This is a genomic window from Microbacterium sp. Root280D1 (assembly GCF_001428975.1).
Lineage (GTDB): Bacteria > Actinomycetota > Actinomycetes > Actinomycetales > Microbacteriaceae > Microbacterium.
Genome location: NZ_LMJK01000002.1, coordinates 285,107 through 341,073, shown reverse-complemented (window position 1 = coordinate 341,073; position 55,967 = coordinate 285,107). Strand labels below are relative to the sequence as shown.

Below are 55,967 nucleotides of genomic sequence, written 5' to 3'. Positions count from 1 at the left end.
TCGGGCGGCGGCGGACGCATCGACCTCGGGATCCTCGACCGCACCGATCGTGTCTGGGCCTCGGACTGCAACGATCCGGTCGAACGCGTCCAGATCGAGCGGTGGACGCGCAGCCTCGTGCCTCCCGAACTCATCGGCTCCCACCTCGGCTCCGCGCGATCGCACACCACCGCCCGCACCACCGATCTGTCGTTCCGTCTGGCGACGTCGCTGACCGCGCACGCCGGCATCGAGCAGGACCTCACCGTCGTCGACGACGGCGAACTGGCGGCGATCGCCCGCTGGACCGCGATGTACCGCGAATTCCGCGACCTGCTGCACAGCGGTCGCGTCGTCAACGCGGACCTCGCGGATCCCGCGACATCACTCTCGGGAATCGTGGCCCGAGACGCATCCGAAGCGCTGTTCACCTGGAGCCGGTTCACGACATCGGCATCGGGCCAGTCCGGTCGGGTGCGTTTTCCCGGACTGGATGCCGCTGCGCCGTACACCGTCCGGATCCGCGAAGATCTCGGCGCGTCGAGCAGACACGGTGGAGACCCCGAGTGGGTGACGGCCGCCGTCGCCGTCCCGGTCGAGATGCCGGGGTCCGTCCTCGTCACCGCCGGCGTCCCCCTGCCGACGCTCAATCCGCAGCAGGCGATGCTCATCGAGATCAGGCGCGCAGACGGCTGACGGTCACACCTCCTTCCCATCCCCCGACAGAGCAGTCGAACGAGAGGAAAGCAATGAACGCACACCGACAGAGAAGGAGAGCGGCCTCGTTGACCGCGGCACTCGCCGCGACAGCGATCGTCCTCGCTCTGGCACCTGGCGCGAGCTGGGCCACCGAGGCGACACCGGAACCGACTCCGGCGCCGGAGACGACGCCGACGACGGCTCCCGCGCCGACGGACGACCCGGCACCGACCGAAGAGCCGGCACCGACTGAAGAGCCGGCACCGGAACCTGCTCCCTCGAGCACCCCGGAGCAGGAGCCACCGGCGGATGCGACGCGCACGCCTGCGGACGAGACCGAAGACGGCATCTCGAACCGATCGACTGCCCCCTACATGGGCTGGAGCAGCTACAGCATGCAGGTGTACGAAGGAGGCCAGTGGATCACCGCCGATCAGATCATGGCTCAGTCGGATGCCATGCATGACAAGCTCCAGGATTTCGGCTACGACTACATCAACATCGACGCCGGCTGGAACGGAGGCCAGGACGAGTACGGACGCCCCATTCCCAGCACGACGCTGTTCCCCGACGGGCTCGACGCGGTGATCGACCACGTGCACGACAACGGCCAGAAGGTGGGTCTGTATCTGATTCCCGGGATGAGCCTCGAGACGGCGCAGAAGGCGCTCCCGATCTACGGCGCTCCCGGCTGCACGACCGAGAATCTGCTCAAGCAGCCTCTCCAGCAGGGCGACTACTGGGGCTTCGGGTACCGACTCGACTTCGACAACCCCTGCACCGAGAAGTACATCGACTCGATCGCCGATCTGCTCGGCGAATGGGGAGTCGACTTCATCAAGTTCGACAGCGTCACCCCCGGCTCCGGAATCAGCGACCTGTCGATGGACGCCCGCGAGGAGGTCGCCGCCTGGTCGCGGGCGCTCGACCGCAACGACATCTGGTTCGAGCTCTCCTGGGCCGTCGACATCGACTACGCGGACTACTGGAAGCAGTATGCAGACGGCTGGCGCATCGACTGGGACGTCGAATGCTACTGCGGCGATGAGGCCCTGACCACCTGGGAGAACGTCGCTCGCCTGTTCCCGAGGCTCTCGGACTGGTGGCGCCACGCCGGGCCCGCAGGCTGGAACGACCTCGACTCCCTCAACGTGGGCAACGGGAAGATGGACGGCCTCACGCGCGACGAACGCCGCACCGCGACGACGCTCTGGGCCACCTCCGCGGCGCCGATGTACCTGGGCAACGATCTGACGAACCTCGACGAGTACGGGCTCGAGCTGATCACCAACCGCGAGGTCATCGCCGTGAACCAGGCAGGCGTGCCCGCTCGCCCCGTCTCGACGGCGACGAAGCAGCAGGTCTGGTACGCACTGAACCCGGATGGCACCTACACCGTGGCGCTGTACAACCTGGGCCGTGCAGACGCCGACATCACGGTCGACTGGTCCGACATCGGACTCGACGGCTCCGCGAAGGTCCGCGATCTCTGGGCCGGCAAGAACCTGGGATCGGAAGCGGAGGGCTTCACCGCCGAGAGCGTGCCGATCCACGGCGTGCGCCTGCTGAAGGTGACGCCCGCGAAGCAGGCGGCACTCACCGTCAACGACGACTCGCTGCGGGTCGGCTACGACGGGGCGTGGGTGCGCAACGACGGCAACGAGGTGCCTGCGACATCGCAGCCCTTCACCGTCGCGGTGTCCGACACCCCGGGTGGAGGCACGCCCGAACCGCCCGCCACCGGGCTGACAGTGACCCTGAACGACGACGATTCACGCATCGGCTACAGCGGGTCCTGGGGCGACAGCAACAACCGCGGGCTGGGCGACCACGGCGACGACGTCCACTACGTCGAGACGAACGGAGCGGCCTTCGAGTACACGTTCCAGGGAACCGGGATCCAGTACGTCACCGAGAAGCACGAATCGCAGGGCGAGGTCGAGGTCTACCTCGACGGACAGCTGGTCGAGACCGTCGACACCTCGCTGCCCGCGGCCGACGGGCGCCTCTCCCAGCAGGTGGTCTACGCCGTCGCCGATCTCGCGAGCGGAAGTCACACCCTGCGGGTGGTCAAGAAGTCCGGATCCTTCATGCTGCTCGACAAGCTCGTCGTCACTCTCGACAGCCAGCTGAGCACGACCTCGGGTGCGTTCAACAAGGCCGCTCCCGCCGACGTGACGGTCGATGTGCTGCGCGACCCGAGCGAGCTCTCCTCGATCAGCCTCGGCGGTGAGCCGCTCGAGCGCGACGCCGACTACACGCTGTCCGGATCGACGGTCACACTGAAGTCGTCGTACCTCGCCGCGCTCCCGGTGGGAGACGCGACGCTGGACTTCGCGTTCACCGGAGACCATCTCGACGATGTCCACGCCACCACGGCCGACGGCGACTCCGTGTCGTTCACGTTCCGCGGGACGGGCGTCGCGTGGCTCGGCCCGAAGGCACCCGACCAGGGAGCCGTCGATGTGTACATCGACGGCAAGAAGGTGAAGAGCGTCGACACCCACGCCGAGTCGCGCGTCTCGAATCAGACCCTGTTCGAGGCGACCGGGCTGAAGGACGGCGAGCACACGATCAAGGTCGTGAAGACGTCAGGAGACGTGCTCCGCACGGACGTGTTCCGATACACGGTCAAGAAGGTCGGCTGACCCCCGTCGGGGCGGGCCCCGTGCCCGCCCCGACGCACCGCCGACGAACCCTCTCGCGGATGTCCGCCCCCGGATGCAGACTCTGCAGATGGAGATCACACTCGCACAGCCGGCGGGACTCGTCGTGAGCCCCGCCTTCAGTCATGTCGCCGTCGTCCCGCCCGGGGCCACGACGATCCACGTCGGCGGCCAGAACGGCGTCGATGAGACGGGCGCGCTCGTCTCGACGGATGCCGCCGAGCAGTCGCTCCGCGCGGTCGAGAACGCTCGGATCGCGCTCGAGTCGGCGGGCGCAGGCCTCGACGATGTCATCAGCTGGACGATCTACATCCACCAGGATGCCGATCTTCGTGCCGCCTACGGTGCCGTCGCAGCGACGCTCGCCCGTGATGGCGCCCCTCCGCTGGTGACCGCAGCCCTCGTGGCCGGGCTCGGCGTCCCGGGCGCAGTGATCGAGGTGAGCGCGATCGCCGCCGTCATCCGTGAATGACCGCGGCGCGCCGACTCAGATCCTTCCGCGCACCGGGGTCCGCTCGGCCGAGTCACCGCCCTCGGGCATCGCCATCTCCGCGCGAACGCCGAGCAGTCTGACCTCCCGGTCGTGATCGAGCGTGGCACCGAGCGCCAGTGCCGCCTCGATGACCGTCGCGCGCCGGGTGGTCGGCTCCGGCAGCTTGCGGCCGAAGGTCTTGGTCTCGAACGGCGGATAGCGCACCTTCAGATGCACGCGGACGACCGGGCGCCCCTCGGCTGCGCAGTCGTCGAAGGCCTGCCCCGCCAGTTCGGTCAGCGCCGCCTGAACCTCTGCAGTCGTCGTGAGGTTCTGCTGGTACGTCATCTCGCGACTGTGGCTACGGGCCACCCATGGGGTGCTGTCGACCACGGTCGGACCGAGACCCGAGCCCAGCCCGTGGTACCAGACGCCCATCCGCGGTCCGAACTCCGCGATGAGCTCTGCCTCGTCCGCGTCAGCGAGTTCCCGGACCGTCGTGATGCCGCGGGTGGCGAGCCGCTTCTGAACCTTCGGGCCGACTCCCCACAGGCCCCGAGTAGGCCGGTCTCCCATCACGTCGAACCAGTTCTCGGCGGTGAGCCGGAAGACACCCCGGGGCTTGCCGAACTCCGTGGCGATCTTGGCCCGCACCTTGTTGTCGCCGATGCCGACCGAGCAGTGCAGTGCCGTCGACTCGAGCACCGCGTTCTGCGCGCTGCGCGCCGTCTGCTCGGGGTCGTCCGTGGTCACGCCGAGAAAGCACTCGTCCCAGCCGATGACCTCGAGCACCACCCCGGGCAGCGCACGCAGTGTCGACATCACCTCGGTCGAGGCCGACTCATACGCGTCGTGGTCCACCGGCAGGAAGACCGCGTTCTCAGGCGCCTTACGTGCCGCGATCTTCAGCGGCATGCCGGATCCGATGCCGAACTTCCGCGCCTCGTACGACGCCGTCGACACGACGGCGCGCTCCGTCGGGTCGCCCCGGCCGCCGACGATCACGGGGAGCCCTGCGAGCTCCGGTCGGCGCAGCACCTCGACCGCAGCGATGAACTGATCCATGTCGACGTGCAGCACCCAGTCGGTCATGCACCGAGTGTGGCCCGTGCCGAGCGAGTTGTCACCCCTCGGAGACGATCAGCGCATCACCGAGATCAGCCGATCGAGACGGCGATCGCGGTCGCGATCAGGGCGAGGAGCGGCAGCGTGCCCTGCATCACCGCGGCACGCGCCTTCGTGCGATCGGAGAGGATCAGCACCAGTGCGGCGGCGAGCATCATCCCCGTTCCGGCGAACACGAGAGTCAGTCCCACCGTTGTGAAGCCGATGATCACGAAGCCAACGCCGAGCAGCGCGGTCAGCGCGAGGAACAGGTTGTAGAAGCCCTGGTTGAAGGCGAGCGCCTTCGTCGTGAGGGCGTCCGCCTCGCTCGCGACGCCGAAGATCTTCCTCGTCTCGGGCTCTGTCCATCTCAGCGACTCGAGCGCGAAGATGAAGACGTGGAAGGCGGCAGCGGCCGCGGCGAGGACGAGTCCGACGATGAGCATGACTCGATCGTATCGATGTCCGCTCGCGCTAGATCAGGAAGATCGGCAGAAGCCCGGGGTTGTGGGCGTGTACGAGCACCCCGAACACCACCGCATCGAACAGCAGGTGCACCGTGACGACATAGGCCAGCGAGTGCGTCCGCATGAAGATGAACCCCTGCAGCAGCGCGAACGGGATGGTCAGCAGCGGTCCCCACTCGCGATAGCCCAGCTCCCACAGGAATGAGACGAACACGATCATCTGCAGCACGTTGGCGAGGGCGTCGGGGAAATGCCTGCGCAGCAGGGCGAAGACGGTGCAGATGAAGAACAGCTCGTCCCAGATGCCGACCGCTCCGACGCCGACGAACAGCCGGGCGATGAGGTCGGGCGAGTCCACGACCGGCCAGTTCTGATAGACGCCGCTGGTGATGAAGTAGAACGGCAGGATCAGCCAGCCGAGCACCAGGACGGCGACGAGCCAGCCCCACTGCAGGCGCCCCCACCGGCGGTGCGCCCGCCAGGGGAAGCCGATCGCCCGGTCGCGGAACACGAAGCGGGAGACGACGTACGGAACCGCCACCGCGCCGCCGAGGGCGAGCGTGAACCGCAGCATCGCGAGGTTGTCGAGCTCTGCCGCGAGCGGGATCACGCTGACGATGAGCATGCCGAGGGCGATCAGGGACAGGTCCCTGGTGAGTGAGGGCTGACGGCTGGTCCCCACGACTCGGGCGCTCTCGCGACGCGTGCCCACGCGCACCGTCTGATCCGCCGTCACCGGCAGACGGCGCTCGACGAGCCACGCGCTCCCGACGCCGAGTGCGAGCAGCGCCCAGCCGAGCCACGGGATCTGCACCACGAAGAACGCCGGCGCCGCAGCGCACACGAAGAGCGCGGAGACGACCGCCGGCCACGTCGCCGAGATGCGCTGCGCGGTGATCACGCGCGCGACTTCCGCCGATACACGAGATCGCGGATGTCTCGCCCCTTGGCGATCCCCTTGCGTTCGAATGCGGTCATGACGCGTCCATCGAATCGCTCGGCCCAGTCGCCGTCGAAGGCGCGCTCGAACAGAGGCTCCGCGTCGAGCACCTCGCGCATCTGCAGCGCGTAGTCCTCCCAGTCGGTCGCGAGGCGGAGCAGACCGCCGTCACGGAGTGCGCGAGCGGCGGTGTCGGCGAACCCCTGGCGGACGAGACGGCGCTTGGTGTGCTTCTTCTTGTGCCACGGATCAGGGAAGAAGATCCAGACCTCTGCCGCTGCCGCTTCGGGGAGGTACGACGAGAGCACCTCCGGCGCATTCGCCTCGACCACGCGGACGTTGCGAGCGCCTTCGCGGTCGGCGTCGAGCATGGTCCTGGCGAGACCCGCGCGGAAGACCTCGACCGCGAGGAAGTCGTCGTCGGGGCGGGACGATGCGGCGGCGACGATGGCGTGCCCCTGACCGGAGCCGATCTCGACGTACAGGTCCGCATCCCGCCCGTACTCGGAGGCGGGATCGAGACGCGCCTCCGGGTGCACCGAGGTCCAGGCGACATCGCGGGGCACGTCGAGGAGGTAGTGCGGTCCGAGCTCTTCGAACGCGCGCTCCTGAGCATCGGACATCCGGCCGCTGCGGCGCACGAAGGAGACCGGTTCGTCGCGGAAGGTGCGGGGTTCGGGCATGCTTCCAGGGTAGTCGGCGGCGCTGAACGCCACCGACCGCGGGTCAGGAGGCCGGTGCCGTCACGAAGTCGATCAGCTCCTCCACCCGACCGAGGAGCGCGGGCTCGAGGTCGCGGTAGGTGTGCACCTTCGACAGGATGTGCTGCCAGGCGCGACCGGTGTCCGCCTGCGTCTCGTACGGCCACCCGAATGCGCGGCAGATCCCGGTCTTCCAGTCCGTGCCCCGGGGGATCTCCGGCCATCTCGCGATACCGAGAGCCCGAGGGGTGACGCACTGCCAGACATCCACGAACGGGTGGCCGACGATCTTCACATGCCTGCCGTGCGGACCCCGGGCGACGGCGTCGGCGATGCGCGATTCCTTCGACCCGGGCACGAGGTGATCCACGAGGACCCCGTAGCGGCGCGATGCGCTGGGAGGCTCTGCGGCGAGCAGCTCGTCGAGCAAGTCGACTCCCTGCAGGAACTCGACGACGACGCCCTCGACCCGCAGGTCCGCTCCCCATACCTTCTCGACCAGCTCGGCGTCGTGCTTGCCCTCGACCAGGATCCGGCTGGGAAGCGCGACCCTGGCTCGTTGATCGGCGGCGACGAACGAGCCGGATGCCGTGCGTCGGAGGCCCTGCTCCTTCGCGGCCGGGACCGTGAGCCGCACCGGTGATCCGTCGATCAGGAACCCGCCTCCGAGCGGGAAGAGGCGCTTGCGCCCCACCCGGTCCTCGAGTTCGACGTTGCCGCCCTGCACCCGTGTGACCGCTCCGCAGAATCCGTCCTGCGCCACCTCGACGACGAGATCGAGCTCGGCGGGAACCTGCGGCACCGGCTTGGCTGCTCGTTCCCTCCAGCCGGCAGCGAGCACATCGGATCCGTACCTGTCGTCCATGCCATCCAGCGTATGTGTCTCCGCTGAGGGCGAACGGCTATCCCCCCTCGGAAGGTGTCGCGTGTCGGCCTCTGTGCATAGACTCGTGCCATGGGGCTCGGCTGCCGGTCGGAGGGAACACGATGAAGACACGGTGGCTGGCGCTGGCCGCACTGACGGCGGCGGCTGCAGCAGCCGCGTTCTCCGCATCTGCTGCCTCCGCGACCGACCCCGTGACGCTCGACTCGGGATACGTGACGGACGACGCCGACGTCCTCAGCCCGAGCCAAGAGGACGCCGTCGAGGCTCGACTCCAGACGCTCAGCGACAATTCCTCGTCCGATCTCTTCGTCGTCCTCGTCGATGACTTCACCTCGCCGACCGACAACATCGCCTGGGCCGATACCGTCGCAGAGAACAACAACCTCGGCTCCGAGCAGTACCTGCTCGCGATCGCGGTAGAGGGACGCAGCTACTACATCTCGGCAGCACCCGACGGCCCGCTCAGCGACAGCAAGCTCGACGACGTGGAAGACAAGATCCAGGGTCTGGCCGCACAAGAGGACTGGGAGGGCATGATCGTCCTCGCCGCCGACGAGATCGAGGGCGACGGCGGTGCGGGCGCTCTACGGGCCACACTGATCGTGGTCGCCGTCATCGCGGTCGGCCTGATCATCTGGCTGATCATCGCCCTCATTCGCCGCGCGCGTCGCAATGCCGCGATCCGCAGGCGTGGCGCCATGCCCGAGACGCCCGATCCGAACGATCCGTTCTCCACGCTGACCGACGAGCAGGTGGAGACGCAGGCGGGGGCCGCACTCGTGCAGGCGGACGATGCGATCACCTCGAGCCGCGAGGAGCTCGGCTTCGCCGTCGCCCAGTTCGGCGACGCGGCGACCGCCGAGTTCAGCGGAGCAGTCGAGACCGCGAAGTCGAAGATGTCCGAGGCCTTCGATCTGAAGCAGAAGCTCGACGACGAGATCGAGGACACCGTCCACGATCGCCGCGCCTGGCACATCCGCATCATCCGGCTGTGCGACGAGATCGACGACGTCCTCGACGAGAACACCGACGCGTTCGACGCGCTCCGCAAGCTCGAGCAGAACGCACCACAGGAACTCGACAGAGTCCGCGGCGAGCGAGCCGCTCTCGTCCCGCTTCTGACTTCCGCGGCTCCCGCTCTGGCCGCGCTGTCCGCCACCTACGACGCATCGGCACTGAGCACGGTGTCCGACAACCCGGCACAGGCTCAGGAGCGGGCAGCCCTCGCCGACCGCTCGATCGAGGCCGCGCAGCAGGCGATAGCGGCCGGTCGCTCCGGCGAGGCGGCGTTCGCCATCCGCACGGCCGAGCAGTCGGTGGCGCAGGCGACACAGCTGGTCGAGGCCATCAACGCGCTGGGCACCGAACTCTCCCGTATCGAATCGCAGGCGCAGGCTCTCGTCGCCGAGCTGCAGGCCGACATCGCCGCGGCACAGCAGCTGCCTGACGCCGGAGGCACGCTCGCCGCGGTCGCGGCCGCAACCTCGCAGCAGCTGCAGCGTGCGCAGGCCGACCTCTCCGGAGCATCGCGCAGTCCGCAGCGCGTGCTCGAAGCGCTCAGCGCGGCGAACACGCAGATCGACGCCGCGATCGCGGAGGGCACCCAGGCCGTGGAACGGGCGCGACGCGTGCAGCAGCTTCTCGAGCAGACCCTGACGCAGGCGGGCTCCGAGATCCGAGCAGCGCGCGAGTACATCGAGACGCGGCGGGGAACGGTCGGCTCCACGGCTCGCACCCGCCTCTCCCAGGCCGACGCGACCCTTACTCAGGCCGTGAGTCTGCGGTCGTCGGATCCCGAGACCGCGCTCGCAGAAGCAGGACGCGCGCTCGAACTCGCCCGGCAGGCCACCTCATCCGCCCAGGCGGATGTCGCGGCTATGAGCCCGAGCCGCTATGAGAGCGGATGGGGCGGCGCCGGCGGCAGCATCTTCGGCGGCGGCGGATCAGGCTCCGGCGGTTCCGGCCTGGGTGGCGACATCCTGGGCGGCATCATCGGCGGTCTGCTCTCGGGCGGCGGCGGAGGTGGCGGCTCCTCGCGCAGCAGCAGCTGGCGTTCCAGCGGTGGCGGCGGGTTCCGCAGCTCCGGTTTCGGTGGAGGCGGCGGCAGCCGCTCCAGCGGCCGCAGCGGCCGTTCGGGAGGGCGACGCTTCTGAACCGCACACCTATCGACCCCAGACATCGAGTCCGACCCTCTGAAAGGAACCACGCATGACCAAGCAGTCCATCTTCGGACGTATCTCGACCCTCGTCCGCGCGAACATCAACTCGCTCCTGGACTCTGCGGAAGACCCGCAGAAGATGATCGACCAGCTCGTTCGCGACTACACGAACAGCATCGCCGACGCCGAGTCGGCCATCGCCGAGACCATCGGCAACCTGCGTCTGCTGGAGCGCGACCACGAGGAAGACGTCCAGGCCGCCACCGAGTGGGGCAACAAGGCTCTCGCCGCCAGCCGCAAGGCCGACGAGATGCGCTCCACCGGCGACGCCGCCGATGCCGACAAGTTCGACAACCTCGCGAAGATCGCTCTGCAGCGCCAGATCAGCGCCGAGCGCGAGGCGACCGGGGCCGAGCCGCAGATCGCCGCTCAGACCGAGATCGTCGACAAGCTGAAGTCCGGCCTCAACGGCATGAAGGACAAGCTCGGCGAGCTGAAGAACAAGCGCAGCGAGCTGCTCGCCCGCGCCAAGGTCGCCGAGGCTCAGACGAAGGTGCAGGATGCGGTCTCCTCGATCAACGTCCTCGACCCCACCAGCGAGCTGGGACGTTTCGAAGACAAGGTCCGCCGTCAGGAGGCCCTCGCCCAGGGCAAGATCGAGCTCGCGGCATCCAGCCTCGACGCTCAGTTCGAGAGCCTCGAAGACCTCGGTGAGCTCACCGAGGTCGAGGCTCGTCTCGCCGAGCTGAAGGCGGGCGGCTCCGCCCCTCGCCAGGCCATCGAAGGCTCCTGACACACCTGCGGGTGCCTCGGATCCTCGCGTCCGAGGCACCCGCTCCTCTTTCTCAGCTGGAGGCACCCATGGTGCGTTTCCTCGTCGTCCCGCAGTGGCAGGGCTCCCCCGCCGCTCGCGCGATGCTGCTCGTCGACGGCGCCTCGGCGATCGCCGGCGACCTTCCGCGTGCCGCGACCACGGTGCTCGATGTGCCGGTCGAAGCCGGTGAATCCCTCGGCACCGGCGTCCGCCGACTCAGCGCTCTCCTTCGCACCCGAGAGCTCGTCGAAACCGGCATGACCGCCGACACCGTGATCATCGGCGGCGACTGCAGCGTGACCGTCGCCGCCCTGGCGGCTCTTCCCGGCGGAACCGACGACCTGGCCGTCGTGTGGTGCGATGCCCACGCCGACCTGCACACGCCGGACACCTCACCCTCCGGAGCGTTCTCCGGCATGGCGCTCCGCGCGGTACTCGGCGACGGAGAGCCTCAACTCGCGCTCTCGCCCGGGATCCCCCGCGATCGGGTGGTCACGGTGGGCATGCGCAATCTCGACGACGACGAGGTCACCGCCCTCGACGGCCTCGCCCAGCTCTCCGTCGACGATCTGGAATCGCCCGACGCTCTCGCCGACGCGGTCGAAGCGACCGGCGCGCGCCGCGTATGGGTGCACATCGACGTCGATGTGCTCGACCCTGCGGAGATCGCCGGCGTCTCCTCCCCCGCACCGTTCGGACTCTCGCCCGCGAGTCTGAGCACCGCGATCCGCGCACTGCGGTCCCGTGTGCCGCTGGCGGGCGCCACCATCGCGGGGTTCGCCCCTCGCTCACCCGCTGACGCGGTCGACGACCTCGGCGCGCTGCTCCGTCTCGTCGGAGCCGTCGCATGACGTCCGACTGGCGGCCGGCCGCCGAGCGCGCTGTGGCTCGCGGTCGGAGACTCGACCGCCGGATCCCCGCGTTCCTCCTGCGTTCGCCGATCAGCCGGATCGGCTACTGGTGGGGCACGTCCGTGGGCTGGATCTGGGGGTCCCTGTGGAGCACGGGTCCCGTCGAACGCCGATCGGGCCTGTGGGTGTTCCAGGGGATGCCGAACTGGACGTTCAACCGCGGCGGAGTGTGCGTCGGCGGCTGCTTCCTGACGGGTGACGCCCGTCCGAGCGACGCCGTGCTGCGCCACGAGGCGGTGCACAAGGCGCAGTGGCTGCGCTACGGCATCCTGCTTCCGGTGCTCTACCTGTTCGCGGGCAGGGATCCGCTGCGCAACCGCTTCGAGATCGAGGCAGGCCTGGAAGACGGCAACTACGTCCGCCGCAGCAGGTCGCGGCCGTAGAGCGCGGAAGCGCTCAGCGGTCGACGGGCAGCAGCCCGAAACGCTCCGGAGCGTGGATCTGAGCAGGCTGGATCTCGAGGGCGCCCGTCAGGTGCTCGACGATGTCAGCCGTGCCGAGGAAGCCTCCGAGAAGGGTGACGTGGGTGTCGAGCTCGTCGTCGCAGAGCATCTCGTCTGCCCACGCGCAGGTCGCTCGGGCGAGAGCCTCGCCGGGTGCGCACGCTCGCCCGCTTCCCGGTGCGCCCGATCGCTGGGATCGAGCGAGCCACGTGACCGTCATGCGTCCAGGGGCTTCGATCACGCCGATGTCGGACGCGTCGGCGACCTCGATGAAGATCCGACCCGACGCGCACAGCGGCAGAGTGGCGAGGAAGACCTCGAGCTCGGCGAGCGAGTGCTCGTCGGCCGTCACCAGGTGGTGAGCACGGCGACGTGCGGCGCGGCGCTCGGCACGCGTGCTGCGGGTCTCGAGGAAGGTCTCCATGATGCATCCATCATACAGCATATGAAGGGTTGCCTAACCTTGCTCGGGGACTTCTTCCACAAGTGCGCGTCGCAGAGCCTCGAGTTCCTGGTCCGTCATCCCGTTCGCGCGCAGGTAGCCGGCGGCCGAACCCCAACGTTCGTCGACCTGCTCGAGCAGCGCCCGCATCACCGGTGCCGGCGACTGCGTCGCCAGAGCGACGGCGTGCACCGCCTGCGGATGCTGCGACCTCAGGTACGCGGCGATGCGCTGCGACCGCTCGGCGGGCAGCAGCGACTCCGTGAGCGCGTAGTCCGCGACGATCGCCTCACGGTCGGCGCCCGCTGCGGCGAGCGCGAGCGCGACGGTCACCCCGGTGCGGTCCTTGCCGACCGTGCAGTGGACGAGAGTCGGCTCCCCCTCGGCGATGATGCGGATCGCGGCGACGAGCCGATCTCCGCTCTCCTCGAGCAGGTGCAGGTAGAGATCCTCCAGGCTCGTGTCCGTCTCGAAGAACGACCGCACGGATCCGAGGAACAGCGGAAGGTGAGTGGTGTCGGGACCCTCGATCTCGGTCGGCTCTGCAGCGACCTCTTCGCCGTCGCGGAGATCGACGATGTGAGCGACGCGGCGACGGACCTCGTTCACCCCGGCAGTGGTCGCCGCCGAGAGCTGGCCGGATCGCAACAGCACGCCCGAACGGATCCGACCACCGTCTGCGAGCATCCCTCCGACGTCGCGGAAGTTGTTGACCCCGTCGACCTCGAGAACGCTCATGCCTGCGCCTGCGCCTGCGGCGAGCGCGGCGGAACCGGGTATCTTCCGGCGATCACGACTCGGTTGAAGGCGTTGATCGAGATGCAGGCCCAGCTCAGTGCCGCGTACTCCTTCTCGGTGAACACTCCACCGACCCGGTCGTACACGTCGTCGGAGATGCCCTCCTCGGAAATGAAGGTGAAAGCCTCGGCGAGCTCGAGCGCGGCTTCCTCGCGGTCACTGAAGACATTGCTCTCGCGCCACGTCGCGATCTGCATGAGCGTGTCGGTGTCGATGCCCGCCTTGAGCGCGCGATCCACATGCAGACGCGTGCAGTAGCTGCACCCGTTGAGCTGCGACGAGTGGATCATCACGATCTCCTTGAGCCGATCGTCGATCCCGTTGGCTGCGCAGATGTCTCCCACGGTGCGGGCGAAGGCGTCGAGCGCCTGGTAGGCCGCCGGCTCGGTCTTTGAGAGGTGCACTCGCGTCTCGCTCATGGCTCAATGATATTCCGTTGTGCACTCAAGCTGGCGAGCCGCTCACAGGAAGCGAGAATGCAGAGCGCGAAATGACAGCGCCGATTTAATACCTTTTCGCCAAGGGTGAGCCGGGTTACGGCAAACATAATGCTCCCGCATTTCCCCACCACCCTCGAAGCAGAGCAGAATATGCAGGTGGCGATCGACACCAGCGAGTTCAGCTATCTTCCCGCACAGGCGCAGACGATGGGGGTCTCCGAACCGTCCGTTCGACGCGTGACGCTGCCCCTGCCGGACGGCCGCCAGGTGAGCGCGCTGCGATTCGGCGACGAGGCACCTCGAGTGACACTGCTGCACGGCGCCGGTCTCAATGCGCACACGTGGGACACGACGGTGCTCGCGCTCCAGCAGCCGGTGCTGGCGATCGACCTCGCCGGTCACGGCGACTCGTCGTGGCGCGACGACCTCGATTACACCCCTCGCACTCTCGCCCTCGACGTCGCCGCGGCGCTCGACGCCTGGACGGACGCCCCGCAGCTGGTCGTGGGTCACTCGCTCGGCGGCCTCACCGGCGCAGCTCTTGCCGCTGCCCGTCCCGACCTCGTGTCGGGGCTGATCGTGGTCGACATCACCCCGGGCATCGACACGTCCGCCGGGCCCGCCGCCCTACGCGAGTTCTACGCCGGCCCCACGGATTTCGAGACGCGCGACGAGCTCGTCGACCGCGCGATCACGTTCGGGTTCGGGGGCGCCAGGTCTGAGACCGAGCGGGGCGTGTTCCTGAACACCCGCGTGCGCGCCGACGGCCGCGTCGAGTGGAAGCACCACTTCGCGCACCTCGCGGCCCAGACGCTCGCTGCGCACGACCGCGGCGACGTCTCGGCGCCGTCCGCACTTCACACCACCGGCTGGCAGGATCTCTCGCAGACGTCGGCACCCCTCACGCTCCTCCGCGCGATCGACGGCTTCGTGACCGCAGCGGATGCGCAGGAGTTCGCCGATCGTCTGCCTCAGGCCCGCGTGGTCGCTGTCCAGGCCACCCACAACGTCCAGGAGACCGCGCCCGGGCAGCTCGCCGCGGTGATCTCGTCCTCGCTCCCGCCGCACGGAATGTGACGTTCCGTTCCACATTCCGCCCTCACCCACCCGACACATCCCTAGGCTCGATCCATCGGCACACAGCAACTGCCGCACCGAGAGGAAACAACCCATGTTCCGACGTACGCGACGACTCGCGCTGATCTCCGCCATCGCGGCGAGCGCCATCGTCCTCACCGCCTGCGCGGGTGCCGTAGAGCCCGAGACCACTGAGCCCGTCGGAGAGCCCGATCCGGACGCGACGCTCCAGGTGGGGCTCGTCCTCGAACCCACCAATCTCGACATCCGTCACACCAGCGGCGCAGCCCTCGAGCAGATCCTCATCGACAACATCTACGAGGGTCTGATCAGCCGGACGCAGGAGAACGAGATCGTGCCCCGCCTCGCCTCGGACTACGAGGTCTCCGACGACGGACTCACTTACACGTTCACCCTCAACGAGGGCATCACGTTCCACAGCGGAACCGCACTCACCTCGGCCGACGTGGTCGCCTCGTACGAGGCCGTCCGCACGGACGCGACGCTGCAGGGCAACGCCGAGTTCGCCTCGGTGGCCTCTATCACCGCCCCGGACCCCGCGACGGTGCAGATCGTGCTCACGGAGCCGAACCAGAACTTCCTGTTCTCGCTCACCGGGCCTGCGGGTCTCGTCTTCCAGACGGGCGACACGACCGACCTCAAGACCGCCGAGAACGGAACCGGCCCCTTCACCCTGACTCGGTGGAACAAGGGCAGCGCCATCACCTTCGCCCGCAACGACGCCTATTGGGGCGAACCGGCGGGAGTCGCCGAGGTCGAGTTCCAGTACATCCCCGACTTCACCGCCGGAGTGAACACCGCTCTCGACGGCGGGGTTCAGGTTCTCACAGCCGTCGACCCGAATCTCGCCCCGCAGCTCGAGGATTCCGGCGACTTCACCCTCACGACCGGCCGCACCACAGACAAGGCCACGCTCGCGTTCAACAACGCCAAGGCGCCTCTCGACGACGTGCGGGTACGCGAGGCACTCCGCCTCGCGATCGATCACGAGGCTCTCGTCGAGGCCGTCGGTGCGGGATCCACCCTGTACGGACCGATCCCCGAGCTGGACCCCGGTTACGAGGACCTCTCCGATGTCGTCTCCTACGATCCGGAGAAGGCGAAGGAGTTGCTTGCAGAAGCCGGCCAGGAGGATCTCGAGCTCACCCTGACGATCCCCAGCTTCTACGGAACGACGGTCCCCAAGGTGCTCATCTCGGACTTCCAGAAGGTCGGCGTCACCCTCGATGTCGACTCCGTCGAGTTCCCGGCCTGGTTGGAGGACGTCTACACCAACCACGACTACGACCTCAGCTTCGTGCTGCACGTCGAGCCGCGTGACTTCGGCAACTTCGCGAACCCCGACTACTACTTCGGCTACGACAACGCCGAGGTGCAGGGCCTGTACACCGAGGCGCTGGCCGAGGTCGATCCCGACAAGTCCGCGGACCTGCTCGCCGAAGCCGCGCGCATCGTGTCCGAGGACCACGCGGCGGACTGGTTGTACAACGGTGCGACCATCACGGCCGTGAGCCCGCTCGTGACCGGCTTCCCCGAGGACTCGATCAACTCCCGCATCAACCTGGCCGGGGTGACCGTGGCCACCGAGAAGTGATGACGCGCACGTCGTGATCCGCTACGCGCTCGTTCGAGGAGCCCTGCTCATCGCAGGGCTCCTCGTCTCGAGTGCGGTGATCTTCCTGACACTCAGGGTCTTCCCCGGCGATGTCGCACAGCTGATCGCGGGCACACAGGCCTCCCCCGACGAGGTGGAGGCCCTTCGCGAATCCCTCGGTCTGAACCGTCCTCTCCCCGCGCAGTACGCGGAATGGATCGGCGGGATCTTCCGCGGCGATCTCGGCACGTCGCTCCTCTCGGGCGCCTCGGTCGGCGAGGAGCTGCTCGAGAAGGCGCAGGTCACGGTCCCGCTCGGCATCCTCTCCCTGCTCATCGCCGTCCTCATCGCCGTGCCGTTCGGCATCCTGGCCGCGCTGCGTCGTGGCGGTCGCGGAGGCACGGCGCTGAGCGTCGGCGCGCAGGCTCTCGCCGCGGTGCCCGTCGTCTGGGCGGGCATGATGCTCATCGTCGTCTTCTCGGTCTGGCTCGGCTGGCTTCCCCCGCAGGGCTTCCCCCGCACCGGGTGGAGCACCCCCTGGCGAGCGATCGAATCGCTGCTGCTGCCCGCTCTCACGATCGGCATCGTCGAGGGCGCGATGCTCATGAGATTCGTGCGCAGTGCGACCCTGCAGGCTGCGGGACAGGACTTCGTCCGCACCGCCGCCGCCAAGGGACTCACCCGCACGCGCGCACTCATCTCCCACGGCATACCGGCAGTCGGACTCTCGATCATCACGGTCCTCGGACTGCAGGTCGCGGGCATCATCGTCGGCTCGGTCGTCATCGAGCAGCTGTTCACCCTCCCGGGTATCGGGCGGATGCTCGTGGCCGACGTCGGAACGCGCGACCTCGTCAAGGTGCAGAGCGAGCTGCTCGTGCTCACCGGTTTCGTGCTCGTGGTGGGCTTCCTCGTCGATCTGGTCCATCGTGCGATCGATCCTCGGCAGAGGGAGGCCTGATGTCCGGTTGGCTGTCGAGGCTGTGGCGGACCGCGACCGGGCGATTCGGTCTGATCGTCGTCGCCATCGTCGCTCTCACTGCGCTCGTCTCGCTGTTCTGGACGCCGTTCGACCCGCAGGAGTCCGATCTGGCGGCTCGCTGGGGTGTCCCCGGCTGGCCCCATCTGCTCGGCACCGACGACACCGGGCGCGACATCCTCAGTCTGCTCATGGCGGGCTCTCGGACGACGGTGTTCGTGAGCATCGGCGCCGGGCTCGTCGCCACGGTCGTCGGCATCGCCCTGGCCGCGCTCGGCGCGCTCACGGCACGGTGGCTGCGTGAGACGGTGGCCGTGCTCGTCGACATCCTGATCGCCTTCCCCGTGCTGCTCATCGCGATGATGATCTCGTCGGTCTGGGGCGGCTCGCTCTGGGTGGTGATCTGGTCGGTGGGCATCGGCTTCGGCGTCAACATCGCTCGCGTCACCCGACCAGAGCTGCGCCGCGTGCAGCAGAGCGACTTCGTCCTCGCCGCGCGGGCCTCCGGCCTGACGACCGGTCAGAGCCTCGCGCGCCACCTGCTGCCCAACGTCGCGCCCGTGTTCATCGTGCAGCTGTCGTGGTCGATGGCGGTCGCCGTGCTCGCCGAAGCGGGACTGTCGTACCTGGGCTTCGGCGCGTCGGTGGTGGAGCCGAGCTGGGGGCTGCTGCTCGCCGATCTCCAGCGCTACATCGGCGTGCATCCCCTCTCGGTCATCTGGCCGGGCCTCGCGATCACGATCACGGTGCTCGCTCTCAACCTCCTGGGCGACGGCCTGCGCGAGGCCACCGATCCCACGCTGCGCCATCGCGCCGCCGAGATCCACACCCCGGCGGTGATCGCATGAGTCTCGAAGTGACCGACCTCGTCGTCCGCATCGACGGACGGCCGGTGGTCGACGGCGTCTCGTTCGAGGTGCCGGACGGATCGCGCCTGGGTCTGATCGGCGAATCCGGATCCGGCAAGTCCTTGACCGCCCTGGCCGTTCTCGGGCTCCTTCCCGACGGCGCGACCGCGAGCGGCAGCATCCGCTGGAACGGCACCGAGCTGATCGGAATGCCGGATCGCGAGCTCGCACGCCTGCGCGGTGACGAGATCGGGATCGTCTTCCAGGAGCCGCGCACCGCTCTGAACCCGATCCGCACGGTCGGCAGGCAGATCGCCGAGTCGATCCGCATCCACGAGGGCATCGGTCGACGAGAGGCCCGAGAGCGAGCGATCCAGGAGGCGGCTCGCGTGCGCCTGCCCGACCCGACGTCGATCGTCGATCGGTATCCGCACCAGCTGTCCGGCGGTCAGAGGCAGCGGGTGGCGATCGCGATGGCGCTCGCGTGCCGACCGCGTCTGCTCATCGCCGATGAGCCGACGACCGCTCTCGACGTCACGATCCAAGCCGAGATCCTCGCTCTGCTGTTGAACCTCGTCGAGGAGCAGGGCATGTCACTCGTGTTCATCACCCACGATCTCGCCGTCCTCGCTCAGGTCGCGACCCAGGGCGTGGTTCTCGAAGACGGCCACGTGGTCGAGGCGGCTCCCGTGAGCACGCTCCTCACCGCCCCGACGTCGCCGATCACCCAGGGGCTGCTCCGCGACGCGACCGCGACCCTGTGGCGGCCCGAGGGAGGCACGCGATGAGCCTGATCGAGGCGCGGTCTCTGCGGCGTGACTTCGTGATCCCCAAGCGCTCCGCCTTCGAGCCGACGCGCAGGCAGACAGCCTTGGCGCCGACCGACCTCGACATCGTCGAGGGGTCGTCCGTCGGGATCATCGGCGAATCCGGGTCGGGGAAATCGACGCTCGTCAGACTGCTGCTCGGACTCGACCGTCCGACGTCCGGCACCGTCACCGTCGATGGAAGAGTCGTGGATGCCGCGGCATCCGCCCGCTCGCTGCACTGGCTGCGCCGTCAGACCGGGCTCGTGTTCCAGGACCCGTACGCATCGCTGGACCCTCGGATGACCGCCGCCCAGATCATCCGCGAGCCTCTCTGGGCGCTCGGCATCGAGGGAGACCACCGCGCGCGCGTGCGCGACGTGCTCGAGCAGGTCGGCCTCGAACCCGAGATGGGCGACCGCTACCCGCATGAGTTCTCGGGAGGGCAGCGGCAGCGGATCGCGTTGGCCCGCGCCATCGTGCATCGACCCCGCATCCTCGTCGGAGACGAGCCCCTGTCGGCGCTCGACGTGACCGTGCGAGCTCAGATCCTCGAGCTCCTGATCGAGCTGCGACGCAGCGCCGACCTGACGCTCGTCCTGGTGTCGCACGACATCGGCGTGGTGCAGAACCTGTGCGACACGGTGGTCGTGATGAAGGACGGCGCCGTCGTCGAGCGAGGATCCACCGCGGACGTGCTGCTGCGCCCGACGCAGGACTACACGAAGGCTCTCCTCGCCGCGATCCCCGTGATCCCCGCTCCCCCGTCGTGAGCAGGGTCGTCAGCGCGCCGAGCTCGTGCTGAAGAACTTCCGTCGACGGCTGGGACGCAGCGCGCGGCGCATGTAGACGGTCCCGAGGTCGCGGCCGAACTTGTGCCCGACTCGGCCCATCCGTCCGGCCTCGACGAAGCCGAGCTTCGCGTGGAGCCGGATCGAGGCGTCGGCCTTCGTGTCGCTGATCACGGCCACCATCTCGCGGATGCCGAGCTGTTCGCAGGCGTCGATGAGCGCCTGCAGCAGCGCAGCTCCGAGCCCCTTGCCGCCGGCTCCCGGGCCGAGGTAGATCGAGTCCTCGACCGTGTACCGGTACGCGTTCTTGCCCGCCCACGGCTGCGCCAGCGCGTACCCGATCACGACCCCCGCCGGCGAGACCGCCACCAGGAAGGGCAGGCCGAGCTTGCTCAGCAGCGCGAACTTCTCACGCCAGTAGGGGATGCTGCTGCGCCGCTCATCGAGAGTGACCACCGAATTGCTGACGAAATGGTTGTAGATCTCGCGCACGTACGGGAGGTCGCCCGAACGTGCGGGGCGGATCGAGTACGAGAACACGTCGGGCTCGGGCTGCGGGCGCAGATGGCGCGGCAGCACACGGCGGCGATCACCGGGCTCGAACTGCATGCGATCAGCTTAGAGGGGGCGCTTCGCCGACGCGCCAGTCGATCGGACTCGCACCGAGCCCGTCGAGCAGCTCGTTCGCTCGCGAGAACGGCCGAGAGCCGAAGAATCCGCGCCGTGCGGAGAGCGGAGACGGGTGCGCCGAGGCGATCACGGGGGTCTCGCCGAGGAGGGGCTGCAGATTCGCCGCGTCCTTGCCCCACAGGATCGCGACGAGCGGCTGGTCCCGCGCGACGAGTGCGCGGATCGCGAGCTCGGTCACCTGCTCCCATCCCCAGCGGCGATGGGAGCCGGCGTCGCCGGGCCGCACGGTCAGCACCCTGTTGAGCAGCAGGACCCCCTGGTCGCTCCACGCGGACAGATCTCCGTGCGGGGCAGGCGGGATGCCGAGATCGCTCTCGAGTTCCCGGTAGATGTTCCCCAGGCTGCGCGGCAGCGGCCGCACGTCATGGTCGACGGCGAACGACAGCCCGATCGGGTGCCCGGGAGTCGGATACGGGTCCTGACCGGTGATGAGCACCTTGACGTCGGACATCGGGCGTTCGAAGGCGCGCAGCACGTGATCGCCCGCGGGAAGATAACCGCGTCCTGCGGCCTGCTCCTCCCGGAGCCGCTCCCCGAGGGCGGTGATCGTCTGCTGAACCGGAGCGAGTGCGTCCGCCCATTCGGGGTCCATGAGACCGTCGCCGGCGAGCTCGGCGAGAGTGCGCGCGGTCATCCTCAGTCGATCGGCCGCACGCGCAGCGGTCCGCGGGCGAGAAGATGGTTGGCCGACTGCGCGACGGGTCGCATCGTGACGAGGTCGAGATTCACATGAGCGGGCGCGTCGAGGGCATAGGCGATCACGTCGGCGACGTCCTCGGCGCGCAGCGGCGCCTCGACGCCCGAATACACGGCCTCTGCCGCGACCGCGTCTCCGCCCAGACGGTTGAGCGTGAACTCCTCGGTGTGCACCATTCCGGGAGCGATCTCGGACACGCGGATCGGCTCGCCGTTCAACTCGAGACGGAGGGCGTGCACGAGCATGGCCTGCGCGGCCTTGGCGGCGTTGTAGCCTCCGCCGCCCGGGTAGGCCACCTGGGCGGCCGTCGAGGTCACGAACACGGTGTCCGCGTGACCGTCCGCGGCGGCTGCCCGACGAAGCAGAGGCAGGAGCCCCGCCACCAGACGCTGGCTCGAGAGCACGTTCGCGTCGTACATCCACTGCCAGTCATCGATCGACGCGTTCTCGATGCGATCCGTGCCTCGCGCTCCGCCCGCGACCTGCACGAGAGCGTGCACGGGTCCCGAATCCTCGAGCTCCGAGACCAGCGCTGCGACGGCTTCCGGGTTCGTCAGGTCGCACGCGATCGTCGACGCCCCGGTCTCCGCCGAGAGCGCCTCCAGTCGGGACGCCCGTCGCGCGACTCCCACGACCCCCCAGCCGCGGGCGCGCAGCGCGCGCACCGTCCCCTGTCCGATACCCGAACTCGCACCCGTCACCACTGCACGCCTGTTCACCATTCCTCCACCGTACGATGTTCCGGCCGCGAAAGCCGCTGCGCATCGTCGGGTCGCGTCGACGCGCCGCGTCGGGAGTCGACGCGCGCCGACCGGACCTCGGAGACGAGGACGAGTGCGACCCCGGCTCCGCACAGGGCGAATCCGGCGATCGTGAGGATCGTCAGAGGCTCCCCCAGCAGGATGGTTCCGGCCAGTGACGTCGTCGGCGCGATCAGGAAGAGCAGCGCCTGCAGGGCGGTGATGCCGATGCGCTTCAGCAGCCACCAGTACAGACCGTATGCGGCGAGCGTCGGAGCGGCCGCGGTCAGCACCACGGCGAGCCAGAACGATCCGGAGGCGGGCGGAACCAGCGTCCCCGTCACCGCCGCGATCACCACGAGCAGCGCCGCCGTCACCGTCACGTGGACGGTCAGCGTCACGAGCACGCCGGTCTGCACCCCGGTCTTCCGCTGCAGCAGGGTGCCGACGATGAGGCACACCATGGCGACGGCCGGCAGCGCATAGGCCGCAGGTGGAGCCTCGGTGGCGCCGAGCTGCGACTGGACGACGAGCAGCACTCCGATCGCGCCCACTCCGAGCCCGACCCATTGAGCTCCGCGCACACGCAGACCGAGGATGGGCCCGACGAGCACAGCCACCACCAGGGGCTGCACCGCGTCGATGAGAGCCACGGTGCCGGTGGCGATGCCTGCGGCGACGGCACCGTAGACCGCGATGCAGTAGCCGAACTGCGCGAAGATCCCTATCGAAGCCTGGATCCGGAGCTCACGTCGGTGCATCCCCGTCGCCGCTCCTGAGACGACGACGAGCACGAGCAGCGCGACGGCCAGGGGCGCGAACCGCCACACGAGGAGCGTCAGGGGCGAGACCTCGACGGTGGCGAACGCCGGGATGATGAACCCCGAGCTCCAGGTCACGACGAATGCGGTCGCGGCGGTCGCCGTCGTCACGACCGGAAGTACACCGATCTGTTTACTCATGATGCCGACTATACAGACTGGTATAGTCGTCCGCATGACCTCGTCCGTTCCCGAACTCGGGCCGCTCACGCCCGGAGGGCGGCGCGTTCTCGACGCCGCATCCCGACTGTTCTACGAGCGAGGCATCCACGCGGTCGGGGTCGACACGATCGCCGAGGCGGCCGGAGTCACGAAGAAGACGCTCTACGACCGCTTCGGGTCGAAGGAGGCGCTGGTCGTCTCCTACCTCCAGCACCGGGATGCGCGGTGGCGCGACCACGTCGCCGGCCAGCTCGCCCGGGTGCCCGATCCCGGCGCCGACCGTGTGCTCGCGGTCTTCGACGCCGCGATCTCCTGGTCCGACGAGAACAGCCCGAAGGGATGCAGCGCGATCAACGCCCGAGCCGAGATCGGCGAGGGCAACGACGACCACCCGGTGTTCCCCGAGGTGTCTCGCCAGAAGGCCTGGCTCCTCGATCTGTTCGAGGAGCTCTGCAGCGAAGCGGGGATCACCGATCCGCAGGCGATGGCACAGGCGATGATGCTGCTGTACGAGGGCGCGATCGTCACGGTCGGGATGACGACGTTCGCCGAGCCGTTCGCGATCGCTCGCACGTGGGCGGCGAGGCTGCTCGGCCGGCCCTGAACCCGCACGCGCACCGGCGCCGGGATCCGGCCGGTGTTCATTACGTCACATTTCCCACCCACTGTTGACAACTTCCGATATTCCGTACTGTCGCATCAACGACATCAGTCGAATCGACCTTCCAACAGTTCCAGGGGGAACACATGTCCGCACCCGAGACCTGGCGTTTCGAGACCAAGCAGATCCACTCCGGCGCTGCTCCCGACCCCGTGACCAAGGCCCGCGCCACTCCGATCTACCAGACCACGTCCTACGTGTTCGACAGCGCGGATCACGCCGCGAACCTGTTCGCCCTGGCGGAGTTCGGCAACATCTACACCCGCATCCAGAACCCGACGCAGGACGTCCTGGAGCAGCGCCTCGCGGCGCTCGAGGGGGGCACCGGAGCCCTCGTCCTCGCCAGCGGTCAGGCGGCGTCGACGTTCGCTGTGCTGAACATCGCGCAGGCCGGTGACCACATCGTCTCGTCCAGCTCGATCTACGGCGGCACGTACAACCTGTTCAAGTACACGCTCGCCAAGCTCGGCATCGAGGTCACGTTCGTCGAGAACCAGGACGACCCCGAGGAGTGGCGCCGCGCGCTGCGACCGAACACCAAGCTCTTCTTCGCGGAGACCATCGGCAATCCGCAGATCAACATCCTCGACATCCGCACCGTCGCAGACGTGGCGCACGAGGGCGGCGTCCCGCTGATCGTCGACAACACGATCGCGACTCCGTACCTGATCCGCCCGTTCGAGCACGGGGCCGACATCGTCGTGCACTCGGTCACCAAGTTCCTCGGCGGCCACGGCACCACCATCGGCGGCGCGATCATCGACGGCGGCACCTTCGAGTGGTCGAAGAACGTCGAGCGCTTCCCCGGCCTCACCGAGCCCGACCCGTCGTACCACGGCGCGAGCTACACCGCCGCGGTCGGTGACCCGCTCGCCTACATCATCAAGGCCCGGGTGCAGCTGCTCCGCGACCTCGGCTCGGCCATCGCGCCGCAGAGCGCCTGGAACCTCATCCAGGGCATCGAGACGCTGTCGCTGCGCATCGAGCGTCACGTGCAGAACGCCCAGGAGATCGCCGAGTGGCTCGACAGCCGGGACGACGTGGCATCCGTCAACTACTCTGGCCTGCCCTCGTCGCCCTGGTACGCCAAGGCGAACCAGTACGCGCCCAAGGGCGTCGGCGCGGTGCTGTCGTTCGAGCTCAAGGGCGGCGTCGAAGCCGGTCGCGAGTTCGTCAACAGCCTGTCGCTGTTCAGCCACCTCGCGAACATCGGCGACGTGCGCTCTCTCGTCATCCACCCGGCGTCGACCACCCACGCGCAGCTCACGCCCGAGCAGCAGCTCACGGCCGGCGTCACCCCCGGCCTCGTGCGACTGTCGGTGGGCATCGAGAACATCGACGACCTCAAGGCAGACCTCGACGAGGCACTCGCCGCGGCTCGCCGCGTGTCGGAGGCCGCTCGCGCCTGACCGCCATCACCCAGAGCAAGTGCCCCGGGCTTCGGCTCGGGGCACTTCTCGTCCCCGGCTCGTTCGGCCCGTGCACAGGCGGCGCGGACGACAATGAGAACCCACCCGAGGAGCTCACGATCGCCGCCACGACGCATCCGCCGACCCGCCGACGCACGCACGTACCCGCAGGGCGAGCCATCGCCGTCGTCGCACTGGTCGTGCTGGTCATGATCGTGTGCGTCTGGGTCCCGGGCGTGGTGGGAACCGCGGCCGCTGCGCTTCTCCCCTGGTGCGGTCTCGCGCTCGGAGTGCTGGCGGTGGTCGCCCTCCTCCTCGCCCGACGTGTCCTCCTGGTGCTGCTCGTGCCTATCCTCGCGTGGATGCTGGCGATCGCTCCCTCTGCTCCGGGCTTCGCATCGGGCAGCGCCGACGAATCGCCCGGCGTGCGGATAGTCAGCCAGAACGTGCGCGCCCACTCCGGTGGCGCGGCGGAATCCGCGACGGACCTCGCTGGCTCCGGCGCCGAGGTCATCGCCCTCACCGAGCTCGACGCCGACAGCCTCGCGGCGGCACGCGACACGCTCGCCGCCGACTACCCGCACTCGTATGCCGTCGGCACGGTCGCCGTGTGGAGCCGCCTGCCGATCGCGGATGCGCAGGCGCTGTCGCTCGGACTCGACTGGAAGCGCGCACTGCGTGTGGTCGTGAATGCGCCGGACGGCGACGTGGCCGTCTACGTCATGCACGCGGCGTCCGTCCGCCCGGGCGTGCAGAGCGAGCGGGACGCGATGCTGTCCGGCATCGCCGATGCCGTCGCCGCCGATTCATCGGGGTCGGTCGTCGTCGTCGGCGACTTCAACGCCGCCTCTGCAGATCCTGCCCTGGGCGCCATCCGATCTCAGCTCGACTGGGTCAGGCCGACCGACGGCGCCCTCGGGTTCACGTGGCCCGCCGCACTCCCGCTCGCCAGGATCGATCATGTCTTCACGCGCGGCCTGACCGTGCTCGGTTCGACGACCATGCGGGCAGGCAGCAGCGACCACCTGGCGACGGTCACCACCCTCGCGTTCTGAGCGATCCGACGACGCATCCGTCCGCGGCGCACCGGGCGCGTAACCTGCGGCCGGCGCGTCGCGCGTCAGGCGAGAATGGAAGCATGGACTGGCAGACGACCTCTGAGGACACGGTGCCGTCGGCGCCCGTGACGGAGGCCGACGTGCGCCTGCTTCGCGCACGACCTCCCGCCACCGGCGCCTGGCGCGACGGGGACCCGGCCGGCGGACGGCGTTTCACCTCGTTCGGCGCTTTCCCGACCGAGAGCGGCGCCGAGCTCCCGGGCTTCCGCCTCGCGTTCGAGACCTGGGGCGAGCTGAACGACGACCGGGACAACGCGATCCTCGTCCTGCATGCGCTCACCGGCGACAGTCACGTGCGCGGCGCCGCCGGGGCGGGACACCCGACCGCCGGCTGGTGGGAGGACATCACCGGCCCCGGAGCACCGCTCGACACCGACCGCTGGTTCGTCATCGCACCCAACATGCTCGGCGGCTGCCAGGGATCCACCGGCCCGGCCAGCATCGCCCCCTCCGGATACGAGTGGGCCTCGCGCTTCCCCTACCTGACGATCCGCGACCAGGTCGCCGCGCAGGTACGCCTCGCCGACTCGCTGGGCATCGACACCTGGGCCGCGGTGATCGGCGGCTCCATGGGCGGGATGCACGCGCTCGAATGGGCGGTCTCGCACCCCGAGCGTGTCGCTCGCCTCGCCGTGCTGTCATCGCCTCCGGTCACGACAGCCGACCAGATCGCCCTGAACACGGTGCAGCTCGAGACCATCCGGATGGATCCCCGGTTCCTGGGCGGCGAGTACTACGATCTGGCCGACGGCGACGGCCCGCACCGCGGACTGGCGCTCGCCCGTCGCATGGCACTGCTCAACTACCGCAGTCCGATAGAGCTCAACCAGCGGTTCCAGCGCTCGTGGCAGTCAGGGGTGTCGCCTCTCGGCCACGGCGGACGTTTCGCGGTCGAGTCGTACCTGGACTTCCACGGCAACAAGTTCACCCGCCGTTTCGACGCGAACAGCTACATCACCCTCGTCGAGGCGATGAACTCGCACGACGTCGGCCGCGACCGCGGCGGGGTCGAAGAGGCGCTGCGCGCCGTGACGGCGACGACGCTCGTCCTCGGCATCGACAGCGACCGCCTCTTCCCCGTCGACGGCCAGCACCGCATCTCCCGCAGCATCCCGAACACCCTCGACGGCACCGAAGCCGTGGTGCTGAACAGCGATTTCGGGCATGACGGCTTCCTCATCGAGACCGAGGCGGTCGGCAGCAACCTGCGGCGTCTGCTCGCGAGCTAGATCGGATCGATCGTCCACGGCAGGGATCCGGTGCGCAGCCGTAGGCCCTCCCACTCGAAGTCGGTGCCCTGTGGCGACTGGACCACTCGGGTCGCGAAGTGCTGCGCCTCGCCAGCCGACGCGAGAGCGTCCTCGGCCGTGTCGAACCGGCTGAGCTGATGCAGGGTGACCCAGGTCGGCGGGAAGAGCGTCCACTCCCCCGTGGCATGCCTCGACAGAGCTTCGACCGGGCTCAGCCAGACCGCGTCGACGACCTCGCCGGGCGAGAACCGCAGGTCCGCTTCCGGCGCTCCGGCGAGGAAGAACCATGTCCGGATGCGGATCGGCGCCTCAGCCGGCGGCTGCCAGCGGGACAGCAGCACCGGATCGGCGATCGTCAGGCCGACCTCCTCGCGCGTCTCACGGATCGCCGCTCGACGCGCGTCGTCGCTCTCCTCCGCCCCCGCGCGGCGGTCGGACGGCTCCACCTTGCCGCCCGGGAACACCCACGCACCGGCGAACGAACCGCGATCCGGCCGTCGCATCAGCAGCACAGCGAAGCCGTCGGGTGTCGAGCGCAGCAGCACGGCCGTCCCGGCGACGGGCAGATGGTCGAGATCGGTCACAGCCTCACTCTATGAGGCGCAATGCCGCTCAGGCCTGAACGAGGACGGGCTTGCGCGCCTCTGTGCGATACGACAGCAACGCGATCACGAGGCCCGCGACGGCGAGGGCCGCCCCCGTCCACGACGGCGCGACGAAGCCCCATCCGGCCGCGATCACCATGCCGCCGAGGAACGCGCCGAGGCTGTTGCCGATGTTGAGCGCAGAGTGGTTCATCGCCGCGGCGATCGACTGATTGTCTCCGGCGACATCCATCAACCGCGTCTGAATCGTCGGGCTGAGCACCGAGGACACGAAGCCCACGACGAATACGAGGAGGGCGAGGCTGACGATCCAGAATGCGAGCACGGCGAGGAGTGCGAACACGAGCGCCATCGCTGCGAGTCCGAAGAGCAGCGTGCGTCGCAGGTCGATGTCGGCGAGATGCCCGCCGACGAGGTTGCCGGCGGTCATGCCCAATCCCATCAGCACCAGCACGATCGGCACCGCCCACTCGGGAGAGCCCGCCACCTCGGTCACCAGGGGCGCGATGTAGCTGTAGACCGCGAAGAAGCCGCCGAACCCGATCGCACCGACGCCGAGCGTGAACCAGACCTGCGGGATGCGGAACACGCCGAGCTCCTCGCGCATGGTCCGGCCGGGAGAGCCGGGATGCTCGGGCACGAAGAAGATGATGCAGACGGTCGCGAGGGCGAAGACGAGGGTCACAATCGCGAAGGCTGCCCGCCACCCCCAGAGCTGACCGAGGAAGGTCCCGAACGGCACCCCGACCACGTTCGCCACCGTCAATCCGGTGAGGATGAAGGCGACGCCCTTGGCTCGGTTGCCCGGCCCCATCACGTCAGCCGCGACCAGCGCGCCGATGCCGAAGTAAGCGCCGTGAGGCAGCCCCGCGAGGAATCGCGAGGCACCGACGAGTTCGAAGGTCGGGAGGAAGACCGTGAGCGCGTTGAACAGGGTCAGCGCCAGAGCCAGCCCGATCATCACGCGATGCCGCGGGTAGCGCGCGACGAAGCCGGCGATCGTGGGAGCTCCGACGACGACGCCGAGAGCGTAGAGCGAGATCAGCCAGCCGGCCTGGCTCAGCGCGTCTTCGGGGCTGCTGGCCCACAGCGTGGGCAGCAGCTCGTCAGCGATGTTGGGCAGCAGGCCCATGACGACGAACTCGGTCATGCCGATGCCGAAGCTGCCGATGGCGAGGGAGAGGAGCGCCCACTTCGCCGCACCCCTCGATTCAGTCGAGGGATTCACCCGTCGAGTCTACGGGGTGTCCGAGTCGTCGATCGCCGCTTCGAGCCGCTCGATCTTCGCATCGAGCTCCCCCGCGTACCCGGGTCGGATGTCCGCCTTGAGCACCAGCGAGACCCGCGACCCGAACGGCATCACGGCCTCGGTCGCGCGCTTGACGACGTCCATCACCGAGTCCCAGTCCGGTCCTTCGATCTCGGTGAACATGCTGGTCGTGCGGTGCGGCAGTCCCGACTCGCGCACGACCCGCACGGCGGCGGCGACCGCGTCGTGGACCGACGCGTCTGAGCGCTCCGATCCGTCGGAGGGTGTGCCGCTCGGCGCGACGGAGAAGGCGATCAACATGGGTTCACTCCCGGGTGGACGGATTGCGGGCGGGCACACGGACGACGGCGCGGATGCCGACGGCGAGGAGCACGATGAGGAGGACGTTCCGCGCGGTCAGGATGACGATGGGCTGCAGCTCCGCGCGCAGCAGCGCGTCGTAGCTGAGCGGGTAGACCAGGCACGTGAGGGCACAGAGCGCGAGCACGAGCACGGCGGGCCAGACGGCTCGTGCGCGGTCGAAGACGAACCACAGGATGACCGGAGCGATCAGCCACGTCTGGAACTGCGGCGAGCCCACCTTGTTCATCACGATCAGGGTCGTGACGAGACTCAGCGCGAGAGGAGGCAACAGCCGCGCCGACGATGCGCCCCGCGCAGCCTTGAGTCCCCCGACGACCATCACGACGACCACGAGGACCGCCATCAGCGGTGTGAGCACCGCACTGACCGCGTCCGCACCCTGAGCACTGATCTGGAAGGTCAGGATGTCGAAGCTGTACTCGATGCGAGCGGCACCCGAGATCGCGAGCCAGAGGAACGGGGTCGCCGCGACGGCTTCGATCTGGAGGCCCCGCCCGGTCTGCTCCGTCAGGAATCCGAAGATCTCGGTGTCGGCTCCGAGCAGGAACAGCAGCGAGATGACGACGGCGGACACGGCTGCAGCCGTGAGCAGGACGCGCATCCTGCTCACGAGCGCGACCACGGCGGCGAGCACGAGGGCGGCCGGCCAGATCTTGATCCAGGCGCCGATCGTCAGCAGCGCGGCTGCCGCAGCGGGGCGACGGACCAGCCAGAGCCCGCCGATCACCGCCAGAGGCACGGTGATCGCGTCGATGCGGTACATCGCGATCGGGCCTAGCAGAAGCAGGGCGGCGACCCAGAACCACGCCGCCGCACGCCGCGGCCGAGATGATGCGCGGCCGAGAAGCACCGCGAAGGCGATCGCATCGAGCACCGTCACAAGCGCAGCCCACGCGATCAGATAGGCCTCCGAGGCGCCCACGACGGCGATGAGCGGGGCCGACAGGACCTTGGCGAGCAGCATGGGAACGAGCGCGAGCTGGGGATAGACCCACGACTCGGTGATCCCGACGATCGCTCCTCCCGAGAGCGCGGCGGTCGACCAGGGTTCGTAGACCAGCACCACGTCGCCCATCGGCTGGCTCGGGTACAGCCACCCCATGACCGCGATCGCGATATGCACGGTCGCGAACGCGCTCCACAGCGCGACGAGACGAACCGTCGTGGTGCGACTCACGCGATGACGTCCGCGATCGCGCGAGGAAGAGCCTCCGCGACATCCAGGGCGACGATCGGATGCCCCTGCGCGCCGCCGATTGCGCCGATGCCCGCAGCGATGCGCCCGGCGTGACCGTGCAGCCAGGCGGCGGCGGCCGCGATCTCCGCAGTCGATGCGTCGACGTCGCCCGCGAGCAGCGCTCCGAGAACACCCCCGAGGACATCACCGGTGCCGGCCGTCGCCAGCCAGCCGGTGCCTGCCTCCACTCGGATGACGCCGCCGTCGGGGTCTGCGATCAGCGTCTGCGCGCCCTTCAGCAGCACGGTCGCGTCGACCTCGCTCGCCACGCGGGCGACCGCGGTCGCCCGATCATCGTCACCGGCGAAGCCGAGCTGAGTCTGCAGTCGCTCGAACTCGCGTCGATGCGGCGTCAGCACGAGCGGCGCGCGGCTCCCGGGCGCGAGATCCAGTGCCCCCGCGTCGACGACCACCGGAACGGAGCCGTCGAGCAGGTCGCGGAGCTCGCGTTCCTCGTCGGAGGTCCTGCTCGCGGCATTCGTCCCCGATCCGATGACCCAGGCGCCGACGCGTGCGCCGGCGGCCCGCGGGCTGACCACCGTCTCGGGGCGGCGAGCGATCACGGCATCCGCCGCTCGTCCCTCACCGATATACCGGACGAATCCTGCTCCGGCACGCCACGCCGCTTCCACGCCGAGCACGGCTGCGCCGGGGTAGTCCGAAGACCCGGTGCGCAGGCCCACGACCCCGCGGGAGTACTTGTCGTCATCCGCGCCCGGCACGCGCAGGAGGCGGGCGGTGTCGTCGCGGGACCAATCGCGTGCGTCGGGCATGACTCCACGTTAGTGCGACGGCCCTCCTCGCCCCAGCCGCACAGTAGCGTCGAGGGGTGAGCATTCTCTTCTCTCCCCTGAGCATCCGTTCCTCCACTTTCCGCAACCGGCTGTGGGTGTCCCCCATGTGCATGTACAGCGCGGTGGACGGCGTCGTGCAGGAGTGGCACCACACTCACCTCGCGCAGTTCGCCTCCGGCGGCGCGGGCCTGATCGTCGCCGAGGCGACCGCTGTCGTGCCGGAAGGTCGCATCTCACCGCGAGACGCCGGGCTCTGGAACGACGAGCAGCGCGACGCCTGGGCGCCGATCGTCGAGGCGATCCACTCGCGCGGTGCCGCTGCGGGCATCCAATTGGCGCACGCCGGCCGCAAGGCGTCGACCTGGTGGCCCTGGGCCGACGAGCGCGGATCCGTGCCCGAGACCGACGGCGGATGGACGACCACGGCCCCGTCCGCGATCGCCTTCGAGGGCTTCGCCGCACCGGTCGCACTCGATGCGGCCGGCATCGACGCCGTCGTGGCGGGATTCGCCGCCGCCACTCGACGGGCGCTCGACGCCGGCTTCGACGTGCTCGAGGTCCACGGCGCACACGGATACCTGCTGCACCAGTTCCTCTCTCCTCTGTCGAACCTGCGGGACGACGAGTACGGCGGATCGCTCGAGAACCGGGCTCGGCTGCTCCTCCGGGTGGTCGACGCGATCCGCGAGGTCGCCGGTGACGATGTGCCGGTGTTCGTCCGCATCTCGGCGACCGATAACGCCGAGGGCGGGTTCACGCCCGAGGAGGCGGCGACGGTGAGCACCTGGGTCACCGAGCACGGGGCCGATCTCATCGACGTCTCCAGCGGCGGGCTCGTCGCGCATCAGCAGATCAGCGTGTTCCCCGGATACCAGGTGCCGCTGGCCGAGACTGTGCGCCAGGGCGGACGCATCCCGGTGTCCGCCGTGGGCCTGATCACCGCTGCCGAACAGGCCGAGCAGGTGCTTGCCGACGGGGCCGCCGACGCGATCTTCGCCGGCCGGGAATGGCTGCGCGACCCGCACTTCGCGCTCCGCGCCGCGCACGAACTCGGCGCGGACATCACCTGGCCGCCGCAGTACGAGCGCGCGCACTGGCGCTGACCACCGCCCACGGCGAAGGCCCCGGTCCGCTACGGACCGAGGCCTTCGTCATGTGTGCGGCTCAGTGGCCGCGGATGCGACGGGTCGCGTCCTGCACCTCGCCCACGAGCTCCTCGAGGATGTCCTCCAGGAAGAGCACGGCGGTCGTGCGCCCCTGGGAGTCGCGCACCTTCGCCAGGTGTCGACCCGCTCGGCGCATCACCGCGAGTGCGTCTTCCAGATCCGTGTCCTCCTGGATCGGCACCATGTGGTTGATGCGCTTCGAGGGCAGCGGCTCGACCAGCTTCGCGGCAGAGCCCGGCCCGTCCGACGCCCGCAGGATGTCCTTCAGGTGGACGTACCCGACCGGCGCACCCTCGTCGTCGACGATCACGTAGCGCGAGAATCCGTACCGGGCGACGGCCTTCTCGATGTCGTCGGGCGTCGTGGACTGCGGAAGGGTCACGAGATCGCTGAGCGGAACAGCCACGTCGCGAGCCTTCTTGTCGGTGAACTCCACGGCGGCCGCGACCGTGCCCGCCGTGTCGGTGAGCACGCCCTCGCGCCGTGACTGGTCGACGATCGTCGCGACCTCGTCGAGTGTGAACGTCGACGCCGCCTCGTTCTTGGGCTCGACCCGGAACAGCCGCAGCACGCCGTTGGCGGCCGCGTTCAGCAGCCAGATCACCGGCATGAAGATCTTGGACACCAGCACGAGCGGCGGCGCGAGTATGAGCACCGCGCGATCCGGCACCGAGAACGCGAGGTTCTTCGGCACCATCTCACCGAACACGACGTGAAGGAACGACACGATGAGCAGGGCGATCGTGAACGACACCGCGTCGACGACGCCGTCCGACCAGCCGATCGCGTGCAGCGGCACAGCGAGCAGATGATGGATGGCGGGCTCTGAGACGTTCAGGATCAGCAGCGAGCAGATGGTGATGCCCAGCTGCGAGGTCGCGAGCATCAGCGTCGCGTGCTCCATCGCGTAGAGCGCGGTCTTGGCGGCGCGCGACCCGCGGTCGGCCTTCGGCTCGATCTGCGATCGACGCGCGGAGATCACCGCGAACTCTGCGCCCACGAAGAACGCGTTCGCCACCAGCAGCACGACCAGCCAGGCCAGTCCTCCCCAGTCGTTCATCGTCCGACCACCTCTCCCGGCAGATCCGGACTCGGAACGTAGCGGATCCGATCGACGCGGCGACCGTCCATCCGGACGACCTGGAGCGTGCCCGTGTCGAGGGCGACCTCGTCGCCCACCGACGGCACGCGCTCGAGGACGCTCATGACATACCCGCCCACGGTGTCGTACACATCTCCCTCGGGAACCTCCACGCCCGCTCTGCGGCGCAGCTCGTCGGGCCGCAGCTCCCCGGGGAACGTGATGCCGTCCCGATTGCGGACGACACCGGCGCGCGTGCGGTCGTGCTCGTCGGAGACCTCGCCCACGAGTTCCTCCACGAGGTCCTCCAGCGTGACGAGACCGGCAGTTCCGCCGTACTCGTCGACGACCACCGCCAGCTGATATCCGCGGGCTCTGAGCTCAGAGATGAGCGCATCGACGTGCACGGTCTCCGGCACGCGCAGCGGATCGGTCGAGAGCGCGCCGACAGGGACCTCGCCGCGTCGCTCGCGCGGCACGGAGATCGCGGCCTTGAGGTGAACGACACCCGTGATGTCGTCGAGATCGTCGTCGTACACCGGGAAGCGGCTGTGCCCCGTCCGGCGAGCGAGCTGGATGACGTCGTCCGCTGAGTCTCCGACGGCGAGCGCATGCATGCTCGGCCGAGCCGTCATCACATCGGCGGCCGTCAATCGCGAGAACGTCAGGGTGCGGTCCAGCAGGCTGGCGGTGTCGGCTTCGAGCAGCCCGGCGCTCGCCGAGCGACGCACGAGAGAAGAGAGCTCTTCCGCGCTGCGGGCGCCCGAGAGCTCCTCCTTCGGCTCGATGCCGATGCTCCGCAGGACCCCGTTCGCGCTGCCGTTGAGCACGACGACGGCGGGCTTGAAGACGGTGGTGAAGGCGACCTGGAACGGGATGACGAGCTTCGCGGTCGCGAGCGGCAGGGCGAGAGCGAAGTTCTTCGGAACGAGCTCGCCGAGGATCATCGACAGCACCGTGGCGACCAGCATGGCGACGATGGTGGCGATCGGGCCGACGGCCGCGTCGGGGATGCTCCACGCGACGAGCGTCGGACCGAGGAGGTTCGAGAGCGCCGGCTCCATCGTGTACCCCGTCAGCAGCGTCGTCAGGGTGATGCCGAGCTGGGCGGACGACAGGTGGGTCGAGGTGTGCTTGAGTGCGCTGATCGTCAGCGACAGGCGGGACTCGCCCCGGGCCTGGCGGGCTTCGAGGTCGGCACGGTCGAGATTGACCAGCGCGAACTCGCTCGCGACGAACAGCCCCGTGCCCACAGTGAGCAGAAGCCCCACGCCCAAGAGGATGTAGTCCATCAGTCGTTCCTCCCGATGTGGAGAGGCAGGCAGTGGGGCGATGTACTACAACTGGGAGGGTCGTCCATGGTGTCCACGATTCTACGGGATGCCGGTGCGACGGAGGACGGACCGCTACCAGCTGACCGGCAGCGCCTTGCCCTCTTCGTATCCGGCCGCGGACTGCAGCCCGACGAGCGCCCTGTCGTGGAACTCGGGCACCGAAGACGCACCGGCATAGGTGAACGACGACCGCACGCCCGAGGTGATCATGTCGAGCAGGTCCTCGAGTCCCGGGCGCAGCGGATCGAGGTAGATCTTCGACGAGGAGATCCCCTCCGCGAACAGCTCCTTCCGTGCGCGCTCATAGGCATCGAGGCGTCCGAATCGGGCCTGCACCGCCTTCGTCGAGGCCATCCCCCAGGATTCCTTGTAGAGACGGCCCTCCGCGTCGCTCTGCAGCTCTCCGGGCGCTTCGATCGTCCCGGCGAACCAGGAGCCGACCATGACGGATGCTGCGCCGGCGGCGAGGGCGAGCGCCACATCACGCGGATATCGCACGCCCCCGTCCGCCCAGACGTGCGCGCCCTGCTCGCGTGCCGCTTCTGCGGTCTCGAGCACGGCGGAGAACTGCGGTCGGCCGACCGCGGTCATCATCCGCGTCGTGCACATGGCGCCGGGCCCCACGCCGACCTTGAGGATCGAGGCGCCCGCCTCGACGAGGTCCTTGACGCCGTCGGCGGTGACGATGTTCCCCGCCACGATCGGGATGCCGAGGTCCAGAGCGGCCACGGCGCTCAGCGCACGCAGCATCCCCTCCTGGTGCCCGTGCGCCGTGTCGACCACGAGCACGTCGACGCCTGCGGCCGCCAGTGCCTTCGCCTTGGCGGCGACGTCTCCGTTGATGCCGACCGCCGCCGCGACGGCGAGACGGCCGTCGCGGTCCAGGGCCGGCCGATACAGCGTCGAGCGCAGAGCACTGCGCGCACTGAGGGTGCCCACGAGATGTCCGTGGTGCGTGATCGTGACCATGTCGACGCCCGCGTCGGTGATCACGTCGAACGCATGACGCTCGGATCCGATGTCGTCGGCGTCGAGCGACGGTGTGCCGACGTGCACGAGATCGCCCAGCTGCGCATCGGGCAGCGCGGTCGCCAGCCGTGTCGCGGGCAGGACGCCGAGGATCCTCTCCGCATCGTGCGGTGCCTCTCCCGTGGCGACGACGATGCCGTGCCCGGCGGTGGCCGGCATCAGACGAAGGGCGTACGCCACCGACGCCTCGGGCGGCAGCACGATCGGCGTGTCCCACAGCACCGGCTGCGCCTTGACATCGCGGATCGCGGCGTCCAGCCCCTGTAGGGGCATGTCCTGCGGAAGCACTCCGAGCCCGCCCCGCCGCGCGAGCACCGCGGCGAGCCGAGGACCGGTGACGGAATTCATGTTCGAGGCCACGATCGGGAGCGTCGCGGGAGTCCCGTCCTGCGGCGCCAGATCGACCTGCAGACGACTCGTGACAGCCGATCGTCGCGGCACGAGGAACACGTCGGAATAGGTCAGATCGACTGCGGGTGACTCACCGGAGAACTCCATACCCCCACGGTACTCAGATAGCGCCGCCGAGGGCGCATGCCTTCGACGAATGCCCGAGGAAACACGTTAGGCTTGGAAGTCGAGAGTGTGCGGGCCCGGACGCATCACGCGTCCTGGTGTGCATATATGGACTTCAGCGATGAAAGAGGGCGATCGAGCGTGTCGAACCAGGTGACCGGCGTCGGGGGCGACGGGGGGTTCGGAGCCAATTCCTGGCTCGTGGAAGAGCTCTACGAGCAGTACAAGGTGAACCGCGACTCCGTCGACAAGGAGTGGTGGCCGATCCTCGAGAAGTACCAGTCGGATGCCGCGACCGGCAGCGCGGTCCCCGCAGCCGCCACGGAGCAGCCGGCTCACCCCGTGACCGCGCCCATCCCGGTCATCGGCGCACAGCCCGTCGCACGGACCACGACCAAGCCCGCCGCTGCAGCCCCGATCCCCGCGCAGGCTCCGAAGCCCGCAGCCAAGGCCGAGGCGCCCGAGTCAGCCGAGCCCGTCGAAGAGGACAAGGTCACGCCCCTCCGCGGTCTGCCCAAGACCCTCGCCGCGAACATGGACGAGTCGCTGACGGTTCCGACCGCGACGAGCGTGCGCACGGTGCCCGCGAAGCTGATGATCGACAACCGGATCGTCATCAACAACCACATGGCGCGCACGCGCGGCGGCAAGATCAGCTTCACCCACCTCATCGGCTGGGCGCTGATCCGCACGCTCGACGAGTTCCGCAGCCAGAACGTCTTCTACGCCGAGATCGACGGCAAGCCCTCGGTCGTGGCTCCGGCTCACGTGAACCTCGGCATCGCGATCGATCTGCCCAAGCCCGACGGCACGCGCGCTCTGATGGTCCCCAGCATCAAGCGCGCCGACACGCTGACCTTCAGCGAGTATCTCGTCGCCTACGAAGACCTCGTGACGCGCGCCCGCAACAACAAGCTGACGGCGGCCGACTTCCAGGGCACCACGGTCTCACTCACCAACCCCGGCGGCATCGGCACCGTGCACTCCGTGCCTCGTCTGATGAAGGGGCAGGGCTGCATCATCGGCGCCGGTGCCCTCGAGTACCCGGCCGAGTTCCAGGGAGCGAGCGAGAAGACGCTCAACGAGCTGGCGATCGGCAAGACGATCACGCTGACGAGCACCTATGACCACCGAGTCATCCAGGGCGCCGGCTCCGGCGAGTTCCTGAAGAAGGTCCACGAGCTCCTGATCGGACAGCGCGGCTTCTACGACGACATCTTCGCCGCTCTGCGCATCCCGTACTCCCCCATCCGCTGGAACCCCGACATCGCGGTGGATCTCGCCGAGCGCGTCGACAAGCAGTCCCGCGTGCAGGAGCTCATCAACTCGTTCCGCGTGCGCGGTCACCTGATGGCCGACATCGATCCGCTCGAGTACGTCCAGCGCTCGCACCCCGACCTCGAGATCGAGAGCCACGGGCTCACCTTCTGGGATCTCGACCGCGAGTTCGTGACCGGCGGGTTCGGTGGCCGCCGTGTCGCCAAGCTGCGCGACATCCTCGGCGTCCTTCGCGACTCGTACTGCCGCACGCTCGGCATCGAGTACATGCACATCCAGGACCCGGAGCAGCGCCGCTGGTTCCAGGAGAAGGTCGAGGTCAAGTACCAGAAGCCCGGCCACGACGAGCAGCTGCGGGTTCTCCGCAAGCTCAACGAGGCCGAGGCGTTCGAGACCTTCCTGCAGACCAAGTTCGTCGGTCAGAAGCGGTTCTCGCTCGAGGGCGGCGAGTCTCTCGTCCCGCTGCTCGACGAGATCCTCCAGGGTGCGGCCACATCCGGACTCGAGGGCGCCGCGATCGGCATGGCGCACCGCGGCCGTCTGAACGTGCTGACGAACATCGCGGGCAAGACCTACGGCCACGTGTTCCAGGAGTTCGAGGGCACGCAGACCCCCGGCAACCAGCGCGGCTCGGGCGATGTGAAGTACCACCTGGGCACCGAGGGAACGTTCGTCGCCGATGACGGCTCCGAGCTCCCGGTGTATCTGGCCGCGAACCCGTCTCACCTCGAGACGGTCGACGGAGTCCTCGAGGGCATCGTGCGCGCCAAGCAGGACCGCAAGCCGATCGGCACGTTCGCCTGGCTGCCGATCCTCGTGCACGGCGACGCGGCGTTCGCCGGTCAGGGCGTGGTGGTCGAGACGCTGCAGATGTCTCAGCTGCGCGGGTATCGCACCGGCGGCACGATCCACGTGGTGGTCAACAACCAGGTCGGCTTCACGACCCTCCCGAACGACTCGCGTTCCTCGGTGTACTCGACCGATGTCGCGAAGACCATCCAGGCACCCGTGTTCCACGTGAACGGCGACGACCCCGAGGCTGTGATCCACGTCGCGCAGCTCGCGTTCGAATACCGCGAGCGGTTCCACCGCGACGTCGTCATCGACCTCGTCTGCTACCGCCGCCGTGGTCACAACGAGGGAGACGACCCCTCGATGACGCAACCGCTGATGACCGACCTGATCCAGGCGAAGCGATCGGTGCGCAAGCTGTACACGGAGTCGCTCGTCGGTCGTGGCGACATCACCGAAGAGGAGTACGACGAGGCCAAGGCCGACTTCCAGAACCGTCTGGAGATCGCGTTCGCCGAGACGCACGCCGCCGAGACCGGCGCCAACCCGGTCGCGCAGGATCTGCCGCCGGTCGACGAGCAGGTCGGCGCTCCGGAGATCACCGGAGTCTCGAACGAGGTCATCCAGCTCATCGGCGACGCGTTCGTGAACAAGCCCGAGGGCTTCACGGTGCACCCCAAGCTGCAGCAGCAGCTCGAGAAGCGTCTCGACATGAGCCGCAACGGCAACATCGACTGGGGCTTCGGCGAGCTTCTCGCCTTCGGTTCGCTCCTCGTCGAGGGAACGCCCGTGCGGCTCGCCGGGCAGGACTCGCGCCGCGGCACGTTCGTGCAGCGTCACGCGACTCTGCACGACCGCGCGAACGGCCAGGAATGGCTGCCGCTGTCGAACCTCTCCGAGTCGCAGGGCCGTTTCTTCGTCTACGACTCGCTCCTCAGCGAGTATGCGGCGCTCGGCTTCGAGTACGGCTACTCCGTCGAGGCTCCCGAGGCGCTCGTGCTGTGGGAGGCCCAGTTCGGCGACTTCGTCAACGGCGCTCAGTCCGTCATCGACGAGTACATCTCGGCGGCGGAGCAGAAGTGGGGACAGCAGTCCAGCGTCACGCTGCTCCTCCCCCACGGCTACGAGGGTCAGGGGCCGGACCACTCCTCCTCGCGCATCGAGCGGTTCCTGCAGATGTGCGCGCAGGACAACATGATCGTCGCGCGCCCCTCGACGCCCGCGTCGTACTTCCACCTGCTGCGCCGCCAGGCCTACGCGCGTCCGCGCAAGCCGCTCATCGTCTTCACCCCGAAGGCCATGCTGCGTCTGCGTGGGGCGACGAGCCCGGTCGAGGCCTTCACGCAGGGCCGTTTCGAGCCGGTTCTCGACGACAGCCGGGGCCTCGATCGCAATGCCGTGAAGCGCGTCCTCGTGCACTCCGGCAAGGTGCACTGGGATCTCAAGGCCGAACTCGAGAAGAACCCGAACCCCGAGATCGCGCTGGTCAGGCTCGAGCAGCTCTACCCGACCCCGATCGACGGACTGAAGGCCATCACCGATTCGTACCCGAACGCCGAGCTGGTGTGGGTGCAGGAGGAGCCGGAGAACCAGGGAGCCTGGCCGTTCCTGGCACTCGCCTTCGCCGATGTCCCGGGTGACCGCAGCTTCCGTCCGGTGTCGCGTCCGGCTTCGGCATCGCCCGCGACGGGCTCGTCGAAGGTGCACGCAGCCGAGCAGGCGAAGCTGCTGCGGGATGCCCTCACGCTCGGCTGATACCCGGCAGACATGAAAGGGGCGCCTCGACTTCGGTCGAGGCGCCCCTTTCGTCTGAGAGTTCAGTACCAGATGTCGAGTGCCGGCACGGGGAATGCCACGAACGCGCGGTCCAGCTCTTCCACGACGGCGGCGTCGGCATCGATCCGTCCGGCGACGTGCAGAGACGAGGCCCGCACACCCCCGGCATAGAGGATGGAGAGCGCGGACACATCGAGCTCCGCATCCACGGCCGCGGGATCGTCCACGGCCTCGACGGATGCCTCCCCCGTCTCGTCGACGCGCAGACGCCAGTCACCCGACGCGAAGCCGAGCGGATCGCGAACGCGCAGAATCACATCGATGGGCGCCGAGTACCGTCGCGCAGGGAGAGCCGCGGGGACGTCGAGCAGGCGCAGCCAGCCATGGTCGTGCACCGTCTGTGTGACACCGCGCGGGTCGCGAACCAGCCACGGAAGGGCATCGTCGAGCGGGCGCAGATCGGCGGTGACCTCGTCGACGAGATCGTGCTGCAGCGCGAACCCCCACAGGGCGGCAGTCGCTTCGGGAGTCTCCGCGACCAGCAGGCGCACGGCGAGGGCGAATCGGAAGGATCCGGTGCGCTCGCTGAGGGTGAAGGCCATCGCCCCGCGCACCTCGCCGTCCGCATCGACGAAGCGGATGCCGCGCACCTGATCGCGGTCGGTGTCACTCGGTGACAGGCCGGCGATGCCGGTCCAGCGGGAGTGCCACCCGGGGATCTGACCGCCACGATGACCGCGGACCCGATCATGCACCGCTCCGAGTTCCGCGGCGAGCGACTCGCGGTCGAGGTATTCGACGCGGCCGTCCGAAGACGGACCTGCCCAGCCGGCGCGACGGGTATCGACCGTGACGCGCGACATATGCACAGCCGACCCGAAGCCGTACCTGCCGTAGATGGTCGCCTCCGAGACCGTCAGCCCCGCGATCGGCACTCCTGCCGTCGCCGCTGCCCTGAGCTCGCCCTCGAGGAGCGCTCGCGCGATGCCGCGACGTCGGTGCGTGGCCGACACCGTGACTCCGCTGATCGCCCACATCGGGATCTCGCCCCCACCGGGCAGCGTCAGCGGCGTGACCCAGGAGTCGATCGTGGCGACCGGAGGGGCGCCCGTCGCCGCTGCGTCGTAGACGCCGATGTTGCGTCGCGACTCGAAGGCCGCTCGGCCGAAGGCGAGCACCTCCGGTGTGGGCTCCGCGCCGAGGAAACCTCGGGTCATCGCCCTCTGGAAGCTCTCGGACTGTGCGTCGTCAGCGGTGTCGACGACCCGGTAGACCAGCGATTCCGCCGCCAGTCGCTCGGTGGAGGTCGGATCGGCCGGGATGTCGCGTGAATCGATGAGCGTCATGCTTCCAGCCTATGGGCGGATGCCGACATCACGATCTCAGGGGTCGACGGCTGCTCGCCCGCGGTCAGTGCTGAGCGGACTGCACCTCGCGCAGTCGCGCGAACACCTGGTCGCGCAGCTCCTCCGGAGCCGTCTCCTTGCAAGCGCGCGCCACGACCTCGGTGAGGGTCGTCGCCACGAGTGCCTCGTCCCGACAGGACGGGCAGTTCTCGAGATGCTCGCGGATCTCCGTGTGCTCGGTGTTGCAGACCTCGTTGCGGAGGTACTCCTCGAGATCCTTGCGGGCCTTGTCGCAGCCGCAGTCGGTCATTTCTTGCTCCTCGGGTCGGCCGCGGAGATTCCCCGCTCCACGGCGTAGTCAGCCAGCAGCTCCCGCAGCATCCGCCTGCCTCTATGCAGGCGACTCATCACGGTGCCGATGGGCGTCTTCATGATGTCCGCGATCTCCTGGTAGGCGAAGCCCTCGACGTCCGCGAGGTACACCGCCAGCCGGAAGTCCTCGGGTACGGCCTGCAACGCGTCCTTGACGACCGATGCGGGCATGTGGTCGATGGCTTCCGCCTCGGCCGAACGGCTGTGCGACGCGGTGGTCGTGGTCGACTCCGCACCGCCCATCTGCCAGTCCTCGAGCTCGTCGATCGTGCCCTGGAAAGGCTCCCGCTGCTTCTTGCGGTAGATGTTGATGTAGGTGTTCGTGAGGATCCGATAGAGCCACGCCTTGAGGTTCGTGCCCTGCGAGAACGTCGCCCAGGATCCGTACGCCTTGACGAAGGTCTCCTGCACGAGGTCAGCAGCATCAGCCGGGTTGCGCGTCATGCGCATCGCCGCGGCGTAGAGCTGATCCATGAACGGGATCGCCTGTTCCTCGAATTCGCGCCGAGGGTCGCTGACCGTCTCTGCGGTTGCCGTGTCATCCATCACCGGCCAGTCTAGGCGGGCGAGGTCCACCGACTCGCGTTCCAGCGTTGCGAGCATGCTCTCTCCTTGTCGTCGAGCGCCCGGATTCCGTCATGCGAGCACTCGCGTTTACTAAGGTGGGAACCGATGAGCGCCAACAGGTATTCCCCCTCCCCTGTCCAGGGCGTCTACGTCGCGCCGACCAGCGCGAACGCCGTCCACGCGACCGTGACGATCCCGGGCTCGAAATCGCTCACGAATCGCGAGCTCATCATCGCCGCGATCGCTGACGGACCGGGCCGGCTCATCGCTCCGCTGCACTCCGACGACTCCCGTCGGATGATCGACGCGCTGCGGGCGTTGGGTGTGGGCATCGAGGAGGTCGACGGCAACGGAGACTTCGGCCCCGATCTGGCGATCACTCCCGCCAAACTCGTCGGCGGCACCACGATCGACTGCGGCCAGGCCGGCACGGTCATGCGCTTCATCGCGCCGCTCGCGGGCCTCGCGCAGCACGACGTGCACCTCACCGCTCACGAGACCGCGCTCCACAGGCCGATGGGCGGCCTCATCAGCGCACTGCGCGACCTGGGAGTCGACATCGACGACGAGGGGACGTGGGCGCTGCCGTTCACCGTCCGCGGGCACGGCCGCATCCGCGGTGGACGGGTCGAGATCGATGCCTCGGCATCCAGCCAGTTCGTCTCGGGACTGCTGCTCGCGGCGCCGCGGTTCGACGTGGGTCTGCACCTGGTGCACACCGGCGAGCATCTGCCGAGCCTGCCCCACATCGACATGACGATCGAGGCGCTGAGTCGTCGTGGCATTCGCATCGAGCGGCCCGCCACCGGAGAGTGGCTCGTCGAAGCCGGGGTGCCCCGCGCCAAGGAGATCGCCATCGAGCCCGATCTCTCGAACGCCGCGCCGTTCCTCGCCGCGGCCCTGGTCACGGGCGGGGCGGTGTCGGTTCCCGGCTGGCCGGTGCACTCCACCCAGCCCGGCGCACTGCTTCCCGAGATCCTGCAGGCGATGGGCGCGCACGTCGGCCGGCACAGCGGGACGCTGACGGTCAGGGCCGGCTCCGAGATCCGCGGACTCGACATGGACCTGTCCGCAGCGAGCGAGCTGACTCCCACCCTCGTCGGGCTCGCGGCGTTCGCGTCCGGCCCGACGACGATCCGCGGAATCGGTCACATCCGACTCCACGAGACCGATCGCATCGCGGCCCTCGTGGGCAACATCCGCGCGCTGGGAGGCGAGGCGGAGGAGCTCTCCGACGGTCTGCGCATCATCCCGCGGGATCTGCACGGCGGCGGCTGGGCGGCGCACCACGACCACCGCATGGCGACGACGGGCGCCCTCATCGGCCTGCGCGTTCCGGGAGTCGAGATCGACGACATCGGAACGACATCGAAGACCCTCCCTGAATTCACCCTCCTGTGGGAGCGCATGCTGCGGGGCGCGTCCGCGTGAGCTGGCTCGACGACTCCGACGACCTCGAGGACGACTTCGAGGACTTCGATGAGAGCAGCATCCGCGCGCGTCCGAACCCGAAGGCGAATCGCCCCCGCACGAAGCGGCGGCCCGCCCATGACGATGCGCAGATCGGACGCGTCCTCGGTGTCGACCGCGGCCGCTACTCCGTGCTGCTCGATGAGGACACGCCCGACGAGCGGATGATCACCGCGGCACGGGCACGAGAACTCCGCAGGAACCCGATCGTGACGGGCGACCAGGCGAAGGTCGTCGGTGACATCTCCGGCGAGGACGGCACGCTGGGGCGCATCATCGGCATCGCCGATCGCACCTCTCTGCTCAGGCGCAGCGCCGACGACACCGACCAGGTCGAGCGCGTCATCGTCGCGAACGCCGATCAGATGCTGGTCGTCGTCGCCGCGGCCGACCCCGAGCCGCGAGCCCGACTGGTCGACCGCTATCTCGTCGCCGCTCTGGACGCCGGCATCCGCCCGCTCCTCGTCGTGACCAAGACCGACCTGGCCGATCCCAGCGCCTTCCTGTCGCACTTCGACGGCCTCGACCTGCGCGTCTTCACGAGTGCGCAGGACGAGATGCCCGTCGAAGAGATCGGCGCGGCACTGGTCGGTCACTCGACGGTCTTCGTCGGCCACTCCGGCGTGGGCAAGTCGACGCTCGTGAACGCCCTGGTGCCCAGCGCGCTCCGCGCTACAGGGCACGTCAACCAGGTCACCGGCCGTGGCAGGCACACCTCCTCGTCCACCGTCTCTCTGCGGTACGTCGGCCCCGAAGGTCGCGGCTGGGTGATCGACACCCCGGGGGTCCGGTCCTTCGGACTCGGGCACGTCAACCCCGCGAACATCCTCGCCGCATTCACCGAACTCGCCGAGATCGCCGAGAACTGTCCGCGCGGATGCACGCACCTCGCCGATGCCCCGGATTGCGCTCTCATCGAAGCCGCGGAGAGCGGCGAGCTCAGCGAGACGGGACGAGCGCGTCTGGACTCCCTCCAGCGGCTCCTGCAGACCTTCGCCGACAAGGCGGAGCAGACGCCCGGCCGCTAGGCTGGAGGGGTGACTGTGCGCCTGGAACCCGGAACCGCTGCCCCCGACTTCGCTCTCCTCGACCAAGACGGACAGACCGTCACCCTCGACGATCTGCGCGGCCGCAAGACGGTGCTGTACTTCTATCCCGCGGCCATGACCCCGGGCTGCACGACGCAGGCCTGCGACTTCCGCGACAGCATCTCGTCGCTCGAGGGCGCCGGATACCGGGTGGTCGGGGTCTCGCGCGACGAGCCCGCAAAGCTCGCCGAGTTCCGCGAGCGCGACGGCCTCACCTTCACCCTTCTCAGCGACCCCGACCACGCGGTGCACTCCGCGTACGGCGTATGGGGCGAGAAGATGAACTACGGCAAGGTCGTGGAGGGCGTCATCCGATCGACCTTCGTGCTCGATGAGCAGGGCACGATCGCACTCGCCCAGTACAACGTCAAGGCCACCGGACACGTCGCGCGCCTGCGCAAGCTCCTCGGCGTCGACGCCTGACGGTCACTCCGCCGGGCGCTCGTTCTCGGCTCGCGTGCTGGCGATCAGCAGCGCGAAGCACAGCAGTGCTGGCAGACCCACTCCGACGGTGAACGCCCACGCGACCGGCTGCAGCGTCAGCGAGGCGAGCGCGAGCGCGATGGCGAGCACCTGGAAGACGACGCCACCCGATCGCGCCCATGACCGCCCCGTCCTCGTCCCGATCGCGAACGCGATGAGCGCGGCGGCGCCGAGGAGAGTGAGCACGATGAGAGCGAGCGCTGTCGGCAGTGAGGCTGCGTCCCCTGCACCGAGGCCCACGAGCTCGATGAGAGCGAAGACGATCAAGGCGGCGCCCTCCGCCGCGAGGACCGCGGATGCCGCCAGAGCGAGGCCGGGTGAGCGCACAGTTGTCTCCTGAGAATCGGATGAGAACGGCGGAAACCCTTGATTTCGCTGGTTTCATGTAACAGAATAGACAGCGTCATGTGCTCCCACAGCGGCGTGGGGCGGGCTTCGAGCTCGCATCACAGAAAGCGGGCATCCGTCCGTATCTCATACAGGGTAGCTGAACCCGATCTGCACCCGAAATCCGAGTCGTCGCAGTGCGTCGATTTCTGAAAAACCACACCGAGGAGCCCCCATGGACTGGCGCGATAAGGCCGCCTGCTTGACTGTCGACCCCGAACTGTTCTTCCCTGTCGGGAACACGGGTCCGGCCGTCGACCAGATCGAGAAGGCGAAGACCGTCTGCGCCACCTGCACGGTGACCGAGATCTGCCTGCAGTACGCCCTCGAGTCCAGCCAGGACTCGGGCGTGTGGGGCGGCCTCTCCGAGGACGAGCGCCGCGCACTCAAGCGCCGCGCCGCCCGCGCCCGCCGCGCCTCCTGAACATCGAGAAGCGGCCCGAGACGATGTCTCGGGCCGCTTCTGCGTATCTGCTCACCGTCGCGGCGGACTCGTCACGCGGTGAGCCAGCGGAGCGGGATGTCGATGACGACTTCGGTGCCCTCTCCCTCGCTCCCCCGCCACTCGATCGATCCGCTGAGCTCCCCCTGGATCAGGGTGCGGATGATCTGCGTTCCCAGTCCCTGACCGATGCGCCCCTCCGGCAGCCCCTTGCCGGTGTCGTGCACCGTGACGCGCAGATTCTCCTCGGTGCGCGTGGCGTCGATCGTGACCATGCCCTCCTGCCCTGCGAGGCCGTGCTCTACCGCGTTCGTGACGACCTCGGTGAGCGCGAGAGCCAACGGCGTCGCATACTCGCTCGGCAGGACCCCGAAGCGCCCGGTCGACCGAGTGCGCGCACGGGTGTTCGGCGCGGATGCGACCTCGGCGACGAGCTTCAGAACCCGGTGGAACACCTCGTCGAAGTCGACCTTCTGAGTCAGCCCCTGAGCGAGGGTGTCGTGAACCACCGCGATGGAGTCCACACGTCTCATCGCCTGGGTCAGCGCATCGCGCGCCTCGTCCGAGTGCGTACGACGCGCCTGGATGCGCAACAGCGATGCGACCGTCTGCAGGTTGTTCTTGACACGGTGATGGATCTCACGGATCGTCGCGTCCTTGGTGATGAGCTCCTGCTCCTGATGACGCAGCTCCGACACGTCCCGGCACAGGACGATGGCACCGATGCGCGTCCCGTGATCCTTGAGGGGAATCGCCCGCAGCGAGACAGTGACGCCGCGTGCTTCGATGTCGGTGCGCCACGGGGCGCGCCCCGTCACGACGACGGGCAGCGACTCGTCGACCTGTCGCGACGGCGGCACGAGCCTGGTGGTGACCTCGGCGAGAGACTCGCCCTCCAGTTCGTCATCGAACCCCATGCGATTGAACGCCGAGAGCGCGTTCGGACTGGCGAACGTCGTGATGCCGTCGACGTCGATCCGGATCAAGCCGTCTGACGCTCGGGGAGCTCCGCGGCGCGGGGAGGTCGGAGCCGCCGGATCGGGAAAGCTGCCGTCGGCGATCATCCGGAAGATGTCGTTCGCGCACTCGTCGAACGTGATCTGCTGTCGCGACGGCGTCCGGGCCTCGCCGAGGTTCGTGTGCCGGGTGACGACGCCGATGACGGTCCCCTGGTGCTCGCTGCCGCGGCGCTCGTTGACGATCGGCACCGCCCTCACGCGCGTCGGGGTCTCCTCGAACCAATCCGGTGAGGACGAGTCCACGATCTCCGCCGAATCGAACGCCCCCTGCACCTGCGTGCGCCACTGCGGCCGCACCCGCTCGCCCACGATGTCGCGGTAGAACAGGGTGGCCGCTCCGCTCGGACGGGCGTGGGCTACGGCGACGAACGATCCGTCGTCGGTCTCGATCCAGACGACGATGTCCGCCGACGCGAGGTCCGCGAGAAGCTGACCGTCGCCGGCGAGTCGATGCAGCCACTCGACATCGTTCTCGGCAAGACGGCCCTGGGCATTGGCGAGGTCGCTGAGCGTTGACACCCCACCAGCCTAGAGCGCGTCCGCTCAGAGAACGGCCAGCGACGTCGCCCGCCAGCGTCGGTCGAGACCTTCGAGGCGAATCGCCACCGCCCGGGTGCGACCGGGACCCGCGACCACGACGACGGCCTCTACCTTGCCGTCCACCGGTTCCGTCACGCGGATCGACAGGATCTCGAAAGTCGGGCGCGCAGGCGAGACCCCCCTCGCGCTGCGCGCCCTCGCCGACAGATTCGCCCGCGTCACCAAACTCCGGTACGCGTCTTCATTGAACCAGCGGGCGAGCTGATCGACTTCTCTGACTCCCGCGAGCACCTCGAGCACGCCCTGGGTCAGGCTCCGCAGCAGCGGACTCGGATCCGGCAGCTCGGCGCGGGGCGTCGGCTGTGGTGCGAAGTACTCGTGAAGCATCATCTGAGGCACTCTCCATCGGGAAGACTGCGCCAAGTAGAGCATGCGTCGACTGGCCGATCCGGTCGCGTTCGTGATGTATGTGGATAACTCGTACATGCGCTCCCGGACTTCATTTACGGTGGTCCGCGTGCACTGGGATCGACTGTTCGAAGACCTCGAAGGCCAGCTGGCCTCCGAGTGGGAGAGCGAGCGCGCGGCGCTCGACGCCGAGTCGGAGCGCCTGCGCATCTCGAGGCTCGAGCTTCGCAGCCGGCTCAGAGTGCTCTGCACATCGGCCGCTCCCGCCACCCTGGATCTGCCGGGTGGAGCTCGCGTTCGGGCACGACTGAACGCGCTGGGCTCCGATTGGATCGCTGCGACGATCGCGCAGGCCGAGGAATCACGGACGACGCGGTCGACCGTGATCGTCCCCCTCCACGCGCTCCGCGGGCTCACCGTCGATCACGGTCTGCTGCTGTCGAGCCTGGACGAAGAGGACGACCCCGCCCCCGTGCTCCGCGAGCGCATGTCGCTCGGGTTCGTCCTCCGTGACCTCGCCCGGCGGCGGGTTCCGGTCAGAATCGTCAGCGTCGATGCATCCGACCTCCACGGGACGATCGACCGAGCGGGTGCGGACCATCTGGATCTCGCCCTGCACGACCCGGGCGAGGCGAGGACCGCCTCGGCGGTGCGTGCGTTCCAGATCATCCCGTTCGCAGCCGTCACGTCGGTTCAGACCGCGGGAGATCAGATGCCGTGACGGCGGGATGTGCCCCAGACCTCTGGGAAACTCGCCTCATTCGCCTCACGCCACAGTGCCATCCGTCTGGCCTCTTCGGACTGCTCGGCGAGATACTCCGAAAGGCTCGACTCCTCGACGCGCCACCGGGCGGGTGCACCGAGCTTGGACCCGCGCAGACGTCCCGCGTAGACGAGTTCGATGACCTCGTCGACCCCGATGCTCAGCAGTTCCGCCACCTGCGCCGGCGCCAGGAAGCGCTGCGTGGCCGGAGAGGAATGGGGCATGCTCCCATTCTCCCCCTGCCGTGCCGATACGCCAGGGCCGATCCGATGCTGTGGATAAGTCTCGAGCAGCCGCGGCGATTTCTGTGACCATGTCGCCATGAGCAAGTTCTCCCGTTCACGGCGTGCCGTCTGGGGTGATGCCCGCTTCCTGATCGGCATCGCCGTGGTCGCGCTGTCTGTCGCCGGCGTGTGGGCCGTCGTCTCCTCCTCCGGCGCCACGACACCGGTACTCCAGGCGACGCGAACGATACCGCTCGGCGAAGCGCTCGTCTCCGGTGACTTCCAGGTGGTGGACGTGGGACTCGGCGCCGTCTCGGATCGCTACCTCGCGCCCCAAGACCTTCGGCCCGGTCAGATCGCGTCCCGGACGGTCGTCGACGGCGAGCTGATGCCGACTTCTGCCGCCGAGGACGCGGATGCGAACAGAACCACCACGATCGTCGTCGAGAGCAGCACCGGCATCCCGGCCGATGTGGGCGCCGGGAGCATCATCGAACTCTGGCATTCTCCTCCGGTGGACGATGGCGCCCTCCCGGGGACGCCGCGCATCCTCGTCGCCGATGCGATCGTCACATCGGTGACGAAGACCGAAGGAATGCTCGCCGCCGACGGCACCACGGCTGAGATCGTGATCGACCGAGCGGATGTCGCCGATGTGCTGTCCGCGATCACCGGCGGCTCTGTCCTGTCCGTCGTGCCGATCGGCTCGACCTCGTGACGTCGGTCGTGATCGCCCTACCCGATTTCCGTGCACGCACCCTGGCCGACGAACTCGAGCTCGAAGGCATCAGCGTGGTTTCCGTCGTCGCGCCGAGCAGGATCCTGCCCCTGCCCGACGACGTCGATGCCGTCATCGTTCCCACCAGCCGCGCGGTGCTGACGCCCGCGCTGGTCGCCGAGTGCGACAGGGCAGGAGTGCGGATCCTGCCGCTCGGCGACGGCGACAGCAGACTGCTCGGGCGCTACGGCCTCGCGGCCGCACTCCCGGCAGAAGCGCGCGGCTGGGAGATCGCTGCCGCGCTCACCGCCGACCTTGCAGGCTCCGTCGAGCGAATCGCGCCGTCTCCGCATCGTGTCACGGTGGTCTGGGGCCCATCCGGTGCGCCGGGACGATCGACCGTCGCGATCCAGCTCGCCGTCGAGCTGTCCAGGGCAGGACGCCGCACTGCCCTGGTGGATGCCGACACCGTCGCTCCCTCCCTCGCGCTGCTGCTGGGGCTCAGCGATGACGCACCCGGGATCGCCGCCGCGTGCCGTCGGGCAGAGCTCGGCGCACTCGACTCGGCAGAACTCACGCGGCTGGCGACCGTCCTCGACACGAGCGCAGGAGAGATCGAGGTCCTCGGGGGCATCAATCGCCCTGGGCGCTGGCCGGAACTCGGCGCACGTCGATTGGAGGCGACGCTGCGCGCATGCCGCAGCTGGGCAGAGGAGACCGTCGTCGACGTGGCGAGCGCCTTCGACGCCGACGATGAGGCGACGTACGACCTCACCGGCCCGCGTCGCCACGCAGCCACAGTTGCCGCGCTGCAGGAGGCAGACCTGATCATCGCCATCGCGGCGGCCGACCCGCTCGGCATAAGCAGGTTCATCAGGGAGCATGCCGAGCTACGACGGCTCACGACCCCGACGCCCATCAGAGTGGTGGTGAACCGCGTGCGCCCCGGCCCCCTGGGCGTGGATGCGCGAGGTCAGATCCGGCGCACGCTCGAGAGGTTCGCCGGCATCACGGACGTCGTGTTCCTCCCTTTCGATCAGCGGGCCGCCGACGCCGCACTCCTGCACGCGCGACCGATGGCGGACCTCACTCCGCGCTCGTCCCTCGTCGCCGGCGTGCGCCGCGTCGTGGAGACTCTCGTCTCCACATCAGCAGAGCCGCCTACTGGCGGTAGCTCGAGAGGAAGTTCCCGAGGCGCTCGACGGCTTCTGCGAGCACGCGGGGCTCGGGGAGCGTGACCAGTCGGAGGTGGTCGGGGGTCGGCCAATTGAAGCCGGTTCCCTGCACGAGGAGGATGTGTTCGGAGACCAGCAGGTCGTAGACCAGCTTCGCGTCGTCCCTGATCTCGTGGACGTTCGGGTCCAGACGAGGGAAGGCGTACAACGCGCCAACGGGCTTGACGCACGAGACACCGGGGATCGATTCGAGTCCCTTCCAGGCGATGTCACGCTGCTCATGCAGGCGCCCGGTCGGCGCGATCAGCGAGTCGATGGACTGCACTCCCCCGAGAGCCGCCTGAACCGCGTACTGGGCGGGGACGTTCGGGCAGAGACGCGTCGAGGCGAGCAGGTTGATCCCCTCGAGGAACCCCTTCGCGTGGTCCTGCGGCCCGGTGATCACGAGCCACCCGGACCGGAAGCCGGCGACCCGGTAGGTCTTCGAGAGCCCGTTGAACGTCAGACACAGCAGGTCCGGCGCCAGGGTCGCCGTCGGGATGTGCACCGCATCATCGAACAGGATGCGATCGTAGATCTCGTCGGAAAGCAGCAGCAGCTGGTTCTCACGGGCGATCTGCACCATGCCCTCGAGAACTTCGCGTGAGTAGACCACGCCGGTCGGGTTGTTGGGGTTGATGATGACGAGAGCCTTGGTGCGCGGAGTGATCTTGGATCGGATGTCCTCGAGGTCGGGCTGCCATCCGTTGTCCTCATCGCACAGGTAATGGACCGGGGTGCCGTCAGCAAGACTCGTCATGGCGGTCCACAGCGGGTAGTCGGGTGCCGGGATGAGCACCTCATCGCCCTCGTCGAGAAGAGCCTGCATCGTCATCGTGATGAGCTCGGAGACGCCGTTGCCGAGGAAGACATCCTCGGGATCGAATCGCGGGAACCCGGGGATCTCCTCGTACCGGCTGACGACTGCTCGCCGTGCCGAGATGATCCCCTTGCTGTCGCTGTACCCGTGGGCGGTCGGAAGCGCGGCCAGCATGTCGTGCACGATCTGGTGGGGTGCCTCGAAGCCGAAGATCGCGGGGTTGCCCGTGTTGAGCTTGAGGATCCGATGTCCCTCGGCCTCGAGCCGCGCCGCCTCGACGAGCGTGTTTCCACGGATCTCGTACAGGACGTTCTTGAGCTTCGACGACTGGTCGAAGTGGCGCGTTGGTGTCATTGAGCAAGCCTACAATGACGCGACGAGGGGCCGATCCCCACGGACCGGCCCCTCGTCATGCGCTCTGCTACTTCTTCTTCTTGCCCTGCGCCCGCCGCTGCTCGCGGTTGCCCGCGGGAGCTGCCGAGCCCTCGGTGCGCTGCCCGAACGCGCCGCGCGGAGCCTCAGCCGACTCGGCCTCCTCGGCGGGAGCCTGACGCGCGGCCGCTGCCTGACGAAGCTTCTCGGTCGCGGCCTGCTGAACCTGACCGCGGTCGTTGCGGACCTCGACCTCGCCGGCGTCGTTCGCGGCGGAGTACTCGAGCCGCTGGTCTCCACCGTCTTCGGCGAGGCCCTTCGCCTCGACCTCGGCCGTCTGCGAATCGCCCGCCCGACGCACCTCGACCTCGAGATTGTAGAGGTAGCCGACCGACTCCTCCTTGATCTGCCCCATCATCGACTGGAACATCGCGTAGCCCTCGCGCTGGTACTCGATGAGCGGGTCGCGCTGCGCCATCGCACGGAGACCGATGCCGTCCTTGAGGTAGTCCATCTCGTAGAGGTGGTCGCGCCAGCGGCGATCGAGCACCTGCAGCACCACGCGTCGTTCGAGCTCACGGGTCGCCGCTTCTCCGAGCGACTCCTCACGGGTCTCGTATGCGATCTTCGCGTCCGACAGCAGCTCGCGGGTCAGACCCTCTGCGGTGATGCCACCCTTGCGGCCGGCGGCCTCGGACACGACCTCGTCGATGGTCACGCTCACCGGGTACAGCGTCTTGAGCTCGGTCCAGAGTGAGTCGAAGTCCCAGCTCTCGTTGTGACCCTCGCCGGTGTGATCGCGCACCACTCCACTGATCGCGTCCTCGATGAAGTGCTGGACGCGGTCGGCGATGTCATCGCCCTGCAGGATGTGGCGGCGGTCGGCGTAGATCGCCTCGCGCTGACGGTTCAGGACGTCGTCGTACTTGAGGACGTTCTTGCGCATCTCGGCGTTGCGCGACTCGACCTGCGACTGAGCGCTGCGGATCGCCCGCGACACCAGGCCCGACTCGATCGGGACGTCGTCGGGGAAGTTGGTGCGCGCGAGGATCGCCTCGGCGGCGCCCGACTGGAACAGGCGCATGAGATCGTCGGTGAGGCTCAGATAGAAACGGCTCTCGCCGGGGTCGCCCTGACGGCCCGAGCGACCGCGAAGCTGGTTGTCGATGCGGCGCGACTCGTGGCGCTCCGTTCCCAGGACATAGAGTCCACCGGCCTCGATGACCTTCTCGGCCTCTTCCGACACGATGGACTTCATCGCCTCGTACGTCTCGTCCCACGCGATCTCGTACTCCTCAGGCGTCTCGACGGGGTCGAGTCCCTTACCCTTGAGCTCCTGCACGGCGAGGAACTCGGCGTTGCCGCCGAGCATGATGTCGGTTCCACGACCGGCCATGTTCGTGGCGACGGTCACGGCACCGAGGCGCCCTGCGCGAGCGACGATCTCGGCCTCGCGCGCGTGGTTCTTCGCGTTGAGGACCTCGTGCTTGACGCCCTTCTTCGCGAGGAGCCGCGACAGGTACTCGCTCTTCTCGACGCTCACGGTGCCCACGAGCACCGGCTGCCCCTGCGCGTGACGCTCGGCGATGTCCTCGACCACCTGCGCGAACTTGGCGGTCTCGTTCTTGTAGACGAGGTCGGACTGGTCCTTGCGGATCATCGGACGGTTCGTCGGGATCGGGATGACACCGAGCTTGTAGGTCGACATGAACTCGGCCGCCTCGGTCTCGGCTGTACCGGTCATGCCGGCGAGCTTGTCGTACAGGCGGAAGTAGTTCTGAAGCGTGACCGTGGCGAGAGTCTGGTTCTCGGCCTTGACCGGCACGGCCTCCTTCGCCTCGATGGCCTGGTGGATGCCCTCGTTGTAGCGACGTCCGACCAGGATGCGACCGGTGTGCTCGTCGACGATCATGACCTCGTCGTTCATGACGACGTAGTCGGTGTCCTTCTTGAACAGGGCGAGGGCCTTGATCGAGTTGTTGAGGAACGAGATCAGCGGCGTGTTCGCGGACTCGTACAGGTTGTCGATGCCGAGGTAGTCCTCGACCTTCTCGATGCCGGGTTCGAGAACGCCGACGGTGCGCTTCTTCTCGTCGACCTCGTAGTCGACGCCCGCCTCGAGGGTGCGCGCGATCTTCGCGAACTCCGCGAACCAGCGGTTCGCCTCACCGGAAGACGGTCCTGAGATGATCAGCGGCGTGCGCGCCTCATCGATCAGGATGGAGTCGACCTCGTCGACGATCGCGAAGTAGTGCTCGCGCTGGACGAGGTCTTCCTTGCGCCACGCCATGTTGTCGCGGAGGTAGTCGAAGCCGAACTCGTTGTTCGTGCCGTAGGTGATGTCGGACGCATACTGCTCGCGGCGCACAGCCGGGGTCTGGCCCGAGACGATGATTCCCGTCGACATGCCGAGGGCCCGGTACACGCGCCCCATGAGCTCTGCCTGATAGCTCGCGAGGAAGTCGTTGACCGTGATCACGTGGACGCCCTCGCCCGCGATCGCATTGAGGTACGCCGGGAAGGTGGCGACCAGGGTCTTGCCCTCACCGGTCTTCATCTCTGCGATGTTGCCGAGGTGGAGAGCAGCACCACCCATGATCTGCACGTCGTACGCGCGCATACCGAGGGTGCGCTTCGCCGCTTCGCGCACGGCGGCGAACGCCTCGGGCATGAGCTGATCGAGCGACTCGCCCTTCGCGAACCGCTCACGCAGCTCGGTGGTCTCGTTGCGAAGTTCGTCGTCCGTGAGCTTGGAGATGTCCTCTTCCAGCGCGTTCACGGCCTTGACCACCTGGTTCAGGCGTCGGATGACCCGCCCTTCTCCAGCGCGCAGCAGCTTCTCAAGAGGATTGGCCACAGATGTCATCTCCCTGTCGATGGTTCCGGCGGCGCCGCGTGTCGGGCGCGT

The 55,967-nt window shown here is 68.5% G+C and carries 55 protein-coding genes (1 of these 55 cut by a window edge); 26 read left to right on the top strand and 29 right to left on the bottom strand.

Annotation, left to right across the window (positions count from 1 at the left end; genetic code table 11):
- The 3 genes from ASE34_RS07710 to ASE34_RS07700 form a co-directional block, all read left to right on the top strand.
- Positions 1–675 carry the end of an alpha-galactosidase gene (locus tag ASE34_RS07710; protein WP_056278334.1) on the top strand. It extends 1,530 nt beyond the left edge of the window, so 675 of the gene's 2,205 nt are visible here — the last part of the coding sequence; its start codon lies beyond the left edge, outside the window; the stop codon is at positions 673–675.
- A gap of 89 nt (positions 676–764) precedes the next feature.
- On the top strand, positions 765–3,326 hold the full coding sequence (locus ASE34_RS07705; protein WP_235567456.1) for a X2-like carbohydrate binding domain-containing protein: 2,562 nt from the start codon (positions 765–767) through the stop codon (positions 3,324–3,326).
- Between the two features lie 88 nt (positions 3,327–3,414).
- Positions 3,415–3,816 (top strand): RidA family protein, encoded by a 402-nt coding sequence (locus ASE34_RS07700; protein WP_056279023.1) that lies wholly within the window; start codon positions 3,415–3,417, stop codon positions 3,814–3,816.
- 15 nt (positions 3,817–3,831) lie between these two features.
- Here ASE34_RS07700 and ASE34_RS07695 read toward each other — a convergent pair whose 3' ends face one another.
- The 5 genes from ASE34_RS07695 to ASE34_RS07675 all read right to left on the bottom strand — a co-directional run bounded on the left by ASE34_RS07695 (position 3,832) and on the right by ASE34_RS07675 (position 7,893).
- Complete coding sequence (locus ASE34_RS07695; RefSeq protein WP_200955166.1) at positions 3,832–4,908, bottom strand: DNA polymerase IV; 1,077 nt, start codon at positions 4,906–4,908, stop codon at positions 3,832–3,834.
- 65 nt (positions 4,909–4,973) lie between these two features.
- Complete coding sequence (locus ASE34_RS07690) at positions 4,974–5,366, bottom strand: DUF1304 domain-containing protein (RefSeq protein ID WP_056278330.1); 393 nt, start codon at positions 5,364–5,366, stop codon at positions 4,974–4,976.
- Between the two features lie 28 nt (positions 5,367–5,394).
- Positions 5,395–6,288, bottom strand: coding sequence for a CPBP family intramembrane glutamic endopeptidase (locus ASE34_RS07685; protein ID WP_056278327.1), 894 nt, complete (start codon positions 6,286–6,288; stop codon positions 5,395–5,397).
- Positions 6,285–7,010, bottom strand: a complete 726-nt coding sequence (gene trmB / locus ASE34_RS07680) for a tRNA (guanosine(46)-N7)-methyltransferase TrmB (RefSeq protein ID WP_053095707.1) — start codon at positions 7,008–7,010, stop codon at positions 6,285–6,287. The genes ASE34_RS07685 and trmB overlap by 4 nt, the downstream gene beginning before the upstream one ends.
- Positions 7,011–7,053: 43 nt before the next feature.
- Entirely contained in the window at positions 7,054–7,893 is an 840-nt protein-coding gene (locus ASE34_RS07675) for a DUF3097 domain-containing protein (protein ID WP_056278323.1), read from the bottom strand.
- Positions 7,894–8,015: 122 nt separating this feature from the next.
- On the opposite strand from ASE34_RS07675, the gene ASE34_RS07670 reads away from it, so the two are divergent.
- The 4 genes from ASE34_RS07670 (at position 8,016) to ASE34_RS07655 (ending at position 12,181) form a co-directional block, all read left to right on the top strand.
- Entirely contained in the window at positions 8,016–10,067 is a 2,052-nt protein-coding gene (locus ASE34_RS07670; protein ID WP_056278320.1) for a TPM domain-containing protein, read from the top strand.
- A gap of 55 nt (positions 10,068–10,122) precedes the next feature.
- Entirely contained in the window at positions 10,123–10,866 is a 744-nt protein-coding gene (locus tag ASE34_RS07665) for a PspA/IM30 family protein (protein ID WP_053095704.1), read from the top strand.
- Between the two features lie 68 nt (positions 10,867–10,934).
- Positions 10,935–11,738 (top strand): arginase family protein, encoded by an 804-nt coding sequence (locus ASE34_RS07660; RefSeq protein ID WP_056278317.1) that lies wholly within the window; start codon positions 10,935–10,937, stop codon positions 11,736–11,738.
- A complete protein-coding gene (locus tag ASE34_RS07655; RefSeq protein WP_053095702.1) occupies positions 11,735–12,181 on the top strand; it encodes a hypothetical protein in 447 nt (148 codons plus the stop codon). Before ASE34_RS07660 ends, ASE34_RS07655 begins: the two co-directional genes overlap by 4 nt.
- A 13-nt stretch (positions 12,182–12,194) precedes the next feature.
- Here ASE34_RS07655 and ASE34_RS07650 read toward each other — a convergent pair whose 3' ends face one another.
- Genes ASE34_RS07650 through ASE34_RS07640 form a run of 3 tightly spaced genes read right to left on the bottom strand, consistent with a single transcriptional unit; the run spans position 12,195 to position 13,900 of the window.
- Complete coding sequence (locus ASE34_RS07650; RefSeq protein WP_056279021.1) at positions 12,195–12,665, bottom strand: SIP domain-containing protein; 471 nt, start codon at positions 12,663–12,665, stop codon at positions 12,195–12,197.
- Between the two features lie 33 nt (positions 12,666–12,698).
- Entirely contained in the window at positions 12,699–13,421 is a 723-nt protein-coding gene (locus tag ASE34_RS07645) for a tyrosine-protein phosphatase (RefSeq protein WP_056278314.1), read from the bottom strand.
- Positions 13,418–13,900: a carboxymuconolactone decarboxylase family protein gene (locus ASE34_RS07640; RefSeq protein ID WP_056278311.1), complete on the bottom strand. Its 483-nt coding sequence runs from the start codon at positions 13,898–13,900 to the stop codon at positions 13,418–13,420. Before ASE34_RS07640 ends, ASE34_RS07645 begins: the two co-directional genes overlap by 4 nt.
- Positions 13,901–14,071: 171 nt before the next feature.
- On the opposite strand from ASE34_RS07640, the gene ASE34_RS07635 reads away from it, so the two are divergent.
- The 6 genes from ASE34_RS07635 (at position 14,072) to ASE34_RS07610 (ending at position 20,019) form a co-directional block, all read left to right on the top strand.
- Entirely contained in the window at positions 14,072–14,998 is a 927-nt protein-coding gene (locus ASE34_RS07635; RefSeq protein WP_056278309.1) for an alpha/beta fold hydrolase, read from the top strand.
- A 94-nt stretch (positions 14,999–15,092) separates the two neighbouring features.
- On the top strand, positions 15,093–16,613 hold the full coding sequence (locus ASE34_RS07630; protein ID WP_056278307.1) for an ABC transporter substrate-binding protein: 1,521 nt from the start codon (positions 15,093–15,095) through the stop codon (positions 16,611–16,613).
- Positions 16,614–16,626: 13 nt separating this feature from the next.
- On the top strand, positions 16,627–17,574 hold the full coding sequence (locus ASE34_RS07625; RefSeq protein ID WP_053095696.1) for an ABC transporter permease: 948 nt from the start codon (positions 16,627–16,629) through the stop codon (positions 17,572–17,574).
- Complete coding sequence (locus tag ASE34_RS07620; RefSeq protein ID WP_053095695.1) at positions 17,574–18,440, top strand: ABC transporter permease; 867 nt, start codon at positions 17,574–17,576, stop codon at positions 18,438–18,440. The genes ASE34_RS07625 and ASE34_RS07620 overlap by 1 nt, the downstream gene beginning before the upstream one ends.
- Positions 18,437–19,228 carry an ATP-binding cassette domain-containing protein gene (locus ASE34_RS07615; RefSeq protein ID WP_056278304.1) on the top strand — a complete coding sequence of 264 codons (792 nt, stop codon included), beginning with the start codon at positions 18,437–18,439 and terminating at the stop codon, positions 19,226–19,228. The genes ASE34_RS07620 and ASE34_RS07615 overlap by 4 nt, the downstream gene beginning before the upstream one ends.
- Positions 19,225–20,019, top strand: a complete 795-nt coding sequence (locus ASE34_RS07610) for an ABC transporter ATP-binding protein (RefSeq protein ID WP_082586556.1) — start codon at positions 19,225–19,227, stop codon at positions 20,017–20,019. The genes ASE34_RS07615 and ASE34_RS07610 overlap by 4 nt, the downstream gene beginning before the upstream one ends.
- Positions 20,020–20,028: 9 nt before the next feature.
- On the opposite strand, the gene ASE34_RS07605 is transcribed toward ASE34_RS07610, so the two are convergent.
- Genes ASE34_RS07605 through ASE34_RS07590 form a run of 4 tightly spaced genes read right to left on the bottom strand, consistent with a single transcriptional unit; the run spans position 20,029 to position 23,126 of the window.
- Positions 20,029–20,646: a GNAT family N-acetyltransferase gene (locus ASE34_RS07605; RefSeq protein WP_053095693.1), complete on the bottom strand. Its 618-nt coding sequence runs from the start codon at positions 20,644–20,646 to the stop codon at positions 20,029–20,031.
- A gap of 4 nt (positions 20,647–20,650) precedes the next feature.
- Positions 20,651–21,361 carry a uracil-DNA glycosylase gene (locus ASE34_RS07600; protein WP_056278301.1) on the bottom strand — a complete coding sequence of 237 codons (711 nt, stop codon included), beginning with the start codon at positions 21,359–21,361 and terminating at the stop codon, positions 20,651–20,653.
- A gap of 2 nt (positions 21,362–21,363) precedes the next feature.
- Positions 21,364–22,146 carry an SDR family oxidoreductase gene (locus ASE34_RS07595; RefSeq protein ID WP_200955165.1) on the bottom strand — a complete coding sequence of 261 codons (783 nt, stop codon included), beginning with the start codon at positions 22,144–22,146 and terminating at the stop codon, positions 21,364–21,366.
- Positions 22,140–23,126, bottom strand: coding sequence for a DMT family transporter (locus tag ASE34_RS07590; protein ID WP_082586555.1), 987 nt, complete (start codon positions 23,124–23,126; stop codon positions 22,140–22,142). The genes ASE34_RS07595 and ASE34_RS07590 overlap by 7 nt, the downstream gene beginning before the upstream one ends.
- Before the next feature lie 34 nt (positions 23,127–23,160).
- Here ASE34_RS07590 and ASE34_RS07585 point away from each other — a divergent pair, with 34 nt between their 5' ends.
- The 4 genes from ASE34_RS07585 to metX all read left to right on the top strand — a co-directional run bounded on the left by ASE34_RS07585 (position 23,161) and on the right by metX (position 27,564).
- Complete coding sequence (locus tag ASE34_RS07585) at positions 23,161–23,751, top strand: TetR/AcrR family transcriptional regulator (protein WP_056278298.1); 591 nt, start codon at positions 23,161–23,163, stop codon at positions 23,749–23,751.
- A gap of 143 nt (positions 23,752–23,894) precedes the next feature.
- On the top strand, positions 23,895–25,217 hold the full coding sequence (locus ASE34_RS07580) for a bifunctional o-acetylhomoserine/o-acetylserine sulfhydrylase (RefSeq protein ID WP_056278296.1): 1,323 nt from the start codon (positions 23,895–23,897) through the stop codon (positions 25,215–25,217).
- Between the two features lie 209 nt (positions 25,218–25,426).
- On the top strand, positions 25,427–26,272 hold the full coding sequence (locus ASE34_RS07575) for an endonuclease/exonuclease/phosphatase family protein (RefSeq protein ID WP_230100688.1): 846 nt from the start codon (positions 25,427–25,429) through the stop codon (positions 26,270–26,272).
- Positions 26,273–26,355: 83 nt separating this feature from the next.
- The gene (metX, locus tag ASE34_RS07570) at positions 26,356–27,564 is read left to right on the top strand and encodes a homoserine O-acetyltransferase MetX (RefSeq protein WP_053095688.1); all 1,209 of its coding nucleotides are present in this window, start codon (positions 26,356–26,358) and stop codon (positions 27,562–27,564) included.
- On the opposite strand, the gene ASE34_RS07565 is transcribed toward metX, so the two are convergent.
- The 5 genes from ASE34_RS07565 to ASE34_RS07545 are packed head-to-tail and all read right to left on the bottom strand — an operon-like array spanning position 27,561 to position 31,833.
- Positions 27,561–28,169 (bottom strand): NUDIX hydrolase, encoded by a 609-nt coding sequence (locus tag ASE34_RS07565; protein WP_056278289.1) that lies wholly within the window; start codon positions 28,167–28,169, stop codon positions 27,561–27,563. The genes metX and ASE34_RS07565 overlap by 4 nt on opposite strands.
- A 28-nt stretch (positions 28,170–28,197) precedes the next feature.
- On the bottom strand, positions 28,198–29,418 hold the full coding sequence (locus ASE34_RS07560; protein ID WP_056278286.1) for an MFS transporter: 1,221 nt from the start codon (positions 29,416–29,418) through the stop codon (positions 28,198–28,200).
- Positions 29,419–29,427: 9 nt separating this feature from the next.
- Positions 29,428–29,760: an MTH1187 family thiamine-binding protein gene (locus ASE34_RS07555; RefSeq protein ID WP_056278282.1), complete on the bottom strand. Its 333-nt coding sequence runs from the start codon at positions 29,758–29,760 to the stop codon at positions 29,428–29,430.
- A 4-nt stretch (positions 29,761–29,764) separates the two neighbouring features.
- Positions 29,765–31,000 (bottom strand): hypothetical protein, encoded by a 1,236-nt coding sequence (locus ASE34_RS07550; RefSeq protein WP_230100633.1) that lies wholly within the window; start codon positions 30,998–31,000, stop codon positions 29,765–29,767.
- The gene (locus tag ASE34_RS07545; RefSeq protein WP_056278278.1) at positions 30,997–31,833 is read right to left on the bottom strand and encodes an NAD(P)H-hydrate dehydratase; all 837 of its coding nucleotides are present in this window, start codon (positions 31,831–31,833) and stop codon (positions 30,997–30,999) included. Before ASE34_RS07545 ends, ASE34_RS07550 begins: the two co-directional genes overlap by 4 nt.
- Positions 31,834–31,889: 56 nt before the next feature.
- On the opposite strand from ASE34_RS07545, the gene ASE34_RS07540 reads away from it, so the two are divergent.
- Entirely contained in the window at positions 31,890–32,957 is a 1,068-nt protein-coding gene (locus ASE34_RS07540) for an NADH:flavin oxidoreductase/NADH oxidase (RefSeq protein ID WP_056278275.1), read from the top strand.
- Between the two features lie 61 nt (positions 32,958–33,018).
- Here the strand turns inward: ASE34_RS07540 and ASE34_RS07535 are convergent, their stop codons facing one another.
- From ASE34_RS07535 to ASE34_RS07525, 3 genes are all read right to left on the bottom strand, one after another.
- Positions 33,019–34,080 carry a hemolysin family protein gene (locus ASE34_RS07535; protein ID WP_056278271.1) on the bottom strand — a complete coding sequence of 354 codons (1,062 nt, stop codon included), beginning with the start codon at positions 34,078–34,080 and terminating at the stop codon, positions 33,019–33,021.
- On the bottom strand, positions 34,077–35,393 hold the full coding sequence (locus tag ASE34_RS07530; RefSeq protein WP_053095681.1) for a hemolysin family protein: 1,317 nt from the start codon (positions 35,391–35,393) through the stop codon (positions 34,077–34,079). Before ASE34_RS07530 ends, ASE34_RS07535 begins: the two co-directional genes overlap by 4 nt.
- Before the next feature lie 114 nt (positions 35,394–35,507).
- A complete protein-coding gene (locus ASE34_RS07525; protein WP_056278269.1) occupies positions 35,508–36,962 on the bottom strand; it encodes a GuaB1 family IMP dehydrogenase-related protein in 1,455 nt (484 codons plus the stop codon).
- A 159-nt stretch (positions 36,963–37,121) separates the two neighbouring features.
- On the opposite strand from ASE34_RS07525, the gene ASE34_RS07520 reads away from it, so the two are divergent.
- Entirely contained in the window at positions 37,122–40,805 is a 3,684-nt protein-coding gene (locus ASE34_RS07520) for a multifunctional oxoglutarate decarboxylase/oxoglutarate dehydrogenase thiamine pyrophosphate-binding subunit/dihydrolipoyllysine-residue succinyltransferase subunit (RefSeq protein ID WP_056278266.1), read from the top strand.
- Positions 40,806–40,867: 62 nt separating this feature from the next.
- Here the strand turns inward: ASE34_RS07520 and ASE34_RS07515 are convergent, their stop codons facing one another.
- The 3 genes from ASE34_RS07515 to ASE34_RS07505 form a co-directional block, all read right to left on the bottom strand.
- Positions 40,868–42,172, bottom strand: coding sequence for a GNAT family N-acetyltransferase (locus tag ASE34_RS07515; protein ID WP_056278263.1), 1,305 nt, complete (start codon positions 42,170–42,172; stop codon positions 40,868–40,870).
- A gap of 64 nt (positions 42,173–42,236) precedes the next feature.
- Positions 42,237–42,482 (bottom strand): zf-HC2 domain-containing protein, encoded by a 246-nt coding sequence (locus tag ASE34_RS07510; protein WP_053095677.1) that lies wholly within the window; start codon positions 42,480–42,482, stop codon positions 42,237–42,239.
- Complete coding sequence (locus tag ASE34_RS07505) at positions 42,479–43,147, bottom strand: sigma-70 family RNA polymerase sigma factor (protein WP_053095676.1); 669 nt, start codon at positions 43,145–43,147, stop codon at positions 42,479–42,481. Before ASE34_RS07505 ends, ASE34_RS07510 begins: the two co-directional genes overlap by 4 nt.
- A gap of 69 nt (positions 43,148–43,216) precedes the next feature.
- Between ASE34_RS07505 and aroA the strand changes: the two genes are divergently transcribed.
- Genes aroA through bcp form a run of 3 tightly spaced genes read left to right on the top strand, consistent with a single transcriptional unit; the run spans position 43,217 to position 46,092 of the window.
- Positions 43,217–44,542 (top strand): 3-phosphoshikimate 1-carboxyvinyltransferase, encoded by a 1,326-nt coding sequence (gene aroA / locus ASE34_RS07500; RefSeq protein WP_056278260.1) that lies wholly within the window; start codon positions 43,217–43,219, stop codon positions 44,540–44,542.
- Positions 44,539–45,609, top strand: coding sequence for a ribosome small subunit-dependent GTPase A (rsgA, locus tag ASE34_RS07495; RefSeq protein WP_056279017.1), 1,071 nt, complete (start codon positions 44,539–44,541; stop codon positions 45,607–45,609). The genes aroA and rsgA overlap by 4 nt, the downstream gene beginning before the upstream one ends.
- A 9-nt stretch (positions 45,610–45,618) precedes the next feature.
- Positions 45,619–46,092: a thioredoxin-dependent thiol peroxidase gene (gene bcp, locus ASE34_RS07490; protein ID WP_053095674.1), complete on the top strand. Its 474-nt coding sequence runs from the start codon at positions 45,619–45,621 to the stop codon at positions 46,090–46,092.
- A gap of 3 nt (positions 46,093–46,095) precedes the next feature.
- On the opposite strand, the gene ASE34_RS07485 is transcribed toward bcp, so the two are convergent.
- Positions 46,096–46,479: a hypothetical protein gene (locus tag ASE34_RS07485; protein WP_053095673.1), complete on the bottom strand. Its 384-nt coding sequence runs from the start codon at positions 46,477–46,479 to the stop codon at positions 46,096–46,098.
- Positions 46,480–46,714: 235 nt separating this feature from the next.
- On the opposite strand from ASE34_RS07485, the gene ASE34_RS07480 reads away from it, so the two are divergent.
- Entirely contained in the window at positions 46,715–46,963 is a 249-nt protein-coding gene (locus tag ASE34_RS07480; RefSeq protein WP_028503730.1) for a WhiB family transcriptional regulator, read from the top strand.
- A 71-nt stretch (positions 46,964–47,034) separates the two neighbouring features.
- Here ASE34_RS07480 and ASE34_RS07475 read toward each other — a convergent pair whose 3' ends face one another.
- Entirely contained in the window at positions 47,035–48,519 is a 1,485-nt protein-coding gene (locus ASE34_RS07475) for a sensor histidine kinase (RefSeq protein WP_056278258.1), read from the bottom strand.
- Positions 48,520–48,543: 24 nt separating this feature from the next.
- The gene (locus ASE34_RS07470) at positions 48,544–48,930 is read right to left on the bottom strand and encodes an Rv3235 family protein (RefSeq protein ID WP_171821901.1); all 387 of its coding nucleotides are present in this window, start codon (positions 48,928–48,930) and stop codon (positions 48,544–48,546) included.
- Between the two features lie 127 nt (positions 48,931–49,057).
- On the opposite strand from ASE34_RS07470, the gene ASE34_RS07465 reads away from it, so the two are divergent.
- Positions 49,058–49,669: a hypothetical protein gene (locus tag ASE34_RS07465; RefSeq protein WP_056279016.1), complete on the top strand. Its 612-nt coding sequence runs from the start codon at positions 49,058–49,060 to the stop codon at positions 49,667–49,669.
- Here ASE34_RS07465 and ASE34_RS07460 read toward each other — a convergent pair.
- On the bottom strand, positions 49,657–49,935 hold the full coding sequence (locus tag ASE34_RS07460) for a helix-turn-helix domain-containing protein (RefSeq protein WP_056278255.1): 279 nt from the start codon (positions 49,933–49,935) through the stop codon (positions 49,657–49,659). The two genes, ASE34_RS07465 and ASE34_RS07460, sit on opposite strands and share 13 nt — an antisense overlap.
- A gap of 97 nt (positions 49,936–50,032) precedes the next feature.
- On the opposite strand from ASE34_RS07460, the gene ASE34_RS07455 reads away from it, so the two are divergent.
- Positions 50,033–50,653 carry a hypothetical protein gene (locus ASE34_RS07455; protein ID WP_056278253.1) on the top strand — a complete coding sequence of 207 codons (621 nt, stop codon included), beginning with the start codon at positions 50,033–50,035 and terminating at the stop codon, positions 50,651–50,653.
- Complete coding sequence (locus ASE34_RS07450) at positions 50,650–51,891, top strand: AAA family ATPase (RefSeq protein ID WP_056278250.1); 1,242 nt, start codon at positions 50,650–50,652, stop codon at positions 51,889–51,891. Before ASE34_RS07455 ends, ASE34_RS07450 begins: the two co-directional genes overlap by 4 nt.
- On the opposite strand, the gene ASE34_RS07445 is transcribed toward ASE34_RS07450, so the two are convergent.
- Together ASE34_RS07445 and secA are read right to left on the bottom strand one after the other, a co-directional pair.
- On the bottom strand, positions 51,815–53,041 hold the full coding sequence (locus ASE34_RS07445) for a pyridoxal phosphate-dependent aminotransferase (protein ID WP_053095668.1): 1,227 nt from the start codon (positions 53,039–53,041) through the stop codon (positions 51,815–51,817). The two genes, ASE34_RS07450 and ASE34_RS07445, sit on opposite strands and share 77 nt — an antisense overlap.
- A gap of 67 nt (positions 53,042–53,108) precedes the next feature.
- Positions 53,109–55,916, bottom strand: coding sequence for a preprotein translocase subunit SecA (secA, locus tag ASE34_RS07440; protein ID WP_056279015.1), 2,808 nt, complete (start codon positions 55,914–55,916; stop codon positions 53,109–53,111).
- Between the last annotated feature and the right edge of the window lie 51 nt (positions 55,917–55,967).

What these genes read in the sequence shown, in the direction of transcription:
- ASE34_RS07535 (WP_056278271.1), bottom strand. Translation starts at nt 34,080, where the DNA reads ATGAACGACTGGGGAGGACTGGCCTGGCTGGTCGTGCTGCTGGTGGCG.
- ASE34_RS07585 (WP_056278298.1), top strand. Translation starts at nt 23,161, where the DNA reads ATGACCTCGTCCGTTCCCGAACTCGGGCCGCTCACGCCCGGAGGGCGG.
- ASE34_RS07650 (WP_056279021.1), bottom strand. Translation starts at nt 12,665, where the DNA reads ATGGAGACCTTCCTCGAGACCCGCAGCACGCGTGCCGAGCGCCGCGCC.
- metX (WP_053095688.1), top strand. Translation starts at nt 26,356, where the DNA reads ATGGACTGGCAGACGACCTCTGAGGACACGGTGCCGTCGGCGCCCGTG.
- ASE34_RS07480 (WP_028503730.1), top strand. Translation starts at nt 46,715, where the DNA reads ATGGACTGGCGCGATAAGGCCGCCTGCTTGACTGTCGACCCCGAACTG.
- ASE34_RS07590 (WP_082586555.1), bottom strand. Translation starts at nt 23,126, where the DNA reads ATGAGTAAACAGATCGGTGTACTTCCGGTCGTGACGACGGCGACCGCC.
- ASE34_RS07700 (WP_056279023.1), top strand. Translation starts at nt 3,415, where the DNA reads ATGGAGATCACACTCGCACAGCCGGCGGGACTCGTCGTGAGCCCCGCC.
- ASE34_RS07600 (WP_056278301.1), bottom strand. Translation starts at nt 21,361, where the DNA reads ATGACCGCGCGCACTCTCGCCGAGCTCGCCGGCGACGGTCTCATGGAC.
- ASE34_RS07595 (WP_200955165.1), bottom strand. Translation starts at nt 22,146, where the DNA reads ATGGTGAACAGGCGTGCAGTGGTGACGGGTGCGAGTTCGGGTATCGGA.
- ASE34_RS07455 (WP_056278253.1), top strand. Translation starts at nt 50,033, where the DNA reads ATGAGCAAGTTCTCCCGTTCACGGCGTGCCGTCTGGGGTGATGCCCGC.
- ASE34_RS07605 (WP_053095693.1), bottom strand. Translation starts at nt 20,646, where the DNA reads ATGCAGTTCGAGCCCGGTGATCGCCGCCGTGTGCTGCCGCGCCATCTG.
- ASE34_RS07575 (WP_230100688.1), top strand. Translation starts at nt 25,427, where the DNA reads ATGATCGTGTGCGTCTGGGTCCCGGGCGTGGTGGGAACCGCGGCCGCT.
- ASE34_RS07660 (WP_056278317.1), top strand. Translation starts at nt 10,935, where the DNA reads ATGGTGCGTTTCCTCGTCGTCCCGCAGTGGCAGGGCTCCCCCGCCGCT.
- ASE34_RS07555 (WP_056278282.1), bottom strand. Translation starts at nt 29,760, where the DNA reads ATGTTGATCGCCTTCTCCGTCGCGCCGAGCGGCACACCCTCCGACGGA.
- ASE34_RS07675 (WP_056278323.1), bottom strand. Translation starts at nt 7,893, where the DNA reads ATGGACGACAGGTACGGATCCGATGTGCTCGCTGCCGGCTGGAGGGAA.
- ASE34_RS07695 (WP_200955166.1), bottom strand. Translation starts at nt 4,908, where the DNA reads ATGACCGACTGGGTGCTGCACGTCGACATGGATCAGTTCATCGCTGCG.
- ASE34_RS07635 (WP_056278309.1), top strand. Translation starts at nt 14,072, where the DNA reads ATGCAGGTGGCGATCGACACCAGCGAGTTCAGCTATCTTCCCGCACAG.
- ASE34_RS07530 (WP_053095681.1), bottom strand. Translation starts at nt 35,393, where the DNA reads ATGGACTACATCCTCTTGGGCGTGGGGCTTCTGCTCACTGTGGGCACG.
- ASE34_RS07545 (WP_056278278.1), bottom strand. Translation starts at nt 31,833, where the DNA reads ATGCCCGACGCACGCGATTGGTCCCGCGACGACACCGCCCGCCTCCTG.
- trmB (WP_053095707.1), bottom strand. Translation starts at nt 7,010, where the DNA reads ATGCCCGAACCCCGCACCTTCCGCGACGAACCGGTCTCCTTCGTGCGC.
- ASE34_RS07580 (WP_056278296.1), top strand. Translation starts at nt 23,895, where the DNA reads ATGTCCGCACCCGAGACCTGGCGTTTCGAGACCAAGCAGATCCACTCC.
- ASE34_RS07690 (WP_056278330.1), bottom strand. Translation starts at nt 5,366, where the DNA reads ATGCTCATCGTCGGACTCGTCCTCGCCGCGGCCGCTGCCGCCTTCCAC.
- ASE34_RS07620 (WP_053095695.1), top strand. Translation starts at nt 17,574, where the DNA reads ATGTCCGGTTGGCTGTCGAGGCTGTGGCGGACCGCGACCGGGCGATTC.
- ASE34_RS07665 (WP_053095704.1), top strand. Translation starts at nt 10,123, where the DNA reads ATGACCAAGCAGTCCATCTTCGGACGTATCTCGACCCTCGTCCGCGCG.
- ASE34_RS07610 (WP_082586556.1), top strand. Translation starts at nt 19,225, where the DNA reads ATGAGCCTGATCGAGGCGCGGTCTCTGCGGCGTGACTTCGTGATCCCC.
- ASE34_RS07670 (WP_056278320.1), top strand. Translation starts at nt 8,016, where the DNA reads ATGAAGACACGGTGGCTGGCGCTGGCCGCACTGACGGCGGCGGCTGCA.
- ASE34_RS07525 (WP_056278269.1), bottom strand. Translation starts at nt 36,962, where the DNA reads ATGGAGTTCTCCGGTGAGTCACCCGCAGTCGATCTGACCTATTCCGAC.
- ASE34_RS07445 (WP_053095668.1), bottom strand. Translation starts at nt 53,041, where the DNA reads ATGACACCAACGCGCCACTTCGACCAGTCGTCGAAGCTCAAGAACGTC.
- ASE34_RS07655 (WP_053095702.1), top strand. Translation starts at nt 11,735, where the DNA reads ATGACGTCCGACTGGCGGCCGGCCGCCGAGCGCGCTGTGGCTCGCGGT.
- ASE34_RS07645 (WP_056278314.1), bottom strand. Translation starts at nt 13,421, where the DNA reads ATGAGCGTTCTCGAGGTCGACGGGGTCAACAACTTCCGCGACGTCGGA.
- ASE34_RS07630 (WP_056278307.1), top strand. Translation starts at nt 15,093, where the DNA reads ATGTTCCGACGTACGCGACGACTCGCGCTGATCTCCGCCATCGCGGCG.
- ASE34_RS07460 (WP_056278255.1), bottom strand. Translation starts at nt 49,935, where the DNA reads ATGCCCCATTCCTCTCCGGCCACGCAGCGCTTCCTGGCGCCGGCGCAG.
- ASE34_RS07505 (WP_053095676.1), bottom strand. Translation starts at nt 43,147, where the DNA reads ATGCTCGCAACGCTGGAACGCGAGTCGGTGGACCTCGCCCGCCTAGAC.
- aroA (WP_056278260.1), top strand. Translation starts at nt 43,217, where the DNA reads ATGAGCGCCAACAGGTATTCCCCCTCCCCTGTCCAGGGCGTCTACGTC.
- ASE34_RS07470 (WP_171821901.1), bottom strand. Translation starts at nt 48,930, where the DNA reads ATGATGCTTCACGAGTACTTCGCACCACAGCCGACGCCCCGCGCCGAG.
- ASE34_RS07615 (WP_056278304.1), top strand. Translation starts at nt 18,437, where the DNA reads ATGAGTCTCGAAGTGACCGACCTCGTCGTCCGCATCGACGGACGGCCG.
- ASE34_RS07515 (WP_056278263.1), bottom strand. Translation starts at nt 42,172, where the DNA reads ATGACGCTCATCGATTCACGCGACATCCCGGCCGATCCGACCTCCACC.
- ASE34_RS07510 (WP_053095677.1), bottom strand. Translation starts at nt 42,482, where the DNA reads ATGACCGACTGCGGCTGCGACAAGGCCCGCAAGGATCTCGAGGAGTAC.
- ASE34_RS07640 (WP_056278311.1), bottom strand. Translation starts at nt 13,900, where the DNA reads ATGAGCGAGACGCGAGTGCACCTCTCAAAGACCGAGCCGGCGGCCTAC.